47 protein-coding genes and 3 pseudogenes (2 of these 50 only partly in view) are annotated in these 57,034 nt (G+C 72.6%); 35 read left to right on the top strand and 15 right to left on the bottom strand.

Annotated features, from left to right (window positions below; all coding sequences use genetic code 11):
* The 4 genes in view from ACH54P_RS40425 to ACH54P_RS40410 are tightly spaced (at most 11 nt apart) and all read left to right on the top strand, a layout consistent with a single transcriptional unit that may run on beyond the window.
* Positions 1-988 carry the 3' portion of a sugar ABC transporter substrate-binding protein gene (locus tag ACH54P_RS40425; RefSeq protein WP_489908561.1) on the top strand. Its footprint begins 254 nt before the window's first position, so 988 of the gene's 1,242 nt are visible here — the last part of the coding sequence; the start codon falls outside the window, past its left edge; its stop codon occupies positions 986-988.
* Between the two features lie 7 nt (positions 989-995).
* Complete coding sequence (locus ACH54P_RS40420; protein ID WP_489908560.1) at positions 996-1,889, top strand: carbohydrate ABC transporter permease; 894 nt, start codon at positions 996-998, stop codon at positions 1,887-1,889.
* Positions 1,886-2,698: a carbohydrate ABC transporter permease gene (locus ACH54P_RS40415; protein ID WP_489908559.1), complete on the top strand. Its 813-nt coding sequence runs from the start codon at positions 1,886-1,888 to the stop codon at positions 2,696-2,698. Before ACH54P_RS40420 ends, ACH54P_RS40415 begins: the two co-directional genes overlap by 4 nt.
* Positions 2,699-2,709: 11 nt before the next feature.
* Positions 2,710-4,407: an amylo-alpha-1,6-glucosidase gene (locus tag ACH54P_RS40410; RefSeq protein WP_489908558.1), complete on the top strand. Its 1,698-nt coding sequence runs from the start codon at positions 2,710-2,712 to the stop codon at positions 4,405-4,407.
* Positions 4,408-4,752: 345 nt separating this feature from the next.
* On the opposite strand, the gene ACH54P_RS40405 is transcribed toward ACH54P_RS40410, so the two are convergent.
* On the bottom strand, positions 4,753-5,868 hold the full coding sequence (locus ACH54P_RS40405; protein WP_489908557.1) for an FAD-dependent oxidoreductase: 1,116 nt from the start codon (positions 5,866-5,868) through the stop codon (positions 4,753-4,755).
* A gap of 68 nt (positions 5,869-5,936) precedes the next feature.
* Here ACH54P_RS40405 and ACH54P_RS40400 point away from each other — a divergent pair, with 68 nt between their 5' ends.
* The gene (locus tag ACH54P_RS40400) at positions 5,937-6,617 is read left to right on the top strand and encodes a TetR/AcrR family transcriptional regulator (protein ID WP_489908556.1); all 681 of its coding nucleotides are present in this window, start codon (positions 5,937-5,939) and stop codon (positions 6,615-6,617) included.
* A 46-nt stretch (positions 6,618-6,663) separates the two neighbouring features.
* Here ACH54P_RS40400 and ACH54P_RS40395 read toward each other — a convergent pair whose 3' ends face one another.
* Complete coding sequence (locus ACH54P_RS40395) at positions 6,664-9,531, bottom strand: glycoside hydrolase family 9 protein (RefSeq protein WP_489908555.1); 2,868 nt, start codon at positions 9,529-9,531, stop codon at positions 6,664-6,666.
* A 270-nt stretch (positions 9,532-9,801) separates the two neighbouring features.
* Between ACH54P_RS40395 and ACH54P_RS40390 the strand changes: the two genes are divergently transcribed.
* The 8 genes from ACH54P_RS40390 (at position 9,802) to ACH54P_RS40355 (ending at position 20,313) form a co-directional block, all read left to right on the top strand.
* Positions 9,802-10,554, top strand: a complete 753-nt coding sequence (locus ACH54P_RS40390) for a GH12 family glycosyl hydrolase domain-containing protein (protein WP_489908554.1) — start codon at positions 9,802-9,804, stop codon at positions 10,552-10,554.
* Positions 10,555-10,650: 96 nt separating this feature from the next.
* Positions 10,651-11,673 carry a cellulose binding domain-containing protein gene (locus ACH54P_RS40385; protein ID WP_489908553.1) on the top strand — a complete coding sequence of 341 codons (1,023 nt, stop codon included), beginning with the start codon at positions 10,651-10,653 and terminating at the stop codon, positions 11,671-11,673.
* Between the two features lie 38 nt (positions 11,674-11,711).
* Positions 11,712-13,100, top strand: a complete 1,389-nt coding sequence (locus tag ACH54P_RS40380) for a glycoside hydrolase family 10 protein (RefSeq protein WP_489908552.1) — start codon at positions 11,712-11,714, stop codon at positions 13,098-13,100.
* A 28-nt stretch (positions 13,101-13,128) separates the two neighbouring features.
* Positions 13,129-14,490 (top strand): glycoside hydrolase family 43 protein, encoded by a 1,362-nt coding sequence (locus ACH54P_RS40375; protein ID WP_489908551.1) that lies wholly within the window; start codon positions 13,129-13,131, stop codon positions 14,488-14,490.
* A 24-nt stretch (positions 14,491-14,514) separates the two neighbouring features.
* On the top strand, positions 14,515-15,951 hold the full coding sequence (locus ACH54P_RS40370) for a glycoside hydrolase family 62 protein (protein WP_489908550.1): 1,437 nt from the start codon (positions 14,515-14,517) through the stop codon (positions 15,949-15,951).
* A gap of 67 nt (positions 15,952-16,018) precedes the next feature.
* A complete protein-coding gene (locus ACH54P_RS40365; RefSeq protein WP_489908549.1) occupies positions 16,019-17,665 on the top strand; it encodes a glycoside hydrolase family 27 protein in 1,647 nt (548 codons plus the stop codon).
* Entirely contained in the window at positions 17,662-19,278 is a 1,617-nt protein-coding gene (locus ACH54P_RS40360) for a glycoside hydrolase family 43 protein (RefSeq protein ID WP_489908548.1), read from the top strand. The genes ACH54P_RS40365 and ACH54P_RS40360 overlap by 4 nt, the downstream gene beginning before the upstream one ends.
* An 807-nt stretch (positions 19,279-20,085) precedes the next feature.
* Complete coding sequence (locus tag ACH54P_RS40355) at positions 20,086-20,313, top strand: hypothetical protein (protein ID WP_489908547.1); 228 nt, start codon at positions 20,086-20,088, stop codon at positions 20,311-20,313.
* 29 nt (positions 20,314-20,342) lie between these two features.
* On the opposite strand, the gene ACH54P_RS40350 is transcribed toward ACH54P_RS40355, so the two are convergent.
* Positions 20,343-20,939, bottom strand: a complete 597-nt coding sequence (locus ACH54P_RS40350; protein ID WP_489908546.1) for an acyl-CoA-like ligand-binding transcription factor — start codon at positions 20,937-20,939, stop codon at positions 20,343-20,345.
* Positions 20,940-20,984: 45 nt separating this feature from the next.
* On the opposite strand from ACH54P_RS40350, the gene ACH54P_RS40345 reads away from it, so the two are divergent.
* The 3 genes from ACH54P_RS40345 (at position 20,985) to ACH54P_RS40335 (ending at position 23,591) form a co-directional block, all read left to right on the top strand.
* On the top strand, positions 20,985-21,482 hold the full coding sequence (locus tag ACH54P_RS40345; RefSeq protein ID WP_489908545.1) for a pyridoxamine 5'-phosphate oxidase family protein: 498 nt from the start codon (positions 20,985-20,987) through the stop codon (positions 21,480-21,482).
* An 8-nt stretch (positions 21,483-21,490) separates the two neighbouring features.
* The gene (locus ACH54P_RS40340) at positions 21,491-23,062 is read left to right on the top strand and encodes an acyl-CoA synthetase (protein WP_489908544.1); all 1,572 of its coding nucleotides are present in this window, start codon (positions 21,491-21,493) and stop codon (positions 23,060-23,062) included.
* A gap of 163 nt (positions 23,063-23,225) precedes the next feature.
* Positions 23,226-23,591 carry an STAS domain-containing protein gene (locus ACH54P_RS40335; protein WP_489908543.1) on the top strand — a complete coding sequence of 122 codons (366 nt, stop codon included), beginning with the start codon at positions 23,226-23,228 and terminating at the stop codon, positions 23,589-23,591.
* Here ACH54P_RS40335 and ACH54P_RS40330 read toward each other — a convergent pair whose 3' ends face one another.
* On the bottom strand, positions 23,592-24,602 hold the full coding sequence (locus ACH54P_RS40330; protein ID WP_489908541.1) for a glycoside hydrolase family 113 protein: 1,011 nt from the start codon (positions 24,600-24,602) through the stop codon (positions 23,592-23,594).
* Between the two features lie 55 nt (positions 24,603-24,657).
* Here ACH54P_RS40330 and ACH54P_RS40325 point away from each other — a divergent pair, with 55 nt between their 5' ends.
* Complete coding sequence (locus ACH54P_RS40325) at positions 24,658-25,347, top strand: TetR/AcrR family transcriptional regulator (protein ID WP_489908540.1); 690 nt, start codon at positions 24,658-24,660, stop codon at positions 25,345-25,347.
* A 22-nt stretch (positions 25,348-25,369) separates the two neighbouring features.
* Here ACH54P_RS40325 and ACH54P_RS40320 read toward each other — a convergent pair whose 3' ends face one another.
* The gene (locus ACH54P_RS40320; protein WP_489908539.1) at positions 25,370-28,141 is read right to left on the bottom strand and encodes an AfsR/SARP family transcriptional regulator; all 2,772 of its coding nucleotides are present in this window, start codon (positions 28,139-28,141) and stop codon (positions 25,370-25,372) included.
* Between the two features lie 114 nt (positions 28,142-28,255).
* Here ACH54P_RS40320 and ACH54P_RS40315 point away from each other — a divergent pair, with 114 nt between their 5' ends.
* Genes ACH54P_RS40315 through ACH54P_RS40305 form a run of 3 tightly spaced genes read left to right on the top strand, consistent with a single transcriptional unit; the run spans position 28,256 to position 30,641 of the window.
* Positions 28,256-29,056, top strand: a complete 801-nt coding sequence (locus ACH54P_RS40315; RefSeq protein ID WP_489908538.1) for an alpha/beta fold hydrolase — start codon at positions 28,256-28,258, stop codon at positions 29,054-29,056.
* A complete protein-coding gene (locus tag ACH54P_RS40310; RefSeq protein WP_489908537.1) occupies positions 29,056-30,294 on the top strand; it encodes a PP2C family protein-serine/threonine phosphatase in 1,239 nt (412 codons plus the stop codon). Before ACH54P_RS40315 ends, ACH54P_RS40310 begins: the two co-directional genes overlap by 1 nt.
* Positions 30,291-30,641, top strand: a complete 351-nt coding sequence (locus tag ACH54P_RS40305) for an STAS domain-containing protein (protein ID WP_489908536.1) — start codon at positions 30,291-30,293, stop codon at positions 30,639-30,641. The genes ACH54P_RS40310 and ACH54P_RS40305 overlap by 4 nt, the downstream gene beginning before the upstream one ends.
* Positions 30,642-30,931: 290 nt before the next feature.
* Here the strand turns inward: ACH54P_RS40305 and ACH54P_RS40300 are convergent, their stop codons facing one another.
* Genes ACH54P_RS40300 through ACH54P_RS40275 form a run of 6 tightly spaced genes read right to left on the bottom strand, consistent with a single transcriptional unit; the run spans position 30,932 to position 37,369 of the window.
* The gene (locus tag ACH54P_RS40300; RefSeq protein WP_489908535.1) at positions 30,932-32,374 is read right to left on the bottom strand and encodes a UbiD family decarboxylase; all 1,443 of its coding nucleotides are present in this window, start codon (positions 32,372-32,374) and stop codon (positions 30,932-30,934) included.
* Positions 32,371-33,141: an alpha/beta fold hydrolase gene (locus tag ACH54P_RS40295; protein ID WP_489908533.1), complete on the bottom strand. Its 771-nt coding sequence runs from the start codon at positions 33,139-33,141 to the stop codon at positions 32,371-32,373. Before ACH54P_RS40295 ends, ACH54P_RS40300 begins: the two co-directional genes overlap by 4 nt.
* Entirely contained in the window at positions 33,138-33,617 is a 480-nt protein-coding gene (locus ACH54P_RS40290) for a (2Fe-2S)-binding protein (protein ID WP_489908532.1), read from the bottom strand. The genes ACH54P_RS40295 and ACH54P_RS40290 overlap by 4 nt, the downstream gene beginning before the upstream one ends.
* A complete protein-coding gene (locus tag ACH54P_RS40285) occupies positions 33,614-35,938 on the bottom strand; it encodes a xanthine dehydrogenase family protein molybdopterin-binding subunit (protein WP_489908531.1) in 2,325 nt (774 codons plus the stop codon). The genes ACH54P_RS40290 and ACH54P_RS40285 overlap by 4 nt, the downstream gene beginning before the upstream one ends.
* Positions 35,895-36,779 (bottom strand): FAD binding domain-containing protein, encoded by an 885-nt coding sequence (locus tag ACH54P_RS40280; RefSeq protein WP_489908530.1) that lies wholly within the window; start codon positions 36,777-36,779, stop codon positions 35,895-35,897. The genes ACH54P_RS40285 and ACH54P_RS40280 overlap by 44 nt, the downstream gene beginning before the upstream one ends.
* Positions 36,779-37,369: an SRPBCC family protein gene (locus ACH54P_RS40275; RefSeq protein ID WP_489908528.1), complete on the bottom strand. Its 591-nt coding sequence runs from the start codon at positions 37,367-37,369 to the stop codon at positions 36,779-36,781. Before ACH54P_RS40275 ends, ACH54P_RS40280 begins: the two co-directional genes overlap by 1 nt.
* A gap of 147 nt (positions 37,370-37,516) precedes the next feature.
* On the opposite strand from ACH54P_RS40275, the gene ACH54P_RS40270 reads away from it, so the two are divergent.
* The 5 genes from ACH54P_RS40270 (at position 37,517) to ACH54P_RS40250 (ending at position 42,382) form a co-directional block, all read left to right on the top strand.
* On the top strand, positions 37,517-38,248 hold the full coding sequence (locus tag ACH54P_RS40270) for an IclR family transcriptional regulator (RefSeq protein WP_489908526.1): 732 nt from the start codon (positions 37,517-37,519) through the stop codon (positions 38,246-38,248).
* A gap of 243 nt (positions 38,249-38,491) precedes the next feature.
* Positions 38,492-39,817, top strand: coding sequence for an MFS transporter (locus tag ACH54P_RS40265; RefSeq protein WP_489908525.1), 1,326 nt, complete (start codon positions 38,492-38,494; stop codon positions 39,815-39,817).
* A gap of 68 nt (positions 39,818-39,885) precedes the next feature.
* Positions 39,886-41,151: an MFS transporter gene (locus ACH54P_RS40260; RefSeq protein WP_489908524.1), complete on the top strand. Its 1,266-nt coding sequence runs from the start codon at positions 39,886-39,888 to the stop codon at positions 41,149-41,151.
* The gene (locus tag ACH54P_RS40255) at positions 41,148-41,735 is read left to right on the top strand and encodes a UbiX family flavin prenyltransferase (protein ID WP_489908523.1); all 588 of its coding nucleotides are present in this window, start codon (positions 41,148-41,150) and stop codon (positions 41,733-41,735) included. Before ACH54P_RS40260 ends, ACH54P_RS40255 begins: the two co-directional genes overlap by 4 nt.
* 353 nt (positions 41,736-42,088) lie before the next feature.
* Complete coding sequence (locus ACH54P_RS40250) at positions 42,089-42,382, top strand: hypothetical protein (protein WP_489908522.1); 294 nt, start codon at positions 42,089-42,091, stop codon at positions 42,380-42,382.
* Positions 42,383-42,427: 45 nt separating this feature from the next.
* On the opposite strand, the gene ACH54P_RS40245 is transcribed toward ACH54P_RS40250, so the two are convergent.
* Positions 42,428-43,582, bottom strand: a complete 1,155-nt coding sequence (locus ACH54P_RS40245) for a S8 family peptidase (RefSeq protein ID WP_489908521.1) — start codon at positions 43,580-43,582, stop codon at positions 42,428-42,430.
* 98 nt (positions 43,583-43,680) lie between these two features.
* On the opposite strand from ACH54P_RS40245, the gene ACH54P_RS40240 reads away from it, so the two are divergent.
* Positions 43,681-46,236, top strand: coding sequence for a CHAT domain-containing protein (locus tag ACH54P_RS40240; protein ID WP_489908520.1), 2,556 nt, complete (start codon positions 43,681-43,683; stop codon positions 46,234-46,236).
* A 130-nt stretch (positions 46,237-46,366) separates the two neighbouring features.
* Here ACH54P_RS40240 and ACH54P_RS40235 read toward each other — a convergent pair.
* Positions 46,367-46,468: pseudogene (locus ACH54P_RS40235) on the bottom strand (LysR family transcriptional regulator); the annotation flags it as partial.
* Between the two features lie 34 nt (positions 46,469-46,502).
* A pseudogene (locus tag ACH54P_RS40230) lies at positions 46,503-47,419 on the bottom strand (LysR family transcriptional regulator).
* Between the two features lie 72 nt (positions 47,420-47,491).
* On the opposite strand from ACH54P_RS40230, the gene dapA reads away from it, so the two are divergent.
* The gene (dapA, locus tag ACH54P_RS40225; protein ID WP_489908519.1) at positions 47,492-48,361 is read left to right on the top strand and encodes a 4-hydroxy-tetrahydrodipicolinate synthase; all 870 of its coding nucleotides are present in this window, start codon (positions 47,492-47,494) and stop codon (positions 48,359-48,361) included.
* A 3-nt stretch (positions 48,362-48,364) separates the two neighbouring features.
* On the opposite strand, the gene ACH54P_RS40220 is transcribed toward dapA, so the two are convergent.
* Positions 48,365-49,447, bottom strand: a complete 1,083-nt coding sequence (locus ACH54P_RS40220; protein ID WP_489908518.1) for a DUF5937 family protein — start codon at positions 49,445-49,447, stop codon at positions 48,365-48,367.
* A 162-nt stretch (positions 49,448-49,609) separates the two neighbouring features.
* Here ACH54P_RS40220 and ACH54P_RS40215 point away from each other — a divergent pair, with 162 nt between their 5' ends.
* The 8 genes and pseudogenes from ACH54P_RS40215 to glmS all read left to right on the top strand — a co-directional run.
* On the top strand, positions 49,610-50,356 hold the full coding sequence (locus ACH54P_RS40215) for an amino acid ABC transporter permease (protein ID WP_489908517.1): 747 nt from the start codon (positions 49,610-49,612) through the stop codon (positions 50,354-50,356).
* Complete coding sequence (locus tag ACH54P_RS40210; protein WP_489908516.1) at positions 50,356-51,135, top strand: amino acid ABC transporter ATP-binding protein; 780 nt, start codon at positions 50,356-50,358, stop codon at positions 51,133-51,135. The genes ACH54P_RS40215 and ACH54P_RS40210 overlap by 1 nt, the downstream gene beginning before the upstream one ends.
* Before the next feature lie 21 nt (positions 51,136-51,156).
* Entirely contained in the window at positions 51,157-51,981 is an 825-nt protein-coding gene (locus ACH54P_RS40205) for an ABC transporter substrate-binding protein (protein WP_489908515.1), read from the top strand.
* Positions 51,981-53,843 (top strand): CocE/NonD family hydrolase, encoded by a 1,863-nt coding sequence (locus tag ACH54P_RS40200; RefSeq protein ID WP_489908514.1) that lies wholly within the window; start codon positions 51,981-51,983, stop codon positions 53,841-53,843. Before ACH54P_RS40205 ends, ACH54P_RS40200 begins: the two co-directional genes overlap by 1 nt.
* A 257-nt stretch (positions 53,844-54,100) precedes the next feature.
* Positions 54,101-54,334 (top strand): annotated as a pseudogene (locus ACH54P_RS40195) (CapA family protein); the annotation flags it as partial.
* A gap of 19 nt (positions 54,335-54,353) precedes the next feature.
* Positions 54,354-54,992, top strand: coding sequence for a CapA family protein (locus ACH54P_RS40190; protein ID WP_489908513.1), 639 nt, complete (start codon positions 54,354-54,356; stop codon positions 54,990-54,992).
* A 56-nt stretch (positions 54,993-55,048) separates the two neighbouring features.
* Positions 55,049-55,321, top strand: coding sequence for a hypothetical protein (locus ACH54P_RS40185; RefSeq protein WP_489908512.1), 273 nt, complete (start codon positions 55,049-55,051; stop codon positions 55,319-55,321).
* Between the two features lie 40 nt (positions 55,322-55,361).
* On the top strand, positions 55,362-57,034 hold the 5' portion of the coding sequence (gene glmS, locus ACH54P_RS40180) for a glutamine--fructose-6-phosphate transaminase (isomerizing) (protein WP_489908511.1). Its footprint extends 151 nt past the window's final position; only the first 1,673 of its 1,824 coding nucleotides appear in the window; the start codon lies at positions 55,362-55,364; its stop codon lies beyond the right edge, outside the window.

Below are 57,034 nucleotides of genomic sequence, written 5' to 3'. Positions count from 1 at the left end.
CGCCGCCCAGCAACGCACCGCGCCGAACGTGCTCGTGGTGGACAACCCGGTCGTGTCCACCCTCGTCGAGGCGGGGGTGCTGAAGGCGAACCGGGAAACCGGGCTGGACGCGTCGCCGGTCTCGCCGAACCTGCTGGCCGCGGGCCAGGTCGGCGGCCAGACCTACGGGGTTCCCTTGGGCGCCAACACCCTCGCGCTCTACTACAACAAGGCGGTGCTCGACGCCGCGGGGGTCGACCCGGCGTCCGTCAAGGACTGGGCCTCCCTCGAAACCGCGTTGGCGAAGGTGAAAGCGGCCGGCAAGAAGGGCATCACCTTCGGGGCGATCGGCACCGAGGAGGGCACCTTCCAGTTCCTGCCGTGGTTCTGGGGCGCGGGAGCGTCGCTGACCGACCTGGCCGGCCCCCAGGCCGTCGCCGCCCTGACGCAGTGGAAGTCGTGGCTCGACCGCGGGTACGCGCCCCGCTCGGTCATCGCCAACACCCAGACCACCAGCTGGCAGGAGTTCGCCGGCGGGGAGTACGCCTTCGCCGAGAACGGCACCTGGCAGCTGGAGAACGCGAAGAAGGCCGGGTTCCCGTACGGCGTCATCGCCATCCCGGGACGCACCGGCGGAACGGCGCCCGCGCCGACCGGCGGCGAGTTCGTCACCGTCCCCGCCCAGGAGGATCCGAACGCCGAACGCACGGCGGGCCGGGTCGCCGGCTGCCTGACCGCCCCGGACAAGGTGCTGGCCTCGGACACCGCGCTCACCTACGTCTCCGCCGTCCCGTCGGTGCAGCAGCGGCAGATCGCCGCACGACCGGAACTGGCCGTGTGGGCCGGCGCGGTGGAGAAGGCGAAGAGCCGGACCGGCGACAACCTCGGCACCCGCTACCCGCGGATCTCCCAGCCGCTGTGGAACGCGGTCCAGGCCGCGCTCACCGGGGCGAAGCCGCCCGAGGCCGCGCTCAAGGACGCCCAGGCCGCCGCCGCGGCGGCGAAGTAGGCACCCGGTGCGTTCGAGATTCGCCCGGAACCGGATCGCCGGCCTGGCCTTCCTGGCCCCGCTGGTGACCTACCTGATCGCCTGCTACGCCTATCCGCTGTACACCAACGTCGACCTGAGCCTGCGGGACTACACCGTCCGGACGTTCGTCCACGGTGGCGCGCCCTTCGCCGGGTTCGGCAACTACGCCCGGGTGTTCGGCGATCCGCTGTTCACCACCGCCCTGGTGAACACGCTCGTCTTCACGGCCGCGTCGCTGGTGTTCCAGTACACGATCGGCCTGGCGACGGCGGTCTTCTTCACCCGCCGCTTCCGGCTTTCGGTGACGTTGCGGGCGCTGTTCCTGGTGCCGTGGCTGCTGCCCCTGATCGTGTCGGCCTCGACCTGGGCGTGGCTGCTCAACAGCGAGTCGGGGCTGGTCAACGCGGCGCTCGGCCTCCTCGGCGTGGCCCCGGTCGACTGGCTGACCTCGCCGTCCTGGTCGCTGGTGTCGGTCACCGTGGCCAACATCTGGATCGGCGTCCCGTTCAACCTCGTCGTGCTCCACAGCGGACTGCGGAACATCCCCGCCGAGGTGTACGAAGCGTCCGCATTGGACGGTGCGAGCCGGTGGCAGGCGTTCCGGCACATCACCTTCCCCATCCTGCGCCCGGTCTCGGCGATCACCCTGCTGCTCGGCCTGGTCTACACGCTGAAGGTCTTCGACATCATCTGGATCATGACCAGGGGCGGCCCCAGCGGCTCCTCCAGCACCTTCGCGACCTGGTCGTACGAACTGGGCTTCGGGTCCATGCTGCCCCGGTTCGGTCCCGGCGCGGCGGTCGGCAACGTCCTCATCCTCCTGGCCCTCGCCGCCGGCCTGGTGTACATCCGCCTGCAGCGCCACCAGGACCCGGCATGAGGCGTTCCCCCTGGCTCACCGCCGTCGGCGTCGTGCTCACCGCGGCGATGCTCTTCCCGGTCTACTGGATGGTCGCCGTCTCGCTGACCCGCACGAGCGACATGCGCAAGTCCCCGCCGGACCTGTTCCCGGCCTCGCCGACCCTCGAGGGTTACGAGCGCGTCCTGCGGGAACAGCTGCCGTACTTCGGCACCAGCCTGCTGGTCGCGCTGGGCACGGTCGTGCTCACCCTGGTGATCGCCGCGCCGGCGGGCTATTCGCTGGCGAAGCTCCGGCCGCCCGGACGGCGCACGCTCGGGTTCGTGCTGCTGGTCGCCCAGATGATCCCCGGCATCATCATGGCGCTGGGCTTCTACGGCATCTACGTCGAACTGGGCGTCACCAACACGGTCTGGGGCCTCGTCCTGGCCGACTCCACCGTCGCGGTCCCCTTCGCGGCGCTGATCCTCACGTCCTTCATGGCGTCCGTGCCCGGCGAACTGCTGCAGGCCGCCCGGATCGACGGCGCCGGCCCGTGGCGCACGTTCGTCTCCGTGGTGCTGCCCGCCAGCCGCAACGGCGTCGTCACCGCGGCGCTGTTCTCGTTCCTGTGGGCGTGGTCCGACTTCGTGTTCGCCGCCACCCTCGACTCCGGCGGCCGGCTGCGGCCGCTCACGCTGGGCATCTACCGCTACATCGGCAACAACAACCAGGAGTGGAACGCCATCATGGCCACCGCCGTGGTCGCGTCCGTCCCCGCCACCGTGCTCCTCGTGCTGGCCCAGCGCTACGTCGCCGCAGGAGTCACGGCCGGAGCCGTCAAGGACTGAAAGGACCACCCGTGGCCGCCGAGTTCTCCCTCCGCGAGATCCCCTTCAGCCGGGCCCGTGCCTGGTTCAGCCTTTCGCCGGTGCTGAGCCCGGCGCACTGCGCCGACGACGTGCACGTCGTTTCCCACCGGCACGGCATGCACGCCGTGCTGTCCCTCGGCCCCGTCCTGGGCGAGAACCGGGTCCGGGCCGAGGTTTCGGCCGATCCGGCGGTACTGGCGTGGCACGTCCCCGGCGGCCGGGTCAGCGCGGCCTTCGCGGACGCCGGGACGCTCCGGATCACCGGCCGCGGACTGGGCCTGCGCGTCGCCGCCACCGAACCGGCCTTGACCCCGTTCACCGGAACGTACTTCTTCGCCGACCCGGCGGGAGCGCTGGTGTTCACGTCCTACGAGACCGGCCACCGGTTCCGCCTCACCCTCCTCTCGGGCGCGTGGGACCGGACCGGCGAGCAGGAGCTCGGCACCGCCGAGCGCGCGGTCGTCGTGGGCGCGGACGGCGGCCCGTGGGAGATCGCGCTGGAGGAGCTCGCCACCGGCCGCTCGCCCTACCGGGCGGCGACCAGCTTCGGCGACGCGGCCGACGCGGCCCGCGGCGACTTCACGTCGTTCGCGGACGCGGTCGCCCCTCGGCGCGGCGACGCGGCCGAACTCGCGTGCTACGTCGTCTGGTCCGCGACGGTCGCCCCGGGCGGGTTCCTCGGCCGCCCGGCCGTGCTCATGTCGAAGCACTGGATGAACAAGGTGTGGAGCTGGGACCACTGCTTCACCGCCTTGGCGCTCGCCCCGGGGGCGCCCGGGCTGGCTTGGGACCAGTTCCAGCTGCCCTTCGACCACCAGGACCCCAGCGGCGCGCTGCCGGACTCGGTCACCCACGCCGAAGTGCTGCACAACTTCGTCAAGCCGCCGATCCACGGGTGGACGCTCACCCGCCTCCGCGACCGGCTGCCGGCGGGGGTGCCCGATCCCGCCCGGACGTACCGGCAGCTCGCGGCGTGGACCTCCTTCTGGCTCGACCACCGCCGGGCGCCGGGGCACCCGCTGCCCTACTACGAACACGGCAACGACAGCGGCTGGGACAACTCCACGGTGTTCCGGGACGAGCGCCTCGTCGTGACCGCCGATCTCGCGGCCTTCCTGGTGCTGCAGATGCAGGAACTAGCGACGCTCGCCCCCGCCGCCGGCGACACCACGACGGACTGGCGGGGGCGCGCGGACGCCCTGCTGACCGCCCTGCTCACCGAACTCTGGGACGGCTCGAGGTTCCTCAGCCGCGGCGTCCGCACCGGAACGAAGCGGGCCGGTTCGAGCCTGCTCGACCTCGTGCCGGTCGTGCTCGGCGAGCACCTGCCGCCGGACGTCTTCGACCGCCTCCGCGCGGGGGTGGCCGAGCACCTGACCCCGATCGGGCTCGCCACGGAACTGCCGGACTCCCCGCACTACGAACCCGACGGCTACTGGCGAGGCCCGGTCTGGGCCCCGGCCACGATCCTCATCGAAGACGGCCTCCGCCGCGGCGGCGCCACCGACCTCGCCGACGAGATCAGTGCCCGGTTCCGGAAAACCTGCGAGAAGAACGGGTTCGCCGAGAACTTCGACGCACTGACCGGCGAGGGCCTCCGCGACCGCGCGTACACCTGGACGGCGGCCGCGTACCTCCTGCTGAGCGAGGCGGCTGTTCAGCGTGAGGGCGCGCAGGCGGCCGGTTGAGCCGCGGCACCGGGGCCGCGCCGGGCCCGGATCGCGGCCGGTTGAGCCGCGGCGCCGGGCCCGCGAACTCGGCCGGGGAGCGGCGGCGCCGGGCCCGCGCCTCGGCCGCAAGCGGCGGCCCGGTACCGGCGGCGCCTACCTCCCCTGAGCGAAGCCGCCGCCCACCGCAGCGGCCGGTTGAGCCGCGCTCGGGGCTCGCGCCCCAGCCTCGGGGCGGCCGCCCAGCGCAGGTGGCCGCGGCGCCGGGCCCGCGACCTCGGCCCGGCAACCGGCAGCGGAGCGGGCCGCGAGCCTCCGCGCCAGCCCCGGGCCGCGGACTCGGTCGTACCGCCTCCGCGGCACCCTTCAGCCCGGCTGGAAGAACGCCAGCATTCGCTGAGCCGCGTCCGGGGCCATCAGCAGTTCCTGGATGTCCGCGGACATCCGGGCCGCGGCGCCGGTGCGTTCGAACATCTCCTGTTCGTACTCCCGGACAGCCGTGGCGAAGTCGTCCGGGTGCTCGGCCAGCGCGAGGCCGAGCAGGGCGCCGTCCAGCAGGGCCATGTTGGCGCCCTCGCCCACCGGGGGCATCAGGTGCGCCGCGTCGCCGACCAGGGTCACGTCCGGCCTCGATGGCCACGTCAAGCCGATCGGGAGGGTTGTGATCGAGCGGGGCACGATCGTGTCGTCGCAGGCCGCGATCAGCGCGGTGAACCGGGAGTCCCAGCCGGCGAGCAGGTCGATCAGCCGCGCCCGGGCGGCGGCCGGGTCGTCGAACGGGATGCCGCTGGTCGCGAAGAAGTCTTCGCCGGTGTTGTAGAAGCTGAGGCCGATGCGCACGCGGCCGTCGCCGTTGCGCTGCGCCGCCAGGGACATGCCGCGGCCGAGCACCCAGTAGTTGCCGCGGCCGACCATCGCCGCGAGGTCGGGGTGCGTGCGGTCGATGTCGGGGATGCCGACCTCGACGACGTTCTGGCCGATGTGCACCGGCCGGGCGTCGGTGAGGAGCGGGCGGACCCGGGACTGCGCGCCGTCCGCGCCGACCAGCAGGTCGTACGTCGCGCTGCTGCCGTCGAGAAAGTGCAGCACGCCGTCGCCGGCCGAGGCGAACGCGTGTCCCCAGCGCACCGCGTCTCCGGGGAGGGAGTCCAGCAGCAGGTCGCGCAGGTCGGCGCGGTCGACCTCGGGCCGGGCGAGCGGGGCGTCGTCCGGGGTGTCCTCCTGGAGCAGCAGGGTGCCGTCCGGTTCGAGGAGGCGCATGTCCTGGCCTTCCCGCCGCGCGATGGCGAAGAACTGGTCGATCAGCCCGGCTTCGCGCAGCGCCCGCTGGCCGGAGTGGATGTCGAGCATGCCGCCCTGACCGCGGGCGTCGCGCGAGGGCTCCCGTTCGTACACGACGGCTTCGACGCCGTGGACGTGCAGCACCCTGGCCAGGGCCAAGCCACCCGGACCGGCTCCCACGATGGCGATGGTCTTGGTCATCGTTCCCCCTTCGATACAGTGTATTTCGAAATACACTGTATCGCACCATGCGTTGTACTGTCAGCGGCATGTTGGTGTGGGAGCGGCCTGAGCCGCCGGATCGGCCGACGCCGGCCCCGCTGAGCCGCGAGCGGATCGTCCGGGCGGCGGTCCGGCTCGCCGACGCGGACGGCCTGGACGCGGTTTCGCTGCGCAAGGTCGCCGCGGCGCTGGACGTCGGGCCGATGCGGCTGTACGGCTACATCGCCACCAAGGAGGAACTGCTCGACCTGATGGCCGACGAGGTCCACACGAAGATCCGGCCGGCCGGGGACAGCTGGCGGGAGGTGCTGTGCTCCCTCGCCGAAACCACCCGGCGCGCGGTGCACCAGCACGAATGGCTCGCCGACCTGATCGGGGGACGCCCCCTGCTCGGGCCGAACAAACTGGCCGTCGGGGAGGCCGTGCTGGCCGCGATGGACGGCGTGGACCTGGACACGGTCGTCCCGGCGGTCGCCGCGGTCAACGCGTACGTGGTCGGCGCGGTCCGCCAGGAGATCGCCGAGCGGCGTGCCGAGCGGGCCACCGGCCTGGACAAGCGGCAGTGGCAGGTCACCTACGGGCCCTACCTGGAGCGCCTGTTCGCCACGGGCCGGTTCCCCGCGCTGGCCGAAGTCGTCCGCGACGGCCCCCACCTGGACGCCGACCGGAACTTCCGGATCGGCCTCGACTTCCTCCTCGACGGCATCGAGGCGCGCATCCCGGGCTGACGCGCGGCCTGCCGGACACGCCGGTCCGGCAGGCCGGGCACGATCGTCAGCCGCACGTTCTCCCGTTGGCCGTGAAAGCCGGCGGGTTCGCGTTGCTCCCCGTGTAGCTGCCGTTGAACCCGATCGACACCGACCGCCCCGGCGCCACCGAGGCGTTCCACGGCATGGCCGTCGCCGTCACGTCCGCCCCGGACTGCGCCCACGTCGCCGACCAGCCCTGGGTCACCTTCTGGTTGCCCGGGAAGGCGAACTTCAGCGCCCAGGTCGTCCAGGCCGTCGTGCCGGTGTTGGTCAGGGTGAGGGCGGCCGTGAAGCCGCCGTTCCACGTGTTCGCCGTGTACGTCACCGCGCAGCCGCCGGCCGGCGTGTCCGGCGACGTCGTGAAGCGGGCCGCGGGCGAGTCCGGGCCGGTGAGGCCCGCGCCGTTGCGGGCCACCACGACCACGGTGTACGCGGTCGACGGCGAGAGCCCCGTCAAGGTCGCGGTCGTCCCGGGGACGGTGGCGAGCACCGTGCGGGCCGTGCCGTTCACGCCGACGACGTCGTAGCTCTTGACCCCGCTCTCCGGGTCCGTGGCCGCCGCCCAGGTCAGCGTCGCGCCGCTGCTGGACACCGCGGACACGGTGGGGGCGCCCGCCGCGGCCGGCGCCGTCGTGTCCACACTGGACGGAGACTTCTCCGCGGTCCAGTTCGCCAGCCAGGCCAGCGCCGAGTTCCAGTTGACGGCGACCTCGTTCACCGAGTACGCCTGGATGTCGTCGACGAAGCAGCGCTGCGGCGCGCAGCCGGTCAGCAGCCGGGCCGCGGTCGGGTCCTGCAGGCCGCTGTTGGGGCCGCCGGACAGGGCGCCCGGCGGGGCGGTCGGCAGCGACGCGTCCAGCTGGTGCGCCCAGAACCGGTGGTGCACGTTCTGGACGGCCTGGTCACCGTGGCCGGAGACGTAGGAGTAGTTCGCGGGGTTGCGGCCCAGCAGGTAGTCCATCGCCGCGAACGCGCCGTCGCGGTACTTGTCCTGCTTGGTGAAGTCGTACGCGAGGGCGAGCACGACGCCGTTGTTGGCGACCAGGCCGTTGGAGCCCCATTCGTACGTGCCGTCGGCCGTGCGGTACGGCGCCGGGTAGCCCATGGCGCTCATCTGCGCCAAGTGGCTGTCGGCGGTCGTCGTGATCGCCGTCTTGATCGCCGCGACGTCGGCCGCGGGCAGGTCGGTGGGCACCAGGGCCAGGGTGATGTCGCCGAGCGCGCCCGTCGAGCCCCAGTCGAAGCCGTGGGTGTTGAAGCTGACGCCGCGGTAGAGCGAAGAGCCGGTGACGTCGGTGCGGTAAGAGGACTTCGCCGTCGTCGCGAACAGCTCGGCAGCCGCCCAGTAGAACTCGTCGGTCACGGTGTTGTCGCTGTAGGTGCCGCCGCCGGTACCGTCGTTGGGGTCGGCGAGCAGGTTCGGGTTGGCTTTCGCCGCGGCGTAGGCCTTCTCGGCCGCGGCGAGCAGCTTCGTCGAATAGGCCGGGTCGACGGTCCGCCACAGCCGGGCCGCCTGCGCCGCGACCGCGGCCATGTTCAGCGTCGCCGCCGTGCTCGGCGCGGACAACCGGCGCGGCTGGCTGTCTTGCTCGGGCCGGGTCGGCAGGCTGGTCCACTGCGCGTCGTGGATCTTGTGGTGCACCAGGCCCGCGTTCGGCTTGCCGTCCGGCACCTGCATCGACAGCAGGAAGTCGACCTCCCAGCGGGCTTCGTCGAGGATGTCGGGGACGCCGTTGCCGCGCTCCGGGATCGCCAGCTTGCCGTCGCCCAGCGCGCTCGCGTCCCCCAGCCGCAGGGCGCGCTCGTACTCGTCGAGCAGCTCCCACGCCGCGATGCCGCCGTTGACCACGTACTTGCCGTGGTCGCCCGCGTCGTACCAGCCGCCGCGCACGTCGAGGGTGTAACCGCAGTTCAGGTCCGACCGGCAGGGGACGTTGTCGTCCCCCTGGTTCGGCGCGACGTTCACGTGCCCGGCGGGACGCGCGTAGGCGGCGCCGGCGTACTGCGCCTCGATCGCGATCCCGCTGCGCTGGTGGTAGAAGAACGCCAGCGAGTCGTAGCGCAGCTTCTTCAGCCCGTCCGCCGAGATGTCGAACGGGAAGCTGGTCTCGGAGCCGACGGTCAGCGTGTAGCCGGTGCCCGCGGTGTCGTAGGCGGAGAAGTCGATCTCGTGCACGTTCTCGCCGGAGGCGGCGTCCGCACCCCGGCGCCGGGTCTCGCCGGTGGCCACGGCGGCGCCGGCGGAGTTCTTCAGCGTCCACGTCACCGGGGTGGCCGAATCGCTGATCACGGTGGCGTGTTTGGGCAGCCCGAGAATGTAACTTTCCTGGTTCACCCGGATGCCACTGGTCGGTGGCAGGCCGCCGGGCGGGATCACGCCGCCGATCAGCGAGATGTTGTCGAGGCAGACGGTGTTGTCCGCGGCCTGGCCGCCGAACCAGAACGCGAGCTGGCCGTTGCCCGCGTTCGGGAAGTCCAAAGTGGACGTGAAGGTGACCGTGAAGTGCTGCGTCGCGGGGGTCACCGTCAGGTCGGTCCGCGAAATCTGCCGGTACGGGGACACGGCTTCACCGGCGACGGCGGAGATCTGCTGGGTCGTCGTCGCGTGCGCGTCGAACGTCAGGGTGTAGGACTGGCCCGTCTCGAACGGCACCCCGTTCTGGCCGGCCAGCGCGTCGTAGCCGTTGGCCGTGCCCCCGGTGACGTCGGTGCAGAACTCCCCGGCCGTGACGTGGCCGGTCGTCCCCGACCCCGCCCACCACGGGTCGAGCGTGCCACTGGAGAAGGTGCCGTTGAGCAGCCGTTCGTAGTCCGCGGCGGACGCGGGCACCGCGCTCGCCGTCAGCCCCACCGCCGCCGCGGCCAGCACTGCCAGGAACTTCCTTGCCCGCATGCGCGATCTCCTCGTCGTTGCCGTACCGGTCGTTCCGCCGTTCTGAGAGCGCTCCCAGGTGAACGTAACCAATGCCGCGCGCCGTTGGCAATCGCCGTCCGGCGGCGATTCTTCCGGAGCACCCCGCTCCGGAAGATCCTCCGAAACTTTCGTCGGCTCCCCGATTCCGGTCAGACTCTTTCCTTCCCCGTTTCCTTGTGGTTCCATCGACACACGTCCGAACTGAGAGCGCTCCCAGAGCGTTCCCACACAATGAGGTGGAGGCGGCACGTGAAACTGAGGCACGTCCTTTCCGCGGTGGCGATCGCCGCGGCCGGTCTCACGGCCCCGGCCGTGGTCGCGGCACCGGTCGCCCACGCGGACACGCTGATCTGCGACCAGTACGGATCGACCACGATCGGCGGCCGGTACGTCGTCATGAACAACCGCTGGGGCAGCAGCGCGACGCAGTGCATCAACGTCACGAGCAGCGGGTTCCGCATCCAGACCCAGCAGGGCTCCACCAGCGGCGGCGCACCGTTGTCGTACCCGGCGATCTACGTCGGCTGCCACTACGGGAACTGCTCCCCCGGCACGAACCTGCCCCGGCAGCTCAGCCGGATCGGCAGCGCGCCTTCTTCGATTTCCTACAACTACGTCGGCGGCTCGACCTTCGACGCCTCCTACGACATCTGGATGGACCCGACCGCCAAGACCAACGGGGTCAACCAGATGGAGCTGATGATCTGGTTCAACCGCCAGGGCGGCGTGCAGCCGGTCGGCGGCCGGGTGGGCACCACCAGCATCGGCGGCCGGAGCTGGGAAGTGTGGCAGGGCAACAACGGCGGCAACGACGTGGTGTCCTACGTGGCCCAGTCCACGATCGGCAGCTGGTCGTTCAACGTCCTCGACTTCGTCAACGACGTCGACGCCCGGACCCGCGTCGATCGCTCCTGGTACCTCACCAGCATCCAGGCCGGGTTCGAGCCGTGGAGCGGCGGAGTCGGCCTGGCGGTCAACTCCTTCTCGGCCAGCGTGAACTGACCAGTGCGGAGCGGACCCCCGTCCGCTCCGCACCACCCTCCTCCCGATGTTAGCGCTAACACTCACCTCCGTGCCCGGACGGCGGAAGGACCCACCATGAACCTGGCGAAGACCGTCGGTGTGCTGGCGACCTGCGCGGTGCTCGCCGCATCGGCGGTGGGCGTGGCCGAAGGGGCCCCGGACGCCGTCCAGGCCGATCCGGTGGCGGTCATGCCGCTCGGCGACTCGATCACGCAGGGCGGCTCGATCGGCGGCTACCGCCTCGACCTCGGCGCGAAACTGCGGGCCGACGGGCGCTCGATCGACTTCGTCGGCTCGCTGGCGGACGGGCCGTCGAGCATGCCCGACCGCGACCACGAAGGCCACCCGGGCTGGACCATCGCCCAGATCGACGCGAACGTCACCGGCTGGCTGAACGCGTTCCACCCCCGCACGATCCTGCTCCACATCGGCACCAACGACATGTACGGCAGCGACCCGGCCGGCGCACCACGCCGGCTGTCGGCCCTGGTCGACCGGATCACCACCCTCGCCCCGGCCGCGGACCTCTTCGTCGCCACCATCATCCCCATCCGGTTCGCCGACCCCGCCGTGCGCACCTTCAACGCCGCCATCGCGCCCGACATCCGGGCCAAGGCCGCCGCCGGCAAGCGCGTGCACCTGGTCGACATGTACCCCTCCGTGCCCGTTTCGGACCTGCCCGACGGCATCCACCCGAACGCGGCCGGCTACAGCAAGATGGCCGCCACCTGGTACGACGCCCTCCGGGCCGTGCCCGGCAGCATCGGCGGGGACCCGCAGCCCCCGGCGGGCGACGGCGCGTGCACCGCGACCCCGCGAGTCGTCGGCAGCCCGTGGAACGGCGGCTACCAGGGCGAGGTGACCGTCGCCAACCGCGGCAGCTCCGCCCTCGACGGCTGGACGGTGCGGTTCACCCTGCCCAGCGGCCAGGCCATCACCCAGACCTGGGGCGGCACGGCGACCGGCACCGGTTCGGTGACCGTCAAGAACGTCGCCTACAACGGCGCGCTCGGCGCCGGCGCCTCGACGACCTTCGGGTTCCTCGTGTCCGGTCCCGGCGCGGCGAGCCTCGACGCGGCCACGTGCACCAGCCCGTGACCGTGCACCCCGTACCCCCACGAAACGAAGGTGTGAACATGAAGACGACATCGCGGTCGTTCTCCCGAGCCGCGCTGGCTTCGGCTTTCCTGGCGACGTCCCTCGGGGTTTCGCTGGTGCTCGCCACGTCCGCCGACGGCGCGGCCTCGACGCTCGGCGCGGCGGCGGCCCAGACGGGCCGGTACTTCGGCGCCGCCGTCGCGGCCGGGAAGCTCGGCGACTCGACCTACGTGAACATCCTGAACCGGGAGTTCACCATGGTCACGCCCGAGAACGAGATGAAGTGGGACGCCACCGAGCCCAACCGCGGGCAGTTCAACTACAGCGGCGGCGACCGGATCCTCAACCAGGCGGTCAGCACCGGCAAGCGGGTGCGCGGGCACGCGCTGCTGTGGTACCAGCAGGAACCGGGCTGGGCGCAGCGCATGGAAGGCTCCGACCTGCGCTCGGCCATGATGAACCACGTCACCCAGGTCGCCACCCACTACAAGGGCAAGATCTACGCCTGGGACGTCGTCAACGAGGCGTTCGCCGACGGCGGCAGCGGCGGGCGCCGCGACTCCAACCTGCAGCGCACCGGCAACGACTGGATCGAAGCGGCGTTCCGCGCCGCGCGGGCCGCCGACCCGGGCGCGAAGCTCTGCTACAACGACTACAACACCGACGGCGTCAACGCCAAGAGCACCGGCATCTACAACATGGTGCGGGACTTCAAGTCCCGCGGCGTCCCGATCGACTGCGTCGGCTTCCAGTCCCACCTCACCAACTCGCCGCCCAGCGACTACCAGGCCAACCTCCAGCGGTTCGCCGACCTGGGCGTCGAAGTCCAGATCACCGAGCTCGACATCGCCGGCTCCAACCAGGCCAACGCCTACGGCGCGGTGACCCGCGCCTGCCTGGCCGTCGCCCGCTGCGCCGGCATCACCACGTGGGGCATCCGCGACACCGACTCGTGGCGCACCGGGGAGAACCCGCTCCTGTTCGACGGCAACGGGAACAAGAAGGCCGCCTACACCAGCGTCCTCGACGCGCTGAACGCCGCGACCCCGACCACACCCACCACCCCGACGACGCCGACCACCCCCACCACGCCGACAACCCCGACCACACCCACGACGCCGACCACGCCGAACCCCGGCGGCTGCACCGCCTCGATCTCGCTGAACTCCTGGAACGGCGGCTTCGTGGCCACGGTGAAGGTCACCGCCGGCGGCACGGCCCTCAACGGCTGGCAGGTGACGACGGCCCTGCCCGGCGGCGCGGCCGTGACCAACGCCTGGAGCGCCACCAACAGCGGCACCACCGGCAGCGTCACCTGGTCCAACGTCTCCTACAACGGCGCCGTCGCGGCCGGGCAGTCGACCGAGTTCGGCTTCCAGGGCACCGGCAGCGCCGAAGGCGTCACGCCGACCTGCGCCGCGAGCTGATCCCGCTCCCCGACGAACGGAGACCACCGTGCCCCACCGAAGGCGACTGCTCGCCTGGCTGACCGCGGCCCTGTGCGCGACGGCGCTCCTGCCCGGCACCGCGCACGCCGACAACCCGATCGTGCAGCACATCTACACCGCCGACCCGGCACCGCTGGTGCACAACGGCCGCGTCTACCTCTACACGGGGCACGACGAGGACGGCTCGACCTACTTCACGATGAAGGAGTGGCGGGTCTGGTCGTCCGCGGACATGGTCAACTGGACCGACCACGGCTCGCCGATGAGCCTCGCGACGTTCAGCTGGGCCAAACAGGACGCGTGGGCCGGGCAGGCCGTCGAACGCAACGGCAAGTTCTACTGGTACGTCCCGGTGGTCAACCGCTCGACCGGCCGGATGGCCATCGGGGTCGGGGTCGCCGACAACCCCACCGGGCCGTTCCGGGACGCGCTGGGCCATCCCCTGGTCGAAAACGGGGAGATCGATCCCACGGTCTTCATCGACGACACCGGCCAGGCGTACCTGTACTGGGGCAACCCGAATCTCTGGTACGTCCGGCTCAACGCCGACATGACGTCCTTCTCGGGCGGCCCCACGCAGGTCCCGCTCACCACCGCCGGGTTCGGCACGCGCCCCAACGGCGGCAGCCGTCCGACGATGTACGAGGAAGGGCCCTGGGTCTACAAGCGCAACGGCCTGTACTACAACGTGTTCGCGGCCAAGTGCTGTTCGGAGTTCATCGCCTACTCCACCTCGCCCGGCCCCACCGGTCCGTGGACCTACCGGGGCACGGTCATGCCCACGCAGGGCAGCAGTTTCACCAACCACCCCGGGATCGTGGACTTCAAGGGCAGCTCGTACTTCTTCTACCACAACGGCGCGCTGCCCGGCGGCGGCGGGTACACCCGCTCGGTGGCGGTGGAGAAGTTCGCTTACAACGCCGACGGAAGCATCCCCACCATCACCATGACCAGCGCGGGACCACCGCCGGCCGACACGCTCAACCCCTACACCCGCCAGGAAGCGGAGACGATCAACTGGGAATCGGGGATCGAGACCGAACCGGCGTCCGAAGGCGGCATGAACATCGGGTGGATCGAGAACGGGGACACCGTCAAGGTCCGCAACGTCGCCTTCGGCGCGGGCGCGAAGACGTTCACCGCCCGCGTCGCCTCGGCGGCCGGCGGCGGCACGATCGAGGTCCGCCTGGGCAGCGCGACCGGCACGGTCGTGGGCCGCTGCACCGTGCCCGGCACCGGCGGCTGGCAGACGTGGACGTCGGTGTCCTGCCCGGTCAGCGGCGCGACGGGCACGCAGGACCTGGTCCTGCGGTTCACCGGCGGCAGCGGCTACCTCTTCAACGTGAACTGGTGGCAGTTCTCCGCCTGACCGTTCCCCCAGCGAAGGAAGACCATGTCCTCACCACGCCCCACCCCGTACCGCTCGGCACTGGCGGCGGCGACCGCGGTCGTCGCCGGCATGGCCGCGACCCTGCTCGTGGTGTCCTCGCCCGCCTCGGCCGCCCCGGGCTGTTCGGTCACCTACTCCGCGCCGTCCCAGTGGCCGGGCGGGTTCACCGCGAGCGTCGCCGTGACCAACGTCGGCGACGCCGTCGACGGCTGGTCGCTGACCTGGTCCTTCGGCGCCGGGCAGCAGGTCACCCAGGCGTGGAACGCCGAAGTTTCCCAGAGCGGCTCCCAGGTCACCGCCCGCAACGTCTCCTACAACGCGTCGATCCCGGCCGGGGGCAAGGTGGAGTTCGGCTTCAACGGCACGGCCAACGGCACGACCGGCCCGAACCCGGCCGAGTTCAGCCTGAACGGCACGCCCTGCACCGGCGCCCCCGTCCCGACGACACCGACCACCACCACGACACCGAACCAGCCGGGCGGCGACCTGCCCTCGAGCTTCCGGTGGTCCTCCTCCGGCGCCCTGATCGGTCCCAAACCCGACTCGGCCCACCAGAACGTCGCCGTGAAGGACCCGAGCGTCGTCTACTACGGCGGCAAGTACCACGTCTTCGCCTCGACCTACGCCGGCGGCTACAACCTGATGTACACCAGCTTCACCGACTGGTCGCAGGCCTCGGCCGCGCCGCACTACTACCTCGACCGCTCCGCGATCGGCACGGGCTACCGGGCCGCCCCGCAGGTGTTCTACTTCGCTCCGCAGCGCCTGTGGTACCTGGTCTACCAGACCGGCGCGGGCGGCTCCTACTCCACGACCAGCGACATCAGCCGTCCCGAAACCTGGTCGGCGCCGAAGAACTTCTACGCCTCGATGCCCCAGATCATCCGGGACAACATCGGCAACGGCTACTGGGTCGACTTCTGGACCGCGTGCGACAGCGCGAAGTGCTCCCTGTTCTCCTCCGACGACAACGGCCACCTCTACCGGTCCGAGACCAGCCTGGCGAACTTCCCGAACGGCTTCACCGACACCGTGATCGCCATGGGCGACCCCGACCGCAACCGGCTGTTCGAAGCGTCCAATGTGTACAAGATCGCCGGCCGGAACCAGTACCTGCTGATCGTGGAGGCCATCGGCTCCGACGGCCGCCGCTACTTCCGGTCCTGGACCGGGCCGGCCATCGCGGGCCCGTGGACCGCACTCGCCGACAGCGAAAGCAATCCCTTCGCCCGGGCGAACAACGTCACCTTCCCCGCGGGCGCCTGGACCCGCGACATCAGCCACGGCGAAATGGTGCGCACCAACCCGGACCAGACCATGGAGATCAGCCCCTGCAAGCTGTCCTACCTCTACCAGGGCATGGACCCCGGCGCCGGCGGCGACTACAACCTCCTGCCCTGGCGCCTCGGCCTGCTCACCCAGACCAACTCCCCCTGCTGATCCCGGCCGCTGCCGCCGGCGCGCGGGGTGCCGGCGGCGGCTGCCGTCCACGCCGAGAGGAACGACGATGCCCACTGGACTGCCACGGCGCCTCGCCCACGCGACGGCCACGGCGCTGGCCGCGGTCGCCCTGCTCACGCTCCCCCACGACCGGCCCGCGGCGCAGGCCGCACCGGGGAGCCCGGCCCTCACCCCGCCGATGGGGTGGAACAGCTGGAACAGCTTCGGCTGCGGGGTCACCGAGTCGCAGGTGCGCCAGGCCGCCGACGCGATGGCGTCGTCGGGGATGCGGGACGCGGGCTACCAGTACGTCGTGGTCGACGACTGCTGGTTCGACCCGCAGCGCGACTCCGCCGGCAACCTCCGCGCCCACCCCACCAAGTTCCCGTCGGGGATGAAGGCGCTGGGCGACTACATCCACGCCAAGGGCCTGAAGTTCGGCATCTACGAGGCGCCGAACGAGCGCACCTGCGCCCAGACCGTGGGTAACCACCCCGGCTCCACCGGCAGCAAGGGCCACGAGAGCCAGGACGCCCGCAGCTTCGCCTCCTGGGGCGTCGACTACCTCAAGTACGACTGGTGCTCCGGCGCCGGCACCCGCGACGAACAGGTCGCCCGGTTCAGCCTCATGCGCGACGCCCTGCGCGCCACCGGCCGCCCGATCGTCTACAGCATCAACCCCAACAGCTTCCACGCCATCACCGGCGACAAGTACGACTGGGGCCAGGTCGCCGACCTCTGGCGCACCACCGAAGACCTGCTCGACATCTGGCAGAACGGCAACACCAACAGCTACCCGATGGGCGTGGGCAACGTCCTCGACGTCACCGCCCCGCTGGCCGCGCAGACCGGGCCGGGCCACCGGAACGACCCGGACATGCTCGTCGTCGGCCGCCCCGGCCTCACCCTCACCGAGTCACGGGCCCACTTCACCCTCTGGGCGCTCCTGGCCGCGCCGCTCATGGCCGGCAACGACATCCGCACCATGTCCGCCGACATCAGCGCCGCCCTGCGCAACCAGCGGCTCATCGCCGTGAACCAGGACCGGCTGGGCGCGGGCGGCCGCCGGGTCCGCGACGACGGTGCCACCGAGGTCTTCGCCAAGCCGCTGGCGGACGGCTCGGTCGCGGTCGGCCTGCTCAACCGGGGCAGCGCCACGGCGACGATCACGACCACCGCGGCCCAGGCCGGCCTGACCGGCGGTTCGTTCACCCTCACCGACCTGTGGACCGGCACCACGACCGGCAGCAGCGGGCAGATCACGGCGAGCGTCCCGGCGCACGGGGCGGCCGCCTTCCGGGTGTCGGGCGGCACGCCGCTCGCCGCCACCACGAGCCGGCTGCGCGGCGACGGCTCGGGCCGGTGCGTCGACGTCGACAACGCCTCGACCGCGGCCGGCGCGGCCACGCTCATCTGGGACTGCCACACCGCGGCCAACCAGCTGTGGACGGCCTGGGCCAACGGCGAGATCCGCGTCTTCGGCGACAAGTGCCTGGACGCCGAGAAGCAGGGCACCGCCAACGGCACGCGGGTGATCACCTGGCCGTGCAACAACCAGGACAACCAGAAGTGGACCTTCGCCGCCGACGGCTCGATCCGCAACCTCCGCGCCGGTTTGTGCCTGGACGTCAACCAGGCCGGCACGGCCAACGGGACTCCCGTCGTCCTGTGGAGCTGCACCGGGCAGGCCAACCAGAAGTGGACGCGCGCATGAACCGGACCCCGTGGTGGACAGCCTTCGCCCTGACCGTCCTCGTCGGTGCCGCCCTCGTGGCCGCCCCGGCGGCCACCCCGGCCGCCACCCCGGCCGCCACCCCGGCGAACGAGGCGGCTACCTTCACCAATCCCGTTCTGTGGCAGGACTTCGCCGACGTCGACGTCATCCGGGTCGGCAACGCCTACTACTACTCCGCCTCGACGATGCACTACTCGCCGGGCGCGCCGATCCTGCGTTCCTACGACCTGGTGAACTGGGAGTTCGCCGGCCACTCCGTGCCCAAGCTGGACTTCGGCGCGAAGTACGACCTCAACGGCGGCCGCGGATACGTGCGCGGCATCTGGGCGTCGTTCTTCAACCACCGGGCCAGCAACAACACCTACTACTGGGGCGGGTGCGTCGACTTCGCCAAGACGCACATCTACACCGCCACCGCCGTCGACGGCCAGTGGTCCAAGCACGCCACGATCGACAAGTGCTACTACGACGCCGGCATGCTCGTCGACGACAACGACACGATGTACGTCGCCTACGGCAACACGACCATCAGCGTCGCGCAGCTCTCCCCGGACGGGAAGTCCGAAGTCCGCTCACAGCAGGTGTTCCAGACGCCGTCGAACATCGGCACCCTCGAAGGGTCCCGGTTCTACAAGCGCAACGGCAGCTACTACATCTTCCTGACCCGCCCGGCGAACGGCCAGTACGTCCTCAAGGCGAGCAACCCCTTCGGGCCCTACACGCTCCAGCAGGTCCTGCTGAACCTCCCGGGCCCGATCCAGGGCGGGGGCGTGCCCCACCAGGGCGGGCTGGTGCAGACGCAGAACGGCGACTGGTACTACCTCGCTTTCGTCGACGCCTACCCGGGCGGACGCGTCCCCGTGCTCGCCCCCATCACCTGGACCGCCGACGGCTGGCCCCGCCTGCAGACGGTCGACGGCCGCTGGGGCACGACCTACCCGAAACCGAACCTGCCGCCACCGCCGCGCCAGGTCGAGCCGATGATCGGTACGGACACCTTCCAGGGCAGCACCCTGCGGCCGGAGTGGGAGTGGAACCACAACCCCGATCCGAGCAGGTTCTCGGTCGGCAACGGGCTCCGGCTGTCCACCGCCACGGTCACCGGTGACCTGTATTCCGCTCGCAACACCCTCACCCACCGGATCCAGGGACCGACCTCCACGGCCACCGCCACCCTCGACCTGACCTCGATGCGCGACGGCGACCGCACCGGCCTGGCGATGCTGCGCGACTCCTCGGCGTGGATCGGCGTCAAACGCGACGGCGGCCGCAACCGGGTCGTCATGGTCGGCGGCCTGACGATGGACGGCAACTGGAACACCACCGGCACCGGCACCGAGATCGCGAGCGCGAACCTGCCCGGCTCGCGCATCTGGCTGCGGGCCAACGCCGACATCCGTCCCGGCTCCGGACGCCAGGCCAGGTTCTCCTACAGCACCGACGGCGTGACGTTCACGCCGCTGGGCACGCCGTTCACGCTCAACAACGCCTGGCAGTTCTTCATGGGCTACCGCTTCGCCGTGTTCAACCACGCCACGCAGGCCCTCGGCGGCGCGGTCACCCTCCAGCGGTTCGACCTGACCACCCCGTAGGCGGCTCAGAACTCCCCGGCCCGTGGCCGCGTCGAAGTTCCGCAGCCACGGGCCGCCGCTGGAGCCACCGGCCAGCTCGCAGCCGGTGGTCCAGGTCGTGGTGACCGAATCGACCTCGAGGGTGGCGGGCCGTGCGCAGGAGAACAACGTCTCGCCGCCCGCGAGACCGGGTAGCCGAGGACGGTCGTGTCCACAGGGGACGGTCCCCGCTCGAACGAGACGTCCTGGGTGCCCGCGACCTCGGCGACGTGCCTGCCGCCGACGGGGTCCAGGGCGAGCACGGCGTCGGCGTCCGTTCCGCTGGCGCGGGCCCCGGGTAGGTGCCGGACCAGGCGAAGGCCCGGACCGGGAAGACCCCGTGCGGTGCCTTCCCGTGGTCGTAGCCCGGGACTCGTCGACGCCGGGTTCGGCGGTGAAGAACAGCCGCCCGACCCCCGCCGGCGCCGGCCCGTCCCACTCCCGCCCGGCCTTTCCGGCGGGCGGCGGGGCGTCATCGCCCCCCACTGCCGCATCCGCTCCGGCGTCCAGTGGGCCAGTGCCGCGGCCCGGTCCGCGGCACTCACCTCGGCCACCACCCGGCCTTCGGCGGCGGTCGCCGGAGCGGCCACGACCACCAGCGCAACCCCGGCGGCGGCGGTGAGCAGGGCAGCCGGCTTCGTCGAGTTCATACCCGGTGGACGGCCCGGCTCCCGATGACGTTGTGCCGATCTCTCACCTGACCGAGGGACACGGGAGCGGTAACGCGGGTGCGGTAACGGAGCGATAACGAGGACGGACAGCACCGCCCGACCGCAGGAGAACCTTCGCGTGGAGACACAGTGCCGAGGCCCGATCGACGTGACCCGGGTCGCCGGGTTCGACACCGGCACCGCCGACCCTGACGACCTTCGCCGTGCCGTCACCGCTTCGCCGGGATACGCCCGCGTCGACGACGAGCAGCGGGCGGCTTTGCTGGAGATCGTCCTGACGGTGGGCACCACGCCGGTTCGGGAGTCCCGGCGGCGGCGCCTCGTGAGGAGACTGCTCGGCCGGTAGCCGCCCCGCTGCTCACCGAGTCCTGATCGTCACCCCGGCGCGACGGCGATCGCGTCGAGGGCTCGGCGGATGAGGTCCGGCAGCTCGCCGCCGTGGTCGATCCAGTCGTCCAGGGAAATGCGGACCGCGGCCATGGCCAGTGCGGCGAGCAGGCGGGGCCGCGGGTCGTGGCCGTCGAGGGCGCGGAAACGCGGGGTGAGCAGGTCGGCGATGGCGTGCTCGTAGCGCTGGTAGGCCTGGGCGGTCCAGGCGTTGAGCGTCGGCGACGAGCGGGTGAGCCGGGCCAGCTCGCGGATCTGGCCGGCGTGCGCCGGGAACTCGGCCGCGAGTTCGCCGAACGCCGTGACGAGCGCGTCCTTTGCCGGGAGGTCGCCGGGCTGACGCGCGATCGCTTGCGTGACCAGGGTGAGCCACGGCCCGGTGATCCCTTCGGCGACCGCGCTTTCCTTGGTGTCGTAGTAGCGGAAGAAGGTCGCGCGCGCGACTTCGGCGTCCGCCGCGATCTGGTCCACCGTCGTGGTGGCCACCCCCTGCAGGCCGGCCAGCCGAGCCGCCGACGCGGCGATCCGCGCGTTCGTCGCCCGCCTCTTGCGGACGGCCAGGCTTTCCGGTTCACTCTGAGACATAATCTCATTCTGGACTATGTCTCATCGAGGAGCAAAGGGGCTCTCATGGGCGTGAACCAGCGCGAGCAGATCGTGATGTCCGCTGAAGAGATCACGGAGTTCTTGACCGAGCAGCGGGTCGCGACACTCGCGACGATCGCGCCCTCGGGCCGGCCCCACCTCGTCGCGATGTGGTACGCGGTGCTCGACGGCGTGCTGTGGTTCGAGACCAAGGCCAAGTCCCAGAAGGCGGCGAACCTGCGCCGTGACGGCCGGGTCACCGTGCTGGTCGAGACCGGCGACACGTACGACTCGCTGCGCGGTGTCTCCCTGGAAGGCCGCGCCGAGATCGTCGACGACGCCGACGCGCTGTGGGCCGTCGGCGTGAACATCTGGGAGCGGTACAACGGCCCCTACACCGAAGAAACCCGCCCGATGGTCGAGTTCATGCTCACCAAGCGGGTCGCCGTCCGCTTCGACGTCGAGCGGACGCGGTCCTGGGACCACCGCAAACTCGGCCTGCCCGCGCTCCCCCTCGGCGGCACCACCGCCGCCCACCGGTGAGGCGCGCGGTGGAATTCAACCTGGCCGACCTCTTCGAGCACATCGCCGACGCCGTCCCCGAGCGGGAAGCCGTCTACGCCGAGGGGCGGACCCTCACCTACCGGGAGCTCGACCGGCGGGCCAACCGCCTGGCCCACCACTTCACGGCGGCGGGCATCGGCGCGGGCGACCACGTCGGGTGCCACCTGATGAACGGCCCCGAATACCTGGAGACCCTGCTCGCGCTGCTGAAGATCCGCGCGGTGCCGATCAACGTGAACTTCCGGTACGTCCGCGACGAGTTGCGCTACCTCTACGACAACGCGGACCTCGTCGGGCTGGTGTACGACACCGAGTTCGCGGACCGCGTCGCCGCGGTCGTGCCGGACGTGCCCCGGCTGCGGCACCTGCTGGCCGTCGGCCCCGGCGACAACCTGCCCGCCGGCTCCCAGCGGTACGAGGAGGCGCTGGCCGCCCGGCCCGACAACCGCGCGGGGTTCCCGGACCGGTCGGCCGACAACCGGATGATCATCTACACCGGTGGCACCACCGGACTGCCCAAGGGTGTCGTGTGGCGGCACGAAGATCTGCTCTTCGGCGGCATGACCGCCGGCGTCGAAGGCCTGACCGCGCCCGAGGACGCCGGTCCCCGCGCGGCCGCGGCCGGTCCGCTCGTGATGTTCGCCGCGCCCCCGCTGATGCACGGCACCTCCGTCCTCGCCTCGTTCATCAGCTTCCTCGGCGGCAGCAAGGTCTGCCTGGTGCGCCGGTACTCCGGCGACGCGGCGGTCCGCGTCATCGAGGAGCAGGGCTGCCAGACGATGATGATCGTCGGCGACGCGATGGCCATGCCGCTCGTCGAAGCCCTCGACGCGCACCCGCGGCCCCTGCCGTCCCTGCGCGTCATCGCCAGCGCCGGCGCGCTGCTCAGCCCGGCGGTGCGCGACCGGCTCCGCGCGCACCTGCCCGACCTCTTCATCGTGGACAGTTTCGGCTCCACCGAGACGGGCCACAGCGGCGCGGGCGTGGACGAGAGCCGGCACTTCACCGTCAACGACACCACCACCGTCCTCGACGACAACCTCGAGCCCGTCACCCCGGGCAGCGGCGTGGTGGGCCAGGTGGCGCGGCGCGGGCACATCGCCCTCGGCTACCACAAGGACCCGGCGAAGACGGCCCGCACGTTCGTCGAAGCCGGCGGCGTCCGCTGGGCCCTGACCGGCGATCGGGCCACAGTGGACCCCGACGGCTCGGTCCGTTTCCTCGGCCGCGGCTCGATCTGCATCAACTCCGGCGGCGAGAAGATCTACCCCGAAGAGGTCGAGGCGGCCCTGAAGACCCATCCGGCGATCACCGACGCCGTCGTCGCGGGCCTTCCCGATCCCCGGTGGGGCCAGAAGGTCGCGGCGGTCCTCCAGCTCGACCCGGCCGCCGACGGCGTGACCCGCGAAGAGCTCGAGACCCACCTGGGTCCGCTGATCGCGCGGTACAAGCTCCCCCGCGTCACCCACGTCGTCCCGCACATCCAGCGGTCGCCGTCGGGGAAGCCGGACTACCAGTGGGCGACCGAAACCCTCCTGCGGGCGGCGCCGGAACCCTGAACGTCCCCCGGTGGATCGAATTTCCCTCCGGGAGGTTTGAGGCCGCCGCAACCCGGGTACCCGGCCGGGTGGAGCGGGCGGCGATCCGTCGCGCCCTGGTCAGCCCGGCGAAGAAGGGAACGCAGCATGGCACCGCACTCGTCGAGCCTGCCGTGGGGTGGTCATGGCCGCTGACGGCACCCGGCTCCAGCCCCAGGACCTCCTGCGCGTGACGGCGCAGCACTCCGGCGACACCGTGGTGCTGGCGGTGTCCGGGGAAGTCGACCTGCTCAGCGCCCCCGTGCTGGGCGACGAGATCGCCGCGGCCCTCACCGAGACGCCGAGGCTGCTCGTGATCGACCTGACCGACGTCTCCTTCCTCGCCTCCATCGGGATGACCGTGCTGCTCCAGGCCCGTCGCGAAGCCGGCACCGACACCCAGGTCCGGGTCGTCGCCCCGGAGCACAGCGTCGTCGAGCGGACCCTGCGGCTGACCGGCCTGCACGAGGCGCTGGCCATCGCGGCCACCCGGGACGACGCGCTGAAGTGATCACCCGGCCGCCGGACGGGCGAACCGGGCCGCGATGGCGTGGAAGACCTCCTTCGGCTCCCACGCCAGGCCGGAGTAACCCTGGCGTCCCTTGAGGACCTTCACGACCCCGTAGCTCGCCAGGTCGAGGTCGCGGCGCGGCTCGGAGTCGTGCGGGTATTCGTAGCCGGCGAAGGTGAACCAGAACGCGCCGTGCACGCCCTCGGCTTCGAAGACGTCCATCAGCTCGGTGAAGTAGGCCACCTGACCGGCCTCGTCGCGGACGTAGTCGCCGTTCAGCACGCGCGGCTCGGCCTCGAGGTCGACGATCGTCCAGCCCGTGCCCCCCGCGTCGGCCGCGCCCCGGTACGTGCAGCAGCCGAACTCCGTGACGACCAGCGGTTTGCCGTGCCCGAGGTGGTTCCGGACGTGCTGGGCGAAGTCGCCGGCCTCGGCCGCCGAGCGGTACAGATCGACCGCCGCGTAGTCGAACGGGGACCAGTCGACCTCTTCCCAGTGCCCGGCGGCGTAGGTCACCTTGCCGTGGAAGTGCTCCCGGGCGACGTCGACGACGCCGCGCAGCACCTCGGCGAAGTCCCACTCGGGCGAGAAAGCGGCCCACGCCTCGGGGTCCGCCGCGTTCCGGAACCGTTCCAGCAGGTACGCGCCGGGCACGAAGCCGGTGCAGAACAGCGACATCTCGCAGCCCAGCACGAGCACGGTCTCCGGGTCCCGCACCCGGATTTCCTCCGCCCGGGCGGCGCAGTCCGCGAAGTAGGACCCCAGCTGCGGCGGCGTCAGGTCCATCGGGAACGGCGCGAACCACACGCGCAGGCCGCAGTCGACCGCGGCGTGCGCGGCCAGGGCCAGGCGGTCCGGGTCGTCGCCGCTGATCCGGACGGCGTCGCAGCGCAGGTCCGCCGCGATGATCTCCAGTTCCCGCCGCACCACGGCCGGGTCGAACTCGATCCGCGAACGGTCGCCGACCGCGCCCCCGAAACCGGTGTCGTAGTTGATGCCCCTGAGTTCCATCCGCCCCTCCCCGAATGTACGTCGTACACGCGAATGTACGCTGTACACTCCGGGCATGCCACCCCCGGAACCGCTGATCTGGCACCACCCCGAGCCGCCGGGCCGGAAGAACGCGCTCACCCGCGCGGCGGTCGTGCGCGCGGGGATCGGCGTCGCCGACGCCGGCGGGGTCACCGCCCTGACGATGCGGGCCGTGGCCGACGCGCTCGGCGTGTCGACCCCGATGTCGCTGTACCGCTACGTGCTCAACAAGGACGGCCTGGTCGACCTGATGCTCGACGCGGTGTCGGCCGAGGTCGCGGTCCCGGCCGGGCCGAGCGGGGACTGGCGCGGCGACCTGCGCGGGCTCGCGGCCGGGCTCTGGCGGATGATCGGCCGGCACCGCTGGTACGCCGAACTGGTGGACAGCCGGCCGCCGTTCGGCCCGAACACCCTGCGGCGCGCCGCCTTCCTGATGACCGTGCTCGACGGGGCGGGGCTCACCCCCGCCGTCGCGTACGCCTCACTGCTGGACAACTACGTGACGGGCACGGCGATGAGCGTCAGCCGGGAACTCGAAATGCTCGGCCGGTTCGGCATCGGCTCGACCGACAACCTGCGGCAGTACGAGGGCGAAATGGCCGACGACACGCTCGGCCCCTGGCTCCGTGACATGCCGGAGCTCAGCGCGGAGGCCCGGTTCGAGCTCGGTCTGGACTGCCTGCTCGACGGGTTCGCGAACCGGCGAGCCGGCGCCCGGCCGTAGCTCACCGCGGTGGCCGGACCCTTCACGCCGCGGACCAGGCCCGGCGGATCCGTTCGCGGATCGCCGCCGCGTCGGCGGCCAGGCCGCGGCCGGTGTAGATCTCGGCGGCTTCCTGCCAGCAGGCGATCGCTTCGTCCACGTGGCCCACGTGGTGCAGCGAATCGGCCAGGACGGCCAGCGGGGCGGCGAGCGTTTCGTCCTGGCTGCCGAGGGACTCACGGCCGAGGGCGACCGCCCGCCTGCCGTGGACGATCGCCTGGTCGTGGTCGCCGACGCCCTGCCGGCCCCTCGCCAGGACCGCCAGCGCGCACGCCTCCCCGTCGGAGTCGCCGATCCGGTGCCGCAGCCGCGCGCTGCGTTCGGCGTACTCGATCACCCGCCGGTGGTTCCCGAGGTCGGCGTGGACGGCGCCGATCATCCCCTCCACGATCGCCTCCCAGCGGCCGGTGTCGAAGCCGCGGCTGAGCGCGAGCGCGTCCTCGAGGTGGCGCAACGCTTCGGCGTAGCGCCCCTGCTCGCGCATCAGCCTGCCGAGGTCGTTCAGCGCGGCGATCCGGATGTGGGTGTTGCCGGCCTCCTGGGCGATGGCGACGGCGCGGACCAGGTCGTCCTCGGCTTCGGGCCGGTGCAGGTGGGCCAGTGCCTCCCCGCGGGAGAGCAACACGTTCGCCTCGTGCGCGCGGTACCCGCCGCGGCGCGCCGCGATCAGGGCCGCGTCCGCGGTCTCGATCCGCTCCTCCCAGGCCCCCACCAGGATCAGGAACCCGAACGCGTCGACCAGGTGCACGGCGTGCGCGTCCAGGTTCCGCTCGACGGCGTCGTGCAGGGCGGCGACCAGGTTGGCCCGCTCGGCGGTGAACCAGGCCCAGGCTTCTTCACGATCGGCGAGGGGGTGCGGGTGGGCGGGCTCGGGAAGGCCGGCCACCAGCCGGGTGCTGGCCGGGTAGAGCCGCCGGTCGGCGACGTGCGCGGTGTGGCTGTACCACCCGAGCAGCGCGTCGACGGCCAGGCGCCGCTCGATCGGGTCGTCGTGCTCGCGGGCTTTCTCGGCCGCGTAGGCGCGCAGCAGGTCGTGGAACCGGTAGCGGCCGCCGGCGACGGGCTCGATGAGGTGCGCGTGCGCCAGGGCGTCGAGCAGCAGCCGCGTCTCGCGCGGGGGCAGGCCGGCGAGCGCGGCCACCGCCGGCGGGGACACGTCCGGGCCGGGGTGCAGGCCGAGGCGGCGGAACAGGAACGCCCGCTCCGGTGGCAGGCGTTCGTACGACCAGTCCAGCACCGAGCGGACCGCGGCGCGGGGGTCCTGCCCCCAGCTCAGCGCGTCCAGCCGGAAGCGGTCGTCGGCCAGTTCGGCGACGATGCCGGCGACCGGGACGGCCGGTTGCGCGGCCACCCGGCCGGCGGCGATCCGCAACGCCAGCGGCAACCGCGCGCACAGCCGGATCAGCTCGCGCACGGCGTCGGGCTCGGCGGCGGTCCGGGCGGCGCCGACGATCCCGGTGACCAGGTGCAGCGCCTCCGGCGGCGAAAGCACGTCGAGGGTCAGCCGGTGGGCGGCCTCGGTGACCACGAGACCGGTGAGGCTGTCGCGGCTGGTGACCAGGACCATGCACCCCGGCGTGCCGGGCAGCAGCGGCCGGACCTGCTCGGCGCTGCCGACGTTGTCCAGCACGAGCAGCACCCGGCGCCCGGCCAGCAGCGTGCGGAACAGCCCGGCGCGGGCCCCGGACCCGTTCGGCATGGCCGCCGGCGGCACGCCGAGCGCGACCAGGAAGTCGTCGAGGGCCTCGTCGGGGCTCGCGGGACGGCCGGGGCCGTACCCGCGCAGGTTGGTGTGCAGCGTGCCGTCGGGGAACCGGTGCTGGACGCGGTGCGCCCAGTGCACCGCGAGCGTGGTCTTGCCGATCCCGGCGGAGCCGTCCAGCGCGGAGATCACCACGGCGTGCCCGCCCGCCTCACCGTGGCCGGGCGGGAGCAGGGCGTCGAGCGCGGCGAGGTGGTCGTCGCGGCCGGTGAAGTCGCGGATGGCCGGCGGCAGCTGACGCGGCACGGGTGGTACGGCGGGCGCCGCGGGCGGGTGCGCGGCGAGGAGCTCGCGGTGCAGGCTCTCCAGCGGACCGGCCGGGTCGACGCCCAGGTCGCCGACCAGCCGGGCGCGGATCCGCCGGTAGTGCTCGAGCGCGTCGGCCGTCCGCCCCGCCCGGGGGAGGGCCGTCATGTAGTGGCGGGCGATCTGCTCGTCGTAGGGGTGCGCGGCGGCCAGGGTGGCGAGCCCGTTCACCAGCCGCGGTCCTTCGCCCAGCCGGAGCCGGACCTCGGTCAGCTCGAGCTGGGTGGTCAGCCGGTCCCGTTCCAGCCGGTCGCGTTCGGAGTCGGCCCACTCCCCGCTCAGCCCGGTCAACGCCGTCCCGCGCCACAACGCGAGCGCCTCGGTCAGCCGCGACGCCAACCGCCGGTCGTCGGCGTCCCCGCTCGCCTTCGCGCGCAGCTCCTGGAAGCGGTAGAGGTCGACCGCGGACGGCGTGCCGTCCAGGGCGTACCCACCCGCCCTCCGGACGACGGCGACGCCGTCGACCGCGGCGAGGGCCCGCCGCAGCCGGGAGATGTAGCTGTGCACGGTCTCGCGGCCCCGCCTCGGCGCCGCGCCGCCCCAAACCCGTTCGACGAGCGCGTCGATCGGGACGACCCGCCCGTTTTCGACCGCCAGCGCGGCGAGCACGCAGCGCTGCTTGGGATGTCCCAGCTCGACCGGCTCACCGCCGGCGCACGCGGTGATCTCCCCCAGCAGACGCAGCACCGCGCCACCCCTCCCCGAGAGCTCGCCACCGTTCACCAGCATATGGCAGTCACCCGGAAAAAAAGTCACACGGCTCAGCCCACGCTCCGGCCCGGTGGGTGGCACGATGGGCCGGTGAGCGTGCGCAGCAGGAACAACGTGGTCGTCACCGGTCGCGAAGACGGCCGGACGGTACTCCTGGCCCACGGTTTCGGCTGCGACCAGAACCTGTGGCGCCTCGTCGTCCCGGAGCTGGCCGAGCGGTACCGGGTGGTGCTGTTCGACCACACCGGCGCCGGGCAGTCGGACCTGTCGGCCTGGAGTGCCGAGCGGTACGCCGGCCTCGACGGCTACGCCGACGACGTCCTGGCCATCTGCCACGAACTCGACCTGCGGGACGTCGTGCTCGTGGGGCACTCCGTCAGCGCGATGATCGCGGTGCTGGCCGCCAACCGCGAGCCGGGCCGGTTCGCGAAGCTGGTGCTGCTCACGCCGTCGCCCTGCTACCTCGACGACGACGGCTACCGCGGCGGGTTCAGCCGCGAGGACATCGACGAGCTGCTCGCTTCGCTGGAGTCGAACTACCTGGGCTGGTCGGCGGCGATGGCGCCGGTGATCATGGGCACCCCGGAGCGTCCGGAGCTGGGCGAGGAACTGAAGAACAGCTTCTGCCGGACCGACCCCGCGATCGCGCGCGTGTTCGCCCGGGCCACGTTCCTCTCCGACAACCGCGCCGATCTCGCCGAGGTCAGCGTGCCCACCCTGGTGATCCAGTGCTCCAACGACGCCATCGCGCCGCCCGAGGTCGGGCAGTTCACGCACGAGCAGATCGACGGCAGCGTGCTCGTGACGCTCGACGCGACCGGGCACTGCCCGCAGCTCAGCGCGCCGGAAGCCACCGCCGGCGCGATCACGGCGTTCGTGAGCGGCCCGTGATGTGCGAGGCCGGCGACCACCCCGGCCCCGGCGGTCGGGCCGAGAACGCCGGCCCGGCGTTCTCGGCGTTGCTGGAGGACAGCGCGGAAGACCTCTACGAGCACGCTCCCTGCGGGTACCTGTCGACGTTGCTCGACGGCACGATCGCGAAGATCAACGCGACGCTGCTCGGCTGGCTCGGCTACGAACGCGACGAGGTGGTCGGCCGCCGCCGGTTCTCCGACCTGCTGACCGTCGGCGGAAAGCTGTACCACGAGACGCACTTCGCGCCGCTCCTGCGCATGCAGGGCGAGCTCGGCGGCGTCGCGTTCGAGCTGAAGGCCGCCGACGGGAAGCGGCTGCCGGTGCTGGTGACCTCGACGCTCAAGACCGGCACCGACGGCCAGGCGCAGCTGATCCGCACCACGGTCTTCGACGCGAGCGACCGGCGCGCCTACGAGCAGGAGCTGCTGCGGGCGCGCGACGAAGCCGAGCGCGAACGCGACCGGGTGCAGCGGCTGGCGAGGACGCTGCAGCAGACCCTGCTGCCGCCGGCGCTGTCCGAGGTGCCCGGCATGCAGGTCGCGGCGTACTACCACCCCGCGTCGGCCGACGAGGTCGGCGGCGACTTCTACGACCTGTTCCCGCTGACCGGCGACCGGTGGGGGTTCTTCCTCGGCGACGTGTCCGGGAAGGGCGCGGCGGCGGCCGTGGTGACGTCGCTGGCGCGCTACACGCTGCGGGCGGCCGCGGTGCACGACCCGGACCCGGCCTCCGTGCTCGACACCCTGAACACCGTGCTGCACCAGCAGTTCCACGGCGCCGACCCGCGCTACTGCACGGTCGTCCACGGCCACCTCCGGCCCGACGGCGACAGCGCCGCGGTCACCGTCGCCACCGGCGGGCACCCGCCGGCGCTGCTGATCCGCGCCGACGGCACTTCGTCGTTCCTCCACCTCCCGGGCGGCCAGCTGGTCGGCGCGCTGCCGTCCGCGCGGTTCGTCACCGTCGACGTGCACCTGGAACCGGGGGACACCCTGCTGCTCTACACCGACGGGCTGACCGAAGCCCGCAGCAACGGCCGCACCCGCTACAGCGAAGAGCGGTTGCAGGAGGACCTGAGCGGCCTGGCCCCGGCCACCGCCCCGGCGGTGATCACGGCGGTGACCGGCCTGCTGGCCGGCTTCGGCGACGGCGTCGAGGACGACACCGCCCTGCTGGCGCTGGGCATCCCCCTGCCGGAGAGCGAGCAGCAGTGACCACGACGCCGTTTTCCGCCGAAACCGAGCCCACCGAGTCCGGCCCCGTCCTCACGGTCCGCGGCGAGCTCGACGTGGCGACCGCACCCCGGCTCCGCGCCCGGATCGCCGAGCTCACCCTCGGCGCCGGGCAGCTGCTGGTGCTGGACCTGGCCGGAGTGGAATTCTGCGACTCCAGCGGGATTTCGGCGTTGATCGCGGCCCGGAATGTCGCGGAGGCCGCCGACGCGGGGGTCGCGCTGGTCGCCGTCCCCGCGCGGCTCAGCCGGACGTTCAGCTTGATCGGGCTCGCGGGCTTCTTCCCGACTTACGCGAGTGCCGAGGAAGCCGCCGCTGCACACCGCTGACGTCGCGTCAGCCCGGGAGTCGCCGGGGCGACGGCAGGGAGGTCCTTCGCGACCACCTCGAAGCGGCGGCAACGGCCGACGCAGCAAGCGCCCACGCCCGGGTCCGTCAGGAGGCGGCGAGAGCCGTGATCCCGAAGGCCAGCAGGGCGGCGGCCTTGAGCACCTCGAGTCCGATGTGAGGTAAAGCTGATCGCGGCGGCAACCGGCACGGCTCCTCCCATCGACGGCCGAAGACGGTGACCAAGAGGTGGGAGACCACCTCTTGGTCACCGCAACGGGCGAAACCCGTCCTACGCCAAGGCGTCACGCCACTTCCGCGCCAGCTCTCGCAGGAACTCCGGCTCGCTCTCCGCCACCCGCGGGAACGTGTCGAGGCGCTCGAAGGGGCGGCAGGCGTCGATGATCGCGCGGCTGTTGTACGGCGGCTCGCCCTCGCCCCACAGCGGGTCCAGCTTGCTGCCCCACGTCCGCTTCATCACCTCGATGTCGCCGGCCGGGTCGCTGCGGGTGGACATCGCCCAGATGACCTGGTCCAGGTCCGCCGGGTCGATGTCGTCGTCGACCACCACGACGTAGCGGTTCATGTACGCCGCGGCCGGGCACTGGGCGGCCAGGTAGGCGACCTGCCGCGCGTGCCCGGCGTACCGCTGCCGCAGGGAGACCGCGATGAACAGCCGTCCGCCGCCCGACTCGTGGGCCCACGCCTTCACCACGCCCGGCACCCCCGAAGCCACGAGCTCGTCGTGGATCATCGCCGACTTCATCACCGTGCGCATGTACGAGTAGTCGTGCGGTGGCTTGCCCGGCGGGGCGCCGAGCATGATCGGGTCGTCTCGGTGGTACAGGCGGGTGATCTCGACCGCCAGGTTCGGGCGCCGCCGTCCGGAGTAGTAGCCCGTCCACTCGCCGAACGGGCCCTCCTCATGCAGGTGGCCGGGCCGAAGCCAGCCTTCGATCGCGAGCTCGCTGCCCGCCGGGATCGGCAGCCCGGTGTCCGGCCCGGTGACGACCGGCACCCGCTCGCCCAGCACCGCGCCGGCGTACTCCAGCTCGGAGATCCCGTGCGGCACCTCCGTGCCGCCCAGCACGAGCAGCAGCGGGTCGTGTCCGAAGGAGACGGTCACCGGCGCACGGCCCTCCTTTTCGAACCAGCGCTGGATGTTCTGCGCGCCGTGCTTGCCGGGGACGGCGGCGATGGTGACGCCACGGCCTTCGTCGGCGACCTCCATCCGGTAGCAGCCGCCGTTGTGCACGCCGGTGTCCGGGTCGCTGGTGACGACGAAGCAGCCGGTGCCGATGAACCGCCCGCCGTCGTGGGCGTGCCAGCGCGGCACCGGGAACGCGAGCAGGTCGACCTTCTCGCCCGGCACCTCGTTGGCCAGCAGGGGTGCGGCCTCGACCGGGAGCACGGGGAACTGCCGCGCGGCCGCCGCCCAGCGCGACGGCTTCCCACGCAGCGCGTCGACGACGCCGTCGTCGTCGAGGTCGTCGCCCAGCCGCAGCGTCCGCCCGAGCCGCCGCGGCGAGCCCGTGCTGCCGGTGAGCACGCGCATCCCGGCCGGGTAGCCGGTGATGTCGTCGAACAGCACCGCCGGCGGCGGGTCCATCCGGTAGCTGAGTTCGGCGATCCCGCCGAGCTCGAGGTCCCAGTGCGCGCCCCGCACGGTGCGCAGCTCGCCGAACCCGGCGACGGCGTCGAGGTGGCTGCGCAGGCTCAGCAGCGGTTCGGTCACAGGTCTCCTCCGGCGAAGTGGGTGGCGACAACCGGCCACAGGTCGGGCCGTTCCAGCAGGCTCAGGTGCCGCGCGTGGTCGAGCACCCGCAGCTGCGCGCCTTCGATGCCGTCGGCCAGCTCCCGCGCCATCGAGGGCGGGGTCGCGTAGTCCTCGGCGCCGACCAGGACGAGGGTCCCGGCCCGGACGTCGCCGAGCCGGTCGCGGGCGTCCAGCGCGCCGAGCGCCCGGCACGCGGCCGCGTGGGCCTTCGAGTCCGTCGCGGTGAAGATCCCGCACACGCGCTCCACCTCGTCCGGCCGCGCGGCGCGGAAGGCATCGGCGAACCACCGGTCCCGCTGGAACTCGAGCTGGGCGACACGATCCAGCCCGAGGGCGCGCTCGGCCCGCTCCGCCCATTCGGCGACGCTGTCCGGGCCGTACCAAGCGGTCGCGTCGGCGAGCACGAGCCGGTGCACCAGGTCGGGCCGGGCCGCGGCGAGCACGAGGGCGGTGCTGCCGCCCATGGACAGCCCGATGACGTCCGCCGGGCCGGCGCCGAAGTCCTCGATGACGGCCGCGGCGTCGGCGGCCATGTCCTCGACGGTGAAGTCCGCACCGTCCCAAGTGGACGCGCCGTGGCCGCGGGCGTCGAGCGCGAGCACCTGCTGCCGCTCGCCGAGGTACTCGGCCACGGGGTCCCACACCGCGCCGCTGAGCGCGAGCGGGTGCAGCAGGACGACGGGGCGGCCGGTCGCGCCGGTCCGGCGGACGTGCAGGTCCTTCACGCGCTCTTCCTTCCCTCGCCGGCTTCGCGGCGGGCGGCGGCGGCCTTGATCGCGGTGCGGATCTCGCCGTAGGTGCCGCAGCGGCAGATGTTGCCTTCCAGGTGCTCGGTGACGTCGTCGTCGGTCGGCCGCGGGTTCTCGGCCAGCAGCTCGTGCGCCATCATGACGAACCCGGGAATGCAGTAGCCGCACTGCATCGCACGGGCCGCGACGAACTCCTCGACCACTTCGTCGCCGTCCGGCAGGCCGTCGGCCGTCGTGATCTCCGCGTCGTCGTAGCGCGTGGCGCGGGTCAGGCAGCTCGAGACACTGCGTCCGCCCGCCAGGACCGTGCAGGCCCCGCACGCGCCGACGCCGCAGCCCTCGCGCGCGCTGGTGACGCCGAACTCGCGCCGCAGCACGTCGAGCAGCAGCTCGTCGTCGGCGACCGCGAGCCGGCGGCGCCGTCCGTTGACGGTCAGCTGGATCTCCCTCATGACTGCTCCTGCTCGGTGATCGCGGTGAGGATCCGTTCGGGGGTCAGCGGCAGCTCGGTCAGCCGGACGCCGGTCGCGTCGCGCACGGCGTTGGCGATCGCCGGGGCCAGCGGGATGATCGCGGTCTCGCCGACCCCCTTGGCGCCGAACGGCCCGGTCCGGTGTGGACTCTCGATGACGATCGGCGTCAGCTTGTCCGGTATGTCCTTGATGGACGGCAGCTGGTAGTCCAGCAGGGTGCCGTTGACGATCTGGCCCTCGTCGAACACGAGCTGGTCGAACAGCGCGTGCCCGAGGCCCATGACCGCCGCGCCGGAAAGCTGCTGCTCGACAAGCGCCGGGTTGATCGCGCGGCCGACGTCCCCGGCGACCGCCAGGTGCTCGACGTGCACCCGCCCGGTCGCGGTGTCGACGGTCAGCTGGACGGCCGCCGCGCCGGCGAACCAGTGCTCGGTGACCTGCGGCGACTGCCCGGTCTCGTGGTCGTACGGCTGCCACGACGTCGTGAAGTTCGCCTCCGCCGTCAGCGTGGTGCCCCGCGCCCCGAAGTGGGCGAGCAGCAGGTCCGGGATGCTGACGGTCGCCTGGCTCTGGGCGCTGACCAGGCCGTCGCCGGTGACCTTGATGTCGGTCGCCTCGACGCCGAAGTGCTTCGCGGCGAGGCCGGTCAGCTTGTCGCGCATCGCCTCGGCGGCGAGCCGCACGGCGTTGCCCGTGTGGTAGGTCGACCGGGAGCCCGCGGTGATCGTGTCGTAGGGCGTGACGTCGGTGTCGGCGCCGACGACCCGCACCCGGCCCTCGCCGAGGCACAGCACCTCGGCGGCGACCTGCGCCATGATCGTGTCGCTGCCCTGGCCCATGTCGACGGTGCTGATCAGCACGGTCGCCGAGCCGTCCTGGTTGAGCTGCACGGTGGCGTTGGAGATCGTCGGGGTCAGCACGGCCTTGATCCCGACCGCGACGCCGCGGCCGCGCACGAACCGGCCCTCCGCCGGGGGCAGCGGCTCGGACCAGCCGATGGCCTCGGTGACGGCGTCGAGGCAGCCGGCGAAGTCCGCGCTGTGCATCGGCGTGCCGACCGGGGCGATGTCGCCCTCCCGCAGCAGGTTGCGCCGCCGGAACTCGGCCGGGTCCTCGCCGCGTTCGCGGGCGAGCTCGTCCACAAGGGACTCGTGGGCCCAGGTCACCTGCGGCACGCCGAACCCGCGGAACGGCCCGGCGGACGGCTTGTTCGTGTAGACGCAGCGCGAGCGCACGCGCACGTTGTCCACTTTGTACGGTCCGGTGGCGACCATGCCGGACTTCGCGGTGATGCGCGGCCCGACGTCGGCGTAGGCGCCGGTGTCGTACCGGACGTCGGCGGTGGCGGCGGTGATCGTGCCGTGCTCGTCGGCGGTCATGCTGCCGGAGACGGCCGCGCCGTGCCGGGTGGTGAGCAGGAACGCCTCTTCGCGGCTGGCGGTGATGCGGACGGGCTTGCGCTGCGTCCAGGCCAGCGCCGCGACCAGCGGCTCCAGCCGGTCGTACATCTTGGCGCCGAAGCTGCCGCCGAGGGGCGCGGTCCGCACCCGAACCCGGTTGAGCGGCAGGTCGAGCAGGTCCGCGAGGCTCTGGCGCACGTACGACGGCGTCTGGGTGGTCGCGACGAGTTCCAGCCGGTCACCGTCGGGCCACGCGGCCGCGTACGGCAGCTCGATCGGCACGTGGTGGGTCGGCGGGGCCCAGAACTCCGCGCTCACCGTGGTCCCGCGGGCCGCGCCGGGGTCGCCGCGGCGGAGGTTGAACTCGTAGTTGACGTTGGTGTCGCGCTTGCCGCGCAGGTGCTTCAGGTCACCGAACACCGCCGACGGCCGGAGTTCCTCGTGCACGTAGGAGGTCCCGGCGATGGCGTCGTCGACGTCGTGCACCGGGTCCAGCTCGTCGTAGCAGACCTCGATCTCCTCAGCCGCCTGGCGGGCCTGCGCGACGCTGTGCGCGAGCACGGCCGCGACCGGCTCGCCGACGTACCGGACCTTGTCCACGGCCAGGCACGGCTGGTCGGAGAACGCGGGGCCGGTCATCAGCCGCTCACCGAGCAGGGCGAACAGGTCCGCCCCGGTCACGACGGCGACGACGCCGTCGGCCGCGAGGGCCCGGGTGGTGTCGACCGCGACGATCCGCGCGTGCGGCCGAGTGCTGCGGTGGACGGCGACGTCGAGGCAGGGCCGGACCGGCTCCTCCGCCGCGTAGCGGAACTCGCCGCGGACCTTGGCGCGCCCGTCGGTGCGGGCCCACCGCTCACCGACGGCGACGCCGGCCGAAGAACGGGATTCGCCGCTCATCGTCTCGCTCCTTCCAGGAGGATCGCACGGCTTCTTCGACGGCCACCAGGCCGAGCCGCGTCTTGTAAGCGCTTCCCCCGCGCACGTCGGGGAGGGGGTCGATCAGCGGCCGCGCGACCTCTTTGGCCGCCTCGACGACGTCGTCGGCGGAGGTCTCGCCCGGCAGCTCGAACTGGGTGAACACGGGCACGTGGGCCAGCGCGCCGAGCCCGAGCCGGATCTGCCGGCGGCCGCGGCCGGTGGGCACCACCAGCGCGGCGGCGGACGCGCACGGCCAGTCGTTGACCGCGAGGCTCGACAGCTTGGCGAAGTGCGCGCCCGCGGCTTCGGGCTGCCGCGGGATCTCGACCGCGGTGATGATCTCGCCGGGCCGCAGGGCGGTCTGCTGGAAGTCGACGAAGAACTCCCGCGCGGGCACGGTCCGCTGCCCGCCGGAGGACGTCAGCTCGACGCGCGCGTCGAGCACCATCAGCGCGGTCGGCGGGTCGAGGCGGTAGTCGCCGTGCGCGAGGTTGCCGCCGACGCTCGCGGTGTTGCGGACGCGGGGGTTGGCGACGCGGCCGTAGACCTCCGCGGCCAGCGGCGCGATCTCCCGCACCAGGGAGCTGGTTTCCATCTGGCGCAAGGTGACCAGGGGGCCGGCGCGCAGGCCCTCCTTGGTCCGGGCGATCTCGGCGAGGCCCGGGATCGCGCCGATGTCGACCAGGTCGGAGGCGAACAGCACGCCCTGCTTGAGCAGGATCTGGACGGCGGTGCCGCCACCGTAGACCATCGCGTCGTCCCCGGCGTCCATGATCGAGCAGGCTTCGGCGAGCGTGTCCGGGTAGTGGTAGGCCGGCATCAGCTCTTCTTCCCGAACAGGCGCGCGAGCAGGCGGCGCCACCACGAAACCGGCGCTTCGGCCGGGTCGGCCGGTGCCTGGCGCCGGGGGCCGCCGCGGCGGTCGAGGACGCTGCGCAGCCCGGGGTTGTCCGGGCCGGGCGGGCCGGCGGCGCAGATTTCGGAGAAGGCGGCGACGAACTCCTTCTCGACCTCCTGCGAGCGCCGCCGGACGAGCGACTCGCCGAGCCGGCCGATCCGGCCCCAGATCGCGACGTCGAGGCTGTACTCCACCTTCGAGGAATCGGGTCCGTCGGGGCGGACGCCGAGCCGCGCGTCGATCTTGATCGAGCTGCCGAGCTTGTGGTCCTCCCCCTTGAGCAGGGCCCGCACCAGTTCGGGCTCGCGCAGTTCGGTGATCTCCGCGGAGAACCCGGCGCTGAACCGCACGTGGGCGATCTCGTTCACCAGGCGGCCGCGGTAGTGGGCGGGGTCCGCCCGGTCCAGCTCCGTGCAGCCGGGGACGCTGACCCGCATCGAGTCGGGATCGAGGAAGTGCGCGAACACGCGTTCGTGCCCGGCGGGGACGAGGAATGAGGATCCGAGCTTCATAAGATGACCACCAGAGAGGACTAAGTGTCTGCTATAGAGGACACTAACACGGACCTGGCGACAGGGAAACCGGCTCGGCTACGGTGCGCGAAGGAAGAGCGACGAGGGGCGAGAATGACGAGCGACGTACCAGCGGTGCTCAGCGCAGTGCGACTCCTGGAGCGGATCGCGAGGGACTGGCCGGAACCGGTGGCCTCGGGCGTCCTGATCGAGGAACTGGGGCTCAACCGCAGCACCTGCTACAACATCCTCGGTACGCTGCAGCGGGCCGGCTGGACCACCAGCCGCGACGGCTGGTCGCTCGGCCCGCGGCTGCTCGCGATGGCCCGCCTCTCCGAAGACTGGATGACCGAGATCGTCCAGCAGGAACTGGACGCGCTCAGCCAGCGGATCGGCTTCATCGCCTTCGCCGTCCAGCCACAGGGACAGGGCACGTACTCGGTCCTGGCGAAGGGGGACCGCGGCAAGGGCGTGCGGATCACCGTCGGGGTGGGCGACACGTTCCCCTTCTCGGCACCCGCCATCATGCGCGCGTTCCACGCGTGGTCCGACCCGGCCGAGGTGAACCGGTTGATCGAGCGGTTCGGCGTCGAGGAGTTCACCCCGGCGACGGTCACCGGGCCCGGCACCCTGCGCGTGGTCTTGGACGCCACGCGCGAGAAGGGGTACGCCGAGAGCATCCGGGAGTACGACCTCGGCCAGTCGGGTGTCGCGGCGCCGGTGTTCGACGCGCAGGGCCGCGTCTGCATGGTGATCTGCTCGCTCGCGTTCTCCTCCGAGCTCAACGAGTCCAATGTGGAGCACTACGGCGCACTGCTGCGCGAGTGCGGGTTGCGGATCACCGAGCGCACCGGCGGTACGGCGAAGACCGCCGGCTGACCCGCGCGGCGGGTCCACTGTGGATCATCACCGCCGCCGATCCGCACCTACGCCCGCGTTGCCGGGCTCGCGCCGCAGCTGCGGGCCGGGTACCCGAAAAAGCCCCGGACGCCGGATCGTTCCTTGACCTTGCCCTCCGGCTCGCTTACGGTTCCGCATGCAGGACTCGATGTCCTCAGTGCAGGACAAGGGACTTGCGGCCCTGTCCCGATCCGGCCCACGGCGGCCCGGAAAGGAGATCCCGTGTCCGAGGTCGCCCTCACCCGGAAGCCCTGGGCCAAGACGTTGGACCGGACCCAGTGGCGCTCCCTGCTCGCCGCCAACCTGGGCTGGTTGTTCGACGGCTTCGAGACCTACGCGCTCATCCTGACCGCGAGTCTCGTCCTGAGGACACTCGAGCCCGGCGCACCGGCCATGCAGGTGGCGTTCCTGACCGGCGCCACGATCGCCGTCACCCTGCTCGGCTGGGGCTTCGGCGGGATCCTCGGCGGCGTGTTCGCCGACTACTTCGGCCGGCGGAAGGCCCTGCTCACCTCGATGGTGCTGTACGCGGCGTTCACCGGGCTCACCGCGGTTTCCTGGTCGTGGACGTCGTTCCTCGTCCTGCGGTTCATCACCGGCTTCGCGCTCGGGTCGGAATGGGGCACCGGCACGTCGCTGGTGGCCGAGACCTGGCCCGCGCACGCGCGGGCCAAGGCCGCCGGTCTCATGCAGTGCGGGCTGGGGCTCGGCTTCTTCCTCGCCTCGGCCTGCTGGTACTTCATCGCCCCGCTGGGGGCGGACTCCTGGCGGTACATGTTCCTCATCGGCGTGCTGCCCGCGGTGTTCGCGCTGTGGCTGCGCCGCAAGGTGCCCGAGTCCGACTCCTGGACCAGCGCGCACCGACGGCGTCGCGAACTGAAGCAGCGCGACGACGGTGACCTGACCGCCGGCGAAAAGTCCTTCACCCGCCTGACCCTGCGCCAGATCCTGGTCGACCCCAAGCTGCGCAGGCTGACCATCCTCGGCTCGCTGATGTCCCTCGTCACCACCCTCGGCTGGTGGGGCATCTCGACCTGGGTCCCCGCCTACGTGGCCTCGCGCGCCGCCGGCTCCGGGCACTCCGCGACCGCGTGGGCGAGCTGGGCCGGGATGATCTACAACGCCGGCGCGATCGCCGGCTACGTCGCCTTCGGGTTCATCGCCGACCGGGCCGGCCGGAAACCCGCCGTCCTGCTGTACTTCGCCGCCTCGCTGGTCCTCACCCCCGTGCTGTTCCTGTGGACGCACAGCCTCGGCCTGATCGTGGTCGTGCTCGTCGTCAACGGGTTCTTCACGCTGGGCCAGTACACGTGGATGCCGGTGTGGCTGCCCGAGTTCTACCCCACCCACCTGCGGGCCACCGGAGCGGCGTTCGTGTTCAACGCCGCGCGGTTCGTCGCCTTCCTCGGCCCGCTGACCGCCGGCGCGATCATCTCGAAGCTCGGCGGGTACGGCATCGCCGCGACCACCGTCGGGATGATCTACGTGCTCGGCCTCGTCGTCGCCCCGTTCTGCCCCGAAACGCGCGGGCAAAAGCTGCCTGACTGACTTCCCGGGAAAGGGAACCTTCCTTGTCGACCCTGCAGACGCCCACCGGAACCGGTGGGCTCACCCCAGTGCGCTCGAAAACCGCCCGCATCCTCTTCTTCGCGTTCCTCGGCACGCTGTTCGACGGCGCGGAGCTCAACCTCGTCGGCTACCCGCTGTCCTACCTCGCGGAGAGCTTCCACGTCAGCACCATCCAGATCGTGCAGGTCGCCACGCTGCAGGGGTTCGCCTCGATCGCGGGCGGCATCCTGTGCGGCTGGCTCGGCGACCTCTACGGCAGGCGGTGGACCTACACCGGGTCCGTGCTGGCGTTCGGCGTCGCCGCGCTGCTCGGCGGGCTCGCCCCGAACTACTTCGTGTTCCTGCTGACCCGGTTGCTCGCCGGCGTCGGGATGGGCGGGCTGTTCGGGCTGTCGTTCTCGATGTTCGCCGAGTGCTGGAAGACGCGCAAGCGCGGCATGATGGGCGGCTCGATCCAGGCGATGTACTTCGTCGGCCAGATCCTGACCGAGGGCGTGGTGTACGTCTGCCTCGTCGAGTTCGGCGAGGACCGCGGCTGGCGCACGGGGTACGTCCTGATCGGCGTCACGACGCTGGTGATCGGCGTGGCCGCGGCCGTGCTGCTGCCCGAGTCCGAGCAGTGGCTGACCTACCAGCGCGAGCTGAAGGAGGGCCGGGTGCCGGCGCACCTGCGGCGCACCAAGGTGCCGCTGCTCGACGTGTTCCGCGGCGGCTACGCGGTCGGCACGCTGCTGTTCATGGCGCTGGCCACGGCGTTGTTCCTCACCACGAACTCGCTCATCTCCTACCTGTCCACGTTCCTCATCAAGGTGCAGAAGGTGCCGCTGGGCACGGCGAGCCTGATCGTCCTGCTGGGACTGGTCGTCACGGCGATCACCTATCCCCTCACCGGAATCCTCTCCGACGCCCTGCGGCGCAAGTGGGCGTTCTTCGTCTCGGCGCTGTTCGGGGTGATCGGGTTCGGCTGGCTGCTGAGCCTGGTCCTCAGTGGAACGACGAAGATCGGCACGGACTTCTGGGCGTACCCGACGTTCTGGGCGCTGATGATGTGCGCCGGCGGCAGCGGCGGGTTCGGCGTGCTCGGCATCTGGATGGCCGAGTTCTTCCCGACGCGCGTCCGCTCCAGCGGCTCGAACCTGAGCTACTACGCCGGACGCGGCTTCGGGGCCGGGCTGTTCCCGCTCGTCGCGTTGTCGCTCGCGGGCACGGTGCCGCTCGCGCTGGCGCTCGGCATCGTCGGCCCGGTCGCCGGCGCGGTCCTCGCGCTGCTCGCCCCGGACCGCACCGGACGGCGCATCGAGGCGATCGAGTGACGCACCGGACGGTCGTCGTCGCGATCACCGGCGCCACCGGCGCGTGCTACGGGGTGCGGATGCTGGAGCTGCTGTCCTCCCGGCCGGACACCGAGGTGCACCTCGTCCTGTCGAAGGCGGGTGCGGTGACGTTGCGCCACGAATGCGGGCTTTCCCCGGCGGAGCTGGGAAAACTCGCCGACGTGCAGCACCGGCCGGGCGCGATCGGCGCGTCCATCGCGTCGGGCTCGTTCCCGGTCGACGCGATGCTCGTCGCTCCCTGCTCGGTCAAGACGCTGGCGGCGATCGCGCACTCGTACACCGACAACCTGGTCAGCCGCGCCGCGGACGTGTGCCTCAAGGAGGGCCGCCCGCTGCTGCTGATGGTCCGCGAAACCCCGCTGCACGTGGGCCACCTCCGGGCGATGACGGCGGCCGCCGAGGCGGGCGCGATCATCGCCCCGCCGGTGCCGGCGTTCTACCCCCACCCGGTGTCGGTGGACGACCTGGTCGACCACACGGCCCGGCGCGCACTGGCACGCGTCGGGCTGCGCGACCTGGCACCCCCAGCCTGGCGGGGCCAGCTGTCACGGACCACGCCGTGACGACCCGGCGCGCACCGGCACGCATCGGACCGGCACCCCCAGCCTGGCGGGGCGAACTGACACGGACCACGCCGTGACGACCCGGCGCGCACCGGCACGCATCGGACCGGCACCCCCAGCCTGGCGGGGCGAACTGACACGGACCACGCCGTGACGACCCGGCGCGCACCGGCACGCATCGGACCGGCACCCCCAGCCTGGCGGGGCGAACTGACACGGGCCACGCCGTGACCTGCCGGCTCGTCCTGGCGAACGCGGTCAAGGCGGGCTCCCCGAAGTATCAGGACCACGATCCGCGGCTCTGCCTTGCCGACGGCCGGTTCCGGCCGTCGCGGCGAGGAGGGAGCGAGTTCATGGCACAGGCAACGGTGTCCCGGCGGCGGCCGTGCCGCGCGTGTGGCGGGCGGTACTTCGTCACGACGGTGTCGGTCTTTTCCGCGGTCCTCGCGATCGCGATCGCGCTGGGCGGCATCGCGAAGGCGGTCCTGGGCAGCGGAATCGTCGCGGCGGCCTCGGGTGGCGCGATCCCCGAGCCGGCGAGTCTCCTGCAGGACGGCTTCTGGGCGATCGGCGGGCTGGTCGTCGCGGGGATCGTGGTGCTCTTCGGGCGTGGTCACCGCTGCATCAAGTGCGACACCCAGCAGTGACCCGAGCGGCTGGATCACCCCGGCGGGGGGTGATCCAGCCGGTTGTCACGCTTTTTCCTCCGGCAGCGCGCACTTCCGGATCACACCGTCGCACTCGAGCTGCTCCAGCGCCTCAGCCGCGGACACCCCGCGCTCCCCCATCCGCTTCGCGAGCGCGCCCGTGACCGCCGCCGCGGCGAACGATGTTCCGCTCCACGTCTTCCAGCCCGTGTACCCCTCGCCGTCGTGGAAGTCGCTCGGGAAGGCGCCGTGGATGTCGACGCCGCGGATCGTGCAGTCGACCCACGGCAGCCTCGGGGTGAACTCCGACAGCTCCGCGCTCGTGGGGTCGTTCGGGCGGCTCTTCTCCTGTCCGATGACGCCGGTCGACCCGACCGCGAGCACCCGGGGCTCCGCCGCGGGCCAGCACGGCGACCGCGACGTCCGGCCGCGGACCAGGCCGGTCACGTCACCGTGGTTGCCGGCCGCCGCGACGACCATCACCCCGGCGGGCACGCGTTCGATCGCCCGGCGGATCACCAGCGGCGGCTCGCCGTCTTCGGTGAAGCAGCCGAACGACAGGTTGAGGACATCCACGCGCCGGGCCAGCGCGGCGATCGCGACCGCGACCGCCCAGCCGCTCGCGGTGTACCCGGCGTCCTTCAGCACGCCGTTGACCACCAGGTGCGCCGCGGGGGCGGCGGCCCGGATCACGCTCGTCACGAACGTGCCGTGGCCCGCCCGGAGAACCTCGGCCGGGGGTGGCGGCTCGCCGAGCCAGTCGTCGGCCTCGACGAGCGAATCCGGCAGGCTCTGGTGCCAGTACAGGGGGGTGTCGACCACCCCGACCCGGACGGGGGAAGCGCCCGCCGCGGCGTGCGGGATGGTCTTCACTTCCGCTTCTCCGGGCTCTCCTTCAGCCATCGGTTTCGGCCCCGCGGGGCGGATCAGGTCGGCGACGCGGTTCGTGCCCAGCACCGGAACCCACCCGCCCCACCGGCCGGCGAACCGCCGTCGAAGCTCGTGCAGCACGTTGCTCAGTACCCCGTCGGCGGAGTCGAACCCGGTGAGCAGCGCGAGGCCGAGCGTCGTGTCGCGAGCGGCCACCGAGTGCGCGATGCCGAGATCGTCCAGCTCCTTCGTGATCAGGTGGAGGTGCTCGAGGTCGGCCACGAGTTCCCCCGGCACGGTGGAGCGGAACAGTTCGTCCGAAGCGGCCATGTTCGGTACCTTTCGTCGGTGGCGTCTACCCTTCGGAGTCGCTGATGGCCGTTCTGATGCATCACCCGGCGCGAGATGCAGCCGATGAGGTGATGCGGGTGGCCGATCTCGACCCGCGCAAGGCGCTCCCGCTGGCCGGCCCGGCCGTGCTCCGGGCCCGGCGCGACCGGGATCCGGCCGCGCTGGCGGTCGCCGAACGCGCCTGGGGACACGCCCTGCTGCACTGCGGCGAGATGGGGGACGCGGTCCGCCACCTGCGCCGGTCCATGGCCGCCGGCCGCGCGGCCGGGTCGGCGGAGCTGGTGGCCGAGGCCCGGATGAAACTGGCGTACGCGCTGGCGCAGCACGGCCGTCCGGCGGCGGCGCTGCGGGAGGTCGATCTGGCGCTGCCGGACTTGACCGGCGCGTCCGCGGCCCGCGCGCTCGCCCAGCGGGCGATCGTCCGGAACCAGACCGGCCGGGTCGACGAGGCACTGGCCGACTTCCGCACGGCGCTCGCGACGTTGCGCCGCACCGGCGACCGGCTCGGCGTGCAGCGGATGCTCATCAACCGGGCGTTCCTGCAGTCCGACCGCTACGCCTTCGCCGCCGCCAAAGCCGATCTGCTGGAGGCCGAGCAGCTCGCCCGCGAACTGGGCCGGGAGCTGACCGTCGGGATCATCGCGGAGAACCTGGGCCGTGTCGAGACGTTCCGCGGGGACGTGCCCGCCGCGCTCGGGCACCTCGACCGGGCCGAGCGGATCATCTCCGCGCACGGGGCCCAGCTCGGCTGGGTGCACCGGCACCGGGCCGAACTGCTGCTGTCGGCGGGCGTCGCCGGGGAAGCGCGCGAGTCGGCCGAACGCGCCGTCGCGACCTACCGGCGCGAACGCCGTCTGCTCAACGTCCCCGAGGCCCGGCTTCTGCTGTCCCAGGCGGCGTACCTGGGCGGCGGCTGGGAAACCGCGGTCACGCACGCCCGGCAGGCGAGCCGCGAGTTCGCCCGGCAGGGGCGGGACGAGTGGGCGGCGGTGGCCCGGCTCGCCGTGCTGCGGGCCGAATCGGCCGCCGGGCGCGTCCCGCGGGTGCCGCTCGACGCCGTCGAGCGGATGGCAGGCACCCTCGCCGGCGCCGGGTGGCCGGCGGCGGCCGTGGAGGCGCGGCTGATCGCGGCGCAGGTGCTGCTCCGGCGGCGGAAGGACGACGCGGCGCGGGAGCACCTGCGGTGGGCGAGCCGGGTGCGCCGGCGCGGGCCGGCGACGTTGCGGGCGCGGGGGTGGTACGCCGAGGCGGTGCTGCGGCAGTCCGGCCACGACGTCCGCGGGGCGCGGCGGGCGGCCCGCAACGGGCTGCGCATCCTCGACGAGCACGCGGCCGCGCTGGGGGCGACGGACCTCTGGGTGCACTCGGCCGCGCACCGGCGCGAGCTGACCGAGCTGGGCCTGCGGTCGGCGCTGGCCGAAGGCCGGCCGGCCGCGGTGCTGGAGTGGGCCGAACGCGGCCGGGCGAGCCGGCTGCTGCACCGGCCCGTCCGGCCGGCCGACGACCCGGCGCTGGCCGGCATGCTGGCGCAGCTGCGGGTTGTCGTCGCCGACATCGACCGCGGCCAGGCGGTGCCGGCGCAGCGGCGGATCACGCTCGAACGGCGGATCCGCGACCACACCCGGCTCCACCCCGCCGCGGCGGCCGGCGTGCCCCCGGCGCCCGCGTCGGCCGGCAGTCTCGGTGCCGCCCTCGGGGAACGCGCGCTCGTGGAGTTCCTCCAGGTGGACGGCGTGCTCCACGCCCTGACGCTGGTGGACGGGCGGCTGCGCCTGCACGCCCTGGGACCGGCCGCCCCGATCGCCGACGGCGTCGACCGCGTGCGGTTCGCCCTGCACCGCCTGGCCCGGCTCGACCGGCGCGGGACGTCACTGGCCGCCCTGCTCACCACCAGCGCGCGGCGGCTGGACACGGCGTTGCTCGAGCCGTTGCGCGAGACCGACGGCCGGCCGCTGGTGCTCGCGCCGACCGGGGCCCTGCACGGCATCCCGTGGTCGGTGCTGCCGTCGTGCGCGGGACGCGCGGTGACGGTGACGCCGTCGGCGACGCTGTGGCGCGAAGCCGACGGCACCCCGGCCGCGGCGGGTCCGGTCGCGGTGGCCGCCGGACCCGGGCTGGCCGGCGCCTCGGAGGAAGCGCGGGCCGTCGCCGCGATCCACGGGTGCGCGCCGATGCTGGCGGAGACCGCGACGGTCGACGCGGTGCTCGCGGCGCTGGCCACGGCGCGGTTGGCGCACCTGGCGGCCCACGGCAACCTCGCGGCGGACAACCCGCTGTTTTCGCGCCTCCGCCTGCACGACGGCCCCCTGATCGTCCACGACCTGGAACGGCTCGCGCGGGTGCCCCACACGCTGGTGCTGGCCTCGTGCGACAGCGGCCGGTCGGTGGTGCCCACGGGCGACGAGCTCCTCGGGCTCAGCGCGGCCTTCATCGGGCACGGCACGGCCCAGCTGGTCGCCTCGGTGGTCCCGATCCCGGACGCCGAGACGGTGCCGCTGATGGTGTCCCTGCACCGGAGGCTGGCGGCGGGCGAACCCGCGGCCCCGGCCCTGGCGGCGGCTCAGCTGGAGCTACGGGACGCCGACCCGGCATCGAGAGCGGCGGCGGCCGGGTTCACCTGCCTGGGCAGCTGATCCAGGTCGGCCAGCGCACCCAGCACCCGCGCGGATCGCCGGGCTCGCGTCGGCACTGCGCCGCCAAGCCGCGTGCACCTCCCGCGCAGAACGCCGATCCGCCGTCGCGAGCGGCGGCGGCCGGGCTCACCTACCCGGGCAGCTCACCCAGCTCCCCCAGCACCGCACGGATCGCCGGGCTCGCGTCGGCACTGCGCCGCCAAGCCGCGTGCACCTCCCGCGCAGAACGCCGATCCGCCGTCGCGAGCGGCGGCGGCCGGGCTCACCTACCCGGGCAGCTCACCCAGCTCCCCCAGCACCGCACGGATCGCCGGGCTCGCGTCGGCACTGCGCCGCCAAGCCGCGTGCACCTCCCGCGTCGGCGGCCGCCGCAACGGGCGGGACACCAGCTCGTCCCCCAGCGGCGGCCGGGCCAGGCGCGGGATCAACGCGAGCACCCCGCCCGCAGCGGCCAGCGACAGCTGGCTGGCGAAGTCGTCGACCAGGTGGCGCACGTCCGGGTCTTCGGGCACCTCCGCGACCAACCGCCGGAACCACTGGTGGCACACCGTGCCCGGCGGGCTCGTCACCCACGCGTGGCCGGCCAGGTCCGCGCCGGTCAGGGGCCGGTCGGCGAGCGCCAGCGGGTGCGTCCGGCTCATGACCACGTCGCCGGCGTCGGTGTGCACGTGCCGCCGGGTCAGTGACGGCGGCAGCGGGGCCGGCAGCCCGTCGGCGTCGTGGACGAGGGCGAGGTCCGCCGTGCCGGCGTCGACGCTGTGGAGGGCCTGGTCCGGATCCTGCTCGGTGACGTGCACGCGCAGGTCCGGGCAGCGCTCCGCCAGTCCCCGCAGCACCGGCGCGAGCAGGCCGCGGATGCCCGTCGAGAACGCGACCACGCGGAGGGTGCCGCGAGGCGCGCCTTCCGCGACCGACTGGGCCGCTTCGGCGCAGCGCTCCAGCGCCTGGAACACGTCGGCCGCCGAGTCGACGAGCGCCTGCCCGGCCGGGGTGAGCACGACCCCGCGGCCCGCCGGCGCCAGCACCGGGACGCCGAGCCGGCGTTCCAGCCGCTTGATCTGCTGGGACACGGCCGACGCCGTGAACCCGAGCTCGTCGGCCGCGCGCGCCAGCGTGCCGCGCGCGCCAGCGTGCCGAGCGCGGCCACCGACCGCAACGCCCGCAGCGCGCCGACCTCGATCATGAAGCCATGCTACGCAGTATCGGCAAAAAACCATCGCTGGACCGCACCGATCGGAGGCGGGAGGGTCGGGTCATGACCCTCTTCGGCTCCAACCTCGTCGCGATGGTGACCCCGATGCGGCCCGACGGCACGCTCTGCGAAGCCGGGCTCGCCCGCCTCGTCGACCACCTGCTGGCCACCGGGTGCGACGGCATCGTCGTCGGCGGGACCACCGGCGAATCCCCCACCCTGACCGGCACCGAGGCCGCGTGGCTCGTCCGCGCGGTGGCGGCCCGGGTGGGCGACCGGGCCCGGGTCATCGCCGGCGTCGGCACCTACGACACGGCCGCGAGCGTCCGCCGGGCCCGCGAAGCCGAGGCGGCCGGGGCGGACGCGCTGCTCGTCGTCTGCCCCTACTACTCCCGGCCGACGCAGGCCGGGGTGGTGGCGCACTGCGTGGCGGTGGCCGACGCGACCGAGCTGCCGGTGATGCTCTACGACGTCCCGGCGCGCGCTGGCATCGCCATGGCGGCGGCCACCCTGGTCGAACTCGGCGGCCACCCCCGGATCCGCGCGGTCAAGGACGCCAAGGGCGACCTGTTCGAGGCGATGTCGGTGCTGGCCCGGACGTCACTGGCCTACTACTGCGGCATCGACGAACTCAACCTCCCGTACCTCGCGTGCGGCGCGGCGGGGGTGGTCAGCGTGGTGGCCAACATCGCCGCCGACCGCACCGCCGCCCTGATCCAAGCGGTCCGCGACGGCGACCTGGCCACGGCCCGGACCGTCCACAACGGACTCATCCCGCTGGTCGACGCCGTCGTGCGCACCTCTTCGGGGACGGTGATGGCCAAGGCCGCACTGGCCGAACTCGGGATCATCCCGCACCCGAACGTCCGGCTCCCGCTGCTCGAAACCCACGACCGCGAGCGGCTGCGAACAGCAATGGCCGTGCCCGGCTGAGCCTCACCGCATGATCGTCGTCAGCACGTCGACGCCCAGCTGCATCAGCCGCTGGAGGTTCAGGCGGTGCTGGACCATCCGGCCGTCGCGGCGGGAGACCAGCAGCCCGGCCGTGCGCAGGCGGCCCAGGTGGCGGGACACCTGGGGCACCGTCATGCCGGTGCGGGCGGCCAGGTCGGACGTCGTGATCGGCTCGTTGACCAGGTGGCGGCACAGCGAGAGCCGCGCCGGGTCGGCGAGGATCGCCAGGCGCAGGCGGACCTGGGCCAGGGTGTCGCGGGCGCCGTCGGCCGGTCCCTCGACCGGGAAGTGCACCACCACCGGGAACTCCGGGTCCACCTTGACGATCAGGTGCGGCCGGGCGTGCACGGACGGCACCAGCAGGCACCGGCGGCCGCGCAGGTCGGCGTGCAGGGACTGCAGCTTGTCGAACACGACGGACGGCGGCTCCTGCCGCACCGCCGCGTTCGGGCTCAGCGACGCCAGTGCCTCGGCGACCGGCAGCGCGCTGACCCGCGCCCGCACCGTCGCGCATTCGCTTTCCAGCCGGTGCGACACGCGCGTCCACTCGTCGGTGAAGAACTCGCCGGCACAGGCCCGCAGAACGTCCAGCAGGTCCGCGCGGAAGGCCTCCGGGTCGCCGACGAGGTGGCGGGCCAGCTCGCCGCGCCCGAAGGACCGCCGTTCGCACGACGCGACGTAGGCGTCCCTCGCCGCGGCGTCGCCCAGCAGGTCGCCGATGTCGAACAGGCCGCCGTGGATCGCCTCGGCCGCGGTCGCGGCGAAGCGGTCCACCGGCAGCGCCTCGATCCGCCGCAGCTCTTCGTCGAGGGTTTGCCCGAGCGGCAGCTCGAACGGCAGCAGCAGCCGGCAGCGGCGGCGCGCCCACAGCGGGGCGTAGGTGTTCAGCCGGCCGTGCAGGCCGGCCGAGGTGTCCGCGCGGACGCGGGTGAGCCAGGGCCGCACCTCGAAGTGGTGCTCCGGCTCGGCGATCGAGTGCAGGCACGCGAGCAGCTCCGCCAGCGGCGAAACCCCGGCGACGAGGTCGGCCGCCCGCGCGCCGTGCACGGTCAGGACGACGGACATGCGCCCAGCTTAGAGCCCATGTTTACCGCGTGCGCGGTAACTGTCAGGTGCGCTGTCGCGAATCGGACCTAGCCTTTCCGCAACCCGGCACCGGGTGGCCGCGGGCGATCCCCGCGGCGCCCCGTGACCCCCTCGGAGCCCGCCACACGAGAGGCCAGGCCGATGCCCGACTTCCTGCGCACCTTCTTCGACCTCCACGAGATCCTGAACGTCCTGCCCGCCCTGCTCACCGAAGGGCTGCGCAACACCCTGCTGATCGCCTTGCTGGCGATCGTCTTCGGCGTCCTCGGCGGCGTGCTGCTGGCGTTGCTGCTGTTGTCCCGGCGGCGGCTGGTCCGGCTGCCCGCCCGCCTGTACGTCGACGTCTTCCGCGGCCTGCCCGCGATCGTCACCGTCAGCCTGGTCGGGGTCGGCCTGCCCGCGGCCGGCCTCCGCCCGTTCGGCCGCGAGCCGCTCGGGTACGCCGTGCTCGCGATCGCGCTCATCTCCGCGGCCTATTCGGCCGAGATCTTCCGGTCCGGCATCCAGGCCGTCCCGGCCGGGCAGCTGCACGCCGCGCGCAGCCTCGGCATGCCCTACCTGACCGCCATGCGCGTGGTCGTCGTCCCGCAGGGCGTGCGCAACGTCCTGCCGGCGCTGGCCGGCCAGTTCATCATCGACATCAAGGAGAGCGCCCTGGTGTACCTGCTCGGACTCGGTGCCGGCCAACGTGAGCTGTACTTCATCGCCCAGGAACGGCAGGCGGCGACGTACAACTCGTCGGCGCTCGTCGCCGCGGGGCTGTGCTACCTGCTGCTGACGATCCCGCTCACGTACGCGGTGAACCGGCTCGACAAGCACATGCGCGACGGCCGCCGGTTCACCACGGCGCCCGCGGCCACGGCCGTCCCGGCGAAGGCGGTGGTCTGATGCCCGCCGAGACCGTTTCCGAACTCGGCCCGGCCGCCGCCGTCGCCGCGCCGCCCGCGGTGTCCGTGCGGGGCCTGCACAAGCGGTACGGCCCGCTGGAGGTGCTGCGCGACGTCGACCTCGACGTGGCCGCCGGCGAGACCGTCTGCGTGATCGGGCGGTCCGGGTCCGGCAAGTCGACCCTGCTCAAGTGCCTCAACCTGCTCGAACCGCCGACGTCCGGGGAAATCCGGCTGGGCGGCACGGTGGTCACCGGCCCGGGGGTGGACGTCGACGCCGTCCGCGCGCGCGTCGGCATGGTCTTCCAGCACTTCAACCTGTTCCCGCACCTGAGCGTGCTGAAGAACGTCACCGCCGCGCTGCGGCACGTCCGTTCGCTCGGCAAGGAGGCCGCCGACGCGGCCGCGATGGCCCAGCTGGAGCGGCTCGGCCTGGCGAACCTGGCGAACCAGCGGCCCGGCCGGCTCTCCGGCGGGCAGCAGCAGCGCGTCGCGATCGCCCGCGCGCTCGCCATGGAACCCGAGGTGATGCTGTTCGACGAGGCCACCTCGGCCCTGGACCCCGAGCTGGTGAAGGACGTCCTCGACGTGATGCGCTCGCTGGCCACGTCGGGCATGACCATGGTCGCGGTGACCCACGAGATCGGCTTCGCCCGCGAGGTCGCCGACCGCGTGGTGTTCATGGACGACGGCCGGATCGCCGAAGCCGGGCCCGCCTCCGCGACCCTCGACCACCCGGAAACCCCGCGGCTGCGCGACTTCCTCGCCCGCGTCCTCTGACCGTCCGGAAAGGACACTCCGATGCTCCGCACCCGCTACCTCGCCGTGGCCGTCGGCGCCCTCCTGCTCGCCGGCTGCGGCGACAGCGCGTCGGCCGGCGACCCGTACGGCCTGCTCGACCCCGGCACGATCCGCGCCGCCACCCAGACCAGCCAGCCGCCGTTCGCCTACGGTGACCCGGGCGGCAAGCCGGTCGGCTTCGTCGTCGACATCACCGACGAAGCCGCCAAGCGGCTGGGGCTGAAGGTCGACTACAAGGCGACGTCGGTGACGTCGTCGCTGGCCGGGCTGACCAGCCACCAGTACGACCTCGCCGCGGCCGGCCTCGGCGTCACCGAAGAACGGCAGAAGAACGTCGCGTTCACCAAGCCGCTGTTCTGGAGCACGACGGCGGTGCTGACGAGCGCGAAGAGCACGGCGTCGAAACTGACGGACTTCCCCGGCGCGAAGGTCGGCGTGGTCACCGGTTCGGCGCAGGAACCGTTCGTCCCGGCCAAGATGCCGGGCGCCGCGCCGATCGGCTTCCCGAACGCCAACGCCGCCGTCAGCCAGCTGCTCAACGGCAGCCTCGACGCGTTCGTCGTCGGCGGGCCGGACGCCGAGCACTTCCTCAAGCAGTACCCCGCTTTGCACCTCGCCACGTCGGCGCCGGTCGACCACCCGACGTCGATGGCCGTGCCCAAGGACCACGGCGCCCTGCTCACCGCGCTGGACCGGCAGATCGCCGCGATGGTCGCCGACGGCACGTACGCGCGGCTGTACCGCAAGTACTTCACCACGGCGCCGCTCCCGCAGCTCGTCGCCGCCTGGCCCGAGCTCGGCGCGCAGTTCGCGGGCGGGCTGTGATGGGCGGCTGGGAACGGCTGGCGCTGCCCGGCGGCCGGGAGTGCTGGCGGCTCGTGCTCGACGTCCCCGCCCGCGACGGCACGGCTCTGGTCGCCGACCTCTACGCCGCGCGGCCCGGGCCGGCCGCCGGGCCGGTGCTCCTCGAGCGCACGCCGTACGGGCGCCGGCTCGCGCGCAAGTCCGACGGCGCCCTGGGTCCCGACGACCCGCCGCCGCCCGAGGTCGCCGCCGAACGGTTCGTCGCGGGCGGCTACCTGGTCGTGCGCCAGGACTGCCGGGGCCGGGGCGACTCGGGCGGCACCTTCACGAAGTACCTCAACGAGGCCGAGGACGGGTACGACACCGTCGAGTGGATCGCCGCGCAGGACTGGTGCGACGGCCGGGTCGCGACCATGGGCGTCTCCTACTCGGCGCACGCGCAGGCCGCGCTCGCGTCGCTGGGCGCGCCGCACCTCGCGGCGATGTTCCTCGACTCCGGCGGGTTCGCCAGCGCCTACGAAGCCGGGACGCGGATGGGCGGCGCGTTCGAGCTGAAGCAGGTGACCTGGGCGTTCCACCGCGCCCGCACGAGCGCCGCGGTGCTCGCGGACCCGGTGCTGCGGGCCACTTTGGACTCCGAAGACCTGCGGGCGTGGTTCACGCGGATGCCGTGGCGGCGCGGGGCGAGCCCGCTGCGGTTCGTGCCCGACTACGAGGACTACCTGCTGCAGCAGTGGGAGCACGGCACGTTCGACGAGTACTGGCGCCAGCCCGGCATCTTCGCCCGCGGCTTCTACGACCGGTTCCCGGACGTCCCGAGCCTGCACGTCTCCAGCTGGTACGACCCCTACGTCCGCACCGCCACCGAGAACTTCCGCGAGCTCGGCCGCAAGAAGCACAGCCCCGCCTACCTCGTGCTCGGGCCGTGGACCCACGGCGCCCGCAGCGCCCGGCACGCCGGCGACGTCGACTTCGGACCGGAAGCGCGGCTCGACGGGAACCTCGACGACGACTACGTGACGATGCGGCTGCGCTGGTTCGACGCGCACCTGGCCCCGGAAACCGGCGCCGAAGCCCCGCCGCCGGTCCGGTTCTTCCTGATGGGCGGCGGTTCCGGGCGCCGGACGCCCGAGGGACGGCTCGACCACGGCGGCCGGTGGCTCACGGCGTCGGCCTGGCCGCCGGAGACCGCGGTGGAGCAGGTGTTCGTGCTGGGCGGCGACGGCAGCCTGGCCCGGGAGCCGCACGGCCCGGCGTACCTCGAGTACGACTTCGACCCCGCCGACCCGGTGCCCACCCTCGGCGGGCAGGTCACCTCGGGCGAGCCGGTGATGACCGGCGGCGCGTTCCACCAGTGCCCCGACGAGCGCTTCTTCGGCGCCACGGAGCCGTTCCTGCCGCTGGAGAGCCGGCCCGACGTGCTCGTGTTCCAGACCCCGCCGCTGGCACACGACGTCGCGGTCGCCGGACCGGTCACCGTGCGGCTGGCCGTGTCGTCCTCGGCGGCCGACACCGACTTCACGGTGAAGCTGATCGACGTCCACCCGCCGAGCGAGGACTATCCGCAGGGGTTCGCGATGAACCTCACCGACGGCATCCTGCGCTGCCGCTACCGCGACTCGTTCGCCGAGCCGGCGCCCCTGGTGCCGGGCGAGACCTACGACATCACCGTCGAGGCCCCCGACACGGCGAACCTGTTCCGGACCGGCCACCGGATCCGGCTCGACGTCAGCTCCAGCAACTTCCCCCGGTTCGACGTCAACACCGGCACCGGCGCCCGCGAAGTGGGCGACCGCCGGAAGGTCGTCGCCACCAACCGCGTCCACCTCGACGGCCGGTCGTGGCTCACCCTGCCGATCCTCCCGGGCGACGCCGATGGCTGACCGCGGCGCCCTCTCCCCGGGGTGACGGCACGCGAACGTGCCCGGCGGGTTCACCGTCGCCGCGGTCGGCGACCTCGTCGTCGACGACGTGCTGACGCCGCTGCTGGAAGGCCGGGTCCCGGACCTGCTGGAGCTGCTGCGCTCGGCCGACGTCACGGTCGGCAACTCCGAAGGGACGGCGGCCGACCCGCGCACCTTCGGGGGCCGGCCGTCGGCCGAGCCCGGCGGGTCGTGGCTGATCAGCACCCCGGGGTGCCGCCGACCTGCGGCGGATGGGGTTCGACCTGGTGTCCCGCGCGAACAACCACACCACGGACTGGGGCGTGGTGGAGATGCGGGCCACCGACCGGCTGCTCACCGAGGCGGGGATCGTCCACGCCGGCACCGGGGACACCCTCGCGGACGCCCGCGCGCCCCGGTACCTCGTCACCCCCGGCGGCCGGGTTTCGCTGGTGTCGCTGGCCACGCGGTTCGAGCCGGCGGCGCGGGCCGCGGCCCCCTCCGGCCGCCGTGGACCTCGAGTACCCGCTGCACGAGGCCGACCGCCGGGCCGTGCTGCGGTCGGTGCGGCAGGCGAAGCAGACGTCGGACTTCACGATCGCCGCCGTGCACACCCACGAGCCCGGCAACCGGAGCCGGACGCCGCCGGAGTTCCTGCGCGTCCTCGCCCGGGAGGCGATCGACGACGGCGCGGACCTGGTCGCCGGCCACGGCCCGCACCAGCTCCGCGGCATCGAGCTGCACCGCGGCCGCCCGATCTTCCACTCCCTGGGCAACTTCGTCTTCATGGAGAACACCCAGCAGCCGCTGACCCCCGACGCCCACGAGAAGTCCCCGCCGGCCGGGCCGGACACCACCGACGCGGAGCACCTGGAGCACAACCGCGTCCACGGCGTTTTCGAGGAGCGCGTCTGGCACGAGAGCGTGGTCGCCGTCTGCCGCTTCGCCGCGGACGGCCGGCTCGCCGCGCTCCGGCTGCACCCGGTGGAGCTGCACTGGGACAGCGGGCGCGACGCCGGCCGGGGCTTGCCCCGGCTCGCCGGCGAGGCGACGGGGGCGCGGATCCTGGACCGCCTGCGCCGCCTGTCGGCGCCGTTCGGCACGGAGATCGAGATCCGCGACGGCGTCGGTCACGTGACGTCGTCCTGAGCGCCGAACTTGCCCGATTTCGGGCAAGAATTTGGCCGTCTGCCGACCAGCAAGGCATGATGGCCGACGTGGAGGACACCGACATCGTCGATCGCGTGGCCGCTTCCACCGGTTTGCCACCGGGGGTCGCCGCCCGCGTCGTCGACGACGTCCTGGCCTTCTACCGGACGCCCACCGAGCAGTACGTGCGCCGCCGGCACACCGAGCTGCAGGCCGAGGGCCGGAAGAACCCCGAGATCTTCCCCCGGATCGCCGCCGAGCTCCGTGGCCGGCTCGTGGCGGCGCCGGACCTGTCCGAGCGCCAGCTGCGACGCATCGTCTACGGCTGACCGGCACTCCCCTTTCCCCTGCTGAAGAGGTTCATCCACCATGTGCGGAATCGTCGGCTACATCGGCGGCCAGAACGCCGCCCCCATCCTGCTCGAAGGCCTGACCCGGCTCGAGTACCGCGGTTACGACTCCGCCGGGCTCGCCGTCCTCGGCCCCAAGGGCGGCACCCAGGTCCACCGCGTCGTGGGCCGGGTGCGCAACCTCGCCGCGGCCCTGCCCAAGCGGCTCGCCGGGAAGGTCGGCATCGGGCACACGCGGTGGGCCACGCACGGGCCCGCGTCGGAGGCCAACGCCCACCCGCACACCTCCGAAGACGGCCGCATCAGCGTCGTCCACAACGGGATCATCGACAACGCCGACGCGCTGCGCGCCCAGCTCGCCGACGCCGGCGTCACCCTCACGTCCGAGACCGACACCGAGGTCCTCGCCCACCTGATCGCGCGCGCGAACGCCGAAAACCTCGAAGACGCCGTCGTCGAGGCCGTCTCGCGGATCACCGGGACGTACGCGATCGCCGTCACCGACTCCGCGCACCCGGACCGGCTGGTCATCGCGCGCAACGGCTCGCCGCTGATCATCGGCGTCGGCGAGCGGGAGATGTTCGTCGCCAGCGACCTCGCCGCGCTCGTCCGGCACACCTCGCAGGTCGCGCACCTCGACGACGGCGAGTTCGCGACGGTCTTCGCCACCGGCTACCGCACCTTCACCGTCGACGAGAGCGACACGACCAAGCCGGCCACCGAGATCGACATCGCCGCCGAAGACCTCGACCTCGGCGGCTACCCGCACTACATGGCCAAGGAGATCCAGGAGCAGCCCGAGTCCGTCGAGCGGATCATCCGCGGCCGGCTGGACGACCGGTTCGGCGTCGCCCGCCTGGACGGGCTCAACCTGACGCCCCGGGAGCTGCGTGGGTTCAGCCGCGTGAAGATCCTCGGCTGCGGCTCCGCGTACTACGTCGGCCAGATCGGCGCGACGATGATCGAGGAGCTGGCGCGGATCCCGGCCGACGCCGAAGCCGCGTCGGAGTTCCGGTACCGCAACCCGATCATCGAAGCCGACACCCTCTACATCGCGGTCAGCCAGTCCGGCGAGACGATCGACACCGCGTTCGCCGTCGAGGAGATCAAGCGCAAGGGCGGCCGGGTGGTGGGCCTGGTCAACGTCGTCGGCTCGACCATCGCCCGCGCCTGCGACGGCGGGGTGTACCTGCACGCCGGGCCGGAGATCGCGGTCGCCTCGACCAAGGCGCTCACGAACATGGCCGTCGGCTTCGCCCTGATCGCGCTGGCCCTCGGCCGGGTGCGCGACCTGTCCAACGCGGACGGTCAGCGCGTCATCGCGGCCATCCGCGCCCTGCCCGGCCAGATCAAGTCCGTTTTGGACGGCGAACCGGAGATCGCCGAGCACGCGAAGACCGTCGCGGCCGCGAACAGCCTGTTCTTCGTCGGCCGCGTCCGCGGTTACCCGGTGGCGCGGGAGGGGGCGCAGAAGTTCAAGGAGATCTCCTACCGCCACGCCGAGGCGTACCAGACGTCGGAGCTCAAGCACGGCCCGCTCGCCCTGATCGACGAAGCGCTCCCGACGGTGGCCGTCGTGCCCGCCGACGAGCTGACCGGCCGCAACCTGGCCGCGGTGCAGCAGATCAAGGCCCGCGGCGGGGCCGTCCTCGCGGTGACCCACGAAGGTGTCGACTTCGGTGAACTCGACGT

It is taken from the genome of Amycolatopsis sp. N2S4-7 (assembly GCF_058119595.1).
The sequence above is the reverse complement of the archived record's forward strand: the minus strand, read 5'-3'. Positions and strand labels throughout refer to the sequence as shown.

Excerpts from the sequence above, each read along its gene's own strand:
- ACH54P_RS40335 (WP_489908543.1), top strand. The coding sequence starts at position 23,226 with ATGGCCGCTGACGGCACCCGGCTCCAGCCCCAGGACCTCCTGCGCGTG.
- ACH54P_RS40205 (WP_489908515.1), top strand. The coding sequence starts at position 51,157 with ATGCTCCGCACCCGCTACCTCGCCGTGGCCGTCGGCGCCCTCCTGCTC.
- ACH54P_RS40380 (WP_489908552.1), top strand. The coding sequence starts at position 11,712 with ATGAAGACGACATCGCGGTCGTTCTCCCGAGCCGCGCTGGCTTCGGCT.
- ACH54P_RS40245 (WP_489908521.1), bottom strand. The coding sequence starts at position 43,582 with ATGGCCGCTTCGGACGAACTGTTCCGCTCCACCGTGCCGGGGGAACTC.
- ACH54P_RS40385 (WP_489908553.1), top strand. The coding sequence starts at position 10,651 with ATGAACCTGGCGAAGACCGTCGGTGTGCTGGCGACCTGCGCGGTGCTC.
- ACH54P_RS40365 (WP_489908549.1), top strand. The coding sequence starts at position 16,019 with ATGCCCACTGGACTGCCACGGCGCCTCGCCCACGCGACGGCCACGGCG.
- ACH54P_RS40325 (WP_489908540.1), top strand. The coding sequence starts at position 24,658 with ATGCCACCCCCGGAACCGCTGATCTGGCACCACCCCGAGCCGCCGGGC.
- ACH54P_RS40400 (WP_489908556.1), top strand. The coding sequence starts at position 5,937 with ATGTTGGTGTGGGAGCGGCCTGAGCCGCCGGATCGGCCGACGCCGGCC.
- dapA (WP_489908519.1), top strand. The coding sequence starts at position 47,492 with ATGACCCTCTTCGGCTCCAACCTCGTCGCGATGGTGACCCCGATGCGG.
- ACH54P_RS40405 (WP_489908557.1), bottom strand. The coding sequence starts at position 5,868 with ATGACCAAGACCATCGCCATCGTGGGAGCCGGTCCGGGTGGCTTGGCC.
- ACH54P_RS40285 (WP_489908531.1), bottom strand. The coding sequence starts at position 35,938 with ATGAGCGGCGAATCCCGTTCTTCGGCCGGCGTCGCCGTCGGTGAGCGG.
- ACH54P_RS40310 (WP_489908537.1), top strand. The coding sequence starts at position 29,056 with ATGTGCGAGGCCGGCGACCACCCCGGCCCCGGCGGTCGGGCCGAGAAC.
- ACH54P_RS40330 (WP_489908541.1), bottom strand. The coding sequence starts at position 24,602 with ATGGAACTCAGGGGCATCAACTACGACACCGGTTTCGGGGGCGCGGTC.
- ACH54P_RS40280 (WP_489908530.1), bottom strand. The coding sequence starts at position 36,779 with ATGCCGGCCTACCACTACCCGGACACGCTCGCCGAAGCCTGCTCGATC.
- ACH54P_RS40210 (WP_489908516.1), top strand. The coding sequence starts at position 50,356 with ATGCCCGCCGAGACCGTTTCCGAACTCGGCCCGGCCGCCGCCGTCGCC.
- ACH54P_RS40395 (WP_489908555.1), bottom strand. The coding sequence starts at position 9,531 with ATGCGGGCAAGGAAGTTCCTGGCAGTGCTGGCCGCGGCGGCGGTGGGG.
- ACH54P_RS40215 (WP_489908517.1), top strand. The coding sequence starts at position 49,610 with ATGCCCGACTTCCTGCGCACCTTCTTCGACCTCCACGAGATCCTGAAC.
- ACH54P_RS40415 (WP_489908559.1), top strand. The coding sequence starts at position 1,886 with ATGAGGCGTTCCCCCTGGCTCACCGCCGTCGGCGTCGTGCTCACCGCG.
- ACH54P_RS40200 (WP_489908514.1), top strand. The coding sequence starts at position 51,981 with ATGGGCGGCTGGGAACGGCTGGCGCTGCCCGGCGGCCGGGAGTGCTGG.
- ACH54P_RS40220 (WP_489908518.1), bottom strand. The coding sequence starts at position 49,447 with ATGTCCGTCGTCCTGACCGTGCACGGCGCGCGGGCGGCCGACCTCGTC.
- ACH54P_RS40275 (WP_489908528.1), bottom strand. The coding sequence starts at position 37,369 with ATGAAGCTCGGATCCTCATTCCTCGTCCCCGCCGGGCACGAACGCGTG.
- ACH54P_RS40290 (WP_489908532.1), bottom strand. The coding sequence starts at position 33,617 with ATGAGGGAGATCCAGCTGACCGTCAACGGACGGCGCCGCCGGCTCGCG.
- ACH54P_RS40185 (WP_489908512.1), top strand. The coding sequence starts at position 55,049 with ATGATGGCCGACGTGGAGGACACCGACATCGTCGATCGCGTGGCCGCT.
- ACH54P_RS40345 (WP_489908545.1), top strand. The coding sequence starts at position 20,985 with ATGGGCGTGAACCAGCGCGAGCAGATCGTGATGTCCGCTGAAGAGATC.
- ACH54P_RS40360 (WP_489908548.1), top strand. The coding sequence starts at position 17,662 with ATGAACCGGACCCCGTGGTGGACAGCCTTCGCCCTGACCGTCCTCGTC.
- ACH54P_RS40350 (WP_489908546.1), bottom strand. The coding sequence starts at position 20,939 with ATGTCTCAGAGTGAACCGGAAAGCCTGGCCGTCCGCAAGAGGCGGGCG.
- ACH54P_RS40250 (WP_489908522.1), top strand. The coding sequence starts at position 42,089 with ATGGCACAGGCAACGGTGTCCCGGCGGCGGCCGTGCCGCGCGTGTGGC.
- ACH54P_RS40370 (WP_489908550.1), top strand. The coding sequence starts at position 14,515 with ATGTCCTCACCACGCCCCACCCCGTACCGCTCGGCACTGGCGGCGGCG.